Source organism: Pantoea sp. ACRSC, from assembly GCF_022346785.1.
Lineage (GTDB): Bacteria > Pseudomonadota > Gammaproteobacteria > Enterobacterales > Enterobacteriaceae > Pantoea > Pantoea alvi.
The window spans coordinates 1-57,090 of the sequence record NZ_JAKRNN010000011.1 but is presented as its reverse complement, the minus strand read 5'-3'; the positions used below and the strand labels follow the sequence as shown (position 1 = coordinate 57,090).

General features: G+C 60.0%; 49 protein-coding genes, 1 other RNA gene and 1 pseudogene (1 of these 51 only partly in view). 16 read left to right on the top strand and 35 right to left on the bottom strand.

Features of this window, described 5'->3' with window-relative positions:
* Both pbpC and MHZ97_RS12395 read right to left on the bottom strand, forming a co-directional pair.
* On the bottom strand, positions 1-2,142 hold the 5' portion of the coding sequence (gene pbpC, locus MHZ97_RS12400; protein WP_239314757.1) for a peptidoglycan glycosyltransferase PbpC. 183 nt of this gene lie to the left of the window's left edge; 2,142 of the gene's 2,325 nt are visible here — the first part of the coding sequence; the start codon lies at positions 2,140-2,142; the stop codon falls past the left edge of the window.
* Between the two features lie 3 nt (positions 2,143-2,145).
* Positions 2,146-7,032 carry an alpha-2-macroglobulin gene (locus tag MHZ97_RS12395; protein WP_239314758.1) on the bottom strand — a complete coding sequence of 1,629 codons (4,887 nt, stop codon included), beginning with the start codon at positions 7,030-7,032 and terminating at the stop codon, positions 2,146-2,148.
* 141 nt (positions 7,033-7,173) lie between these two features.
* On the opposite strand from MHZ97_RS12395, the gene sseA reads away from it, so the two are divergent.
* Positions 7,174-8,013: a 3-mercaptopyruvate sulfurtransferase gene (sseA, locus tag MHZ97_RS12390; protein WP_103794359.1), complete on the top strand. Its 840-nt coding sequence runs from the start codon at positions 7,174-7,176 to the stop codon at positions 8,011-8,013.
* Positions 8,014-8,044: 31 nt separating this feature from the next.
* Here sseA and sseB read toward each other — a convergent pair whose 3' ends face one another.
* From sseB to trmJ, 5 genes are all read right to left on the bottom strand, one after another.
* Positions 8,045-8,809, bottom strand: a complete 765-nt coding sequence (gene sseB, locus MHZ97_RS12385) for an enhanced serine sensitivity protein SseB (protein WP_239314759.1) — start codon at positions 8,807-8,809, stop codon at positions 8,045-8,047.
* A gap of 48 nt (positions 8,810-8,857) precedes the next feature.
* A complete protein-coding gene (gene pepB / locus MHZ97_RS12380) occupies positions 8,858-10,144 on the bottom strand; it encodes an aminopeptidase PepB (RefSeq protein ID WP_239314760.1) in 1,287 nt (428 codons plus the stop codon).
* A gap of 156 nt (positions 10,145-10,300) precedes the next feature.
* Positions 10,301-11,467 carry an IscS subfamily cysteine desulfurase gene (locus tag MHZ97_RS12375; RefSeq protein WP_103794362.1) on the bottom strand — a complete coding sequence of 389 codons (1,167 nt, stop codon included), beginning with the start codon at positions 11,465-11,467 and terminating at the stop codon, positions 10,301-10,303.
* An 89-nt stretch (positions 11,468-11,556) separates the two neighbouring features.
* On the bottom strand, positions 11,557-12,054 hold the full coding sequence (gene iscR / locus MHZ97_RS12370) for a Fe-S cluster assembly transcriptional regulator IscR (RefSeq protein ID WP_103794363.1): 498 nt from the start codon (positions 12,052-12,054) through the stop codon (positions 11,557-11,559).
* A 108-nt stretch (positions 12,055-12,162) separates the two neighbouring features.
* The gene (gene trmJ, locus MHZ97_RS12365) at positions 12,163-12,900 is read right to left on the bottom strand and encodes a tRNA (cytosine(32)/uridine(32)-2'-O)-methyltransferase TrmJ (RefSeq protein WP_239314761.1); all 738 of its coding nucleotides are present in this window, start codon (positions 12,898-12,900) and stop codon (positions 12,163-12,165) included.
* 121 nt (positions 12,901-13,021) lie between these two features.
* On the opposite strand from trmJ, the gene suhB reads away from it, so the two are divergent.
* Entirely contained in the window at positions 13,022-13,825 is an 804-nt protein-coding gene (suhB, locus tag MHZ97_RS12360; protein ID WP_103794364.1) for an inositol-1-monophosphatase, read from the top strand.
* A gap of 230 nt (positions 13,826-14,055) precedes the next feature.
* Here suhB and MHZ97_RS12355 read toward each other — a convergent pair whose 3' ends face one another.
* The 3 genes from MHZ97_RS12355 to MHZ97_RS12345 all read right to left on the bottom strand — a co-directional run bounded on the left by MHZ97_RS12355 (position 14,056) and on the right by MHZ97_RS12345 (position 16,902).
* Positions 14,056-15,072: a hypothetical protein gene (locus MHZ97_RS12355; protein WP_103794365.1), complete on the bottom strand. Its 1,017-nt coding sequence runs from the start codon at positions 15,070-15,072 to the stop codon at positions 14,056-14,058.
* Positions 15,073-15,283: 211 nt separating this feature from the next.
* On the bottom strand, positions 15,284-16,267 hold the full coding sequence (locus tag MHZ97_RS12350) for a nickel/cobalt transporter (RefSeq protein WP_239314762.1): 984 nt from the start codon (positions 16,265-16,267) through the stop codon (positions 15,284-15,286).
* Positions 16,258-16,902, bottom strand: coding sequence for a DUF1007 family protein (locus MHZ97_RS12345; protein WP_103794367.1), 645 nt, complete (start codon positions 16,900-16,902; stop codon positions 16,258-16,260). Before MHZ97_RS12345 ends, MHZ97_RS12350 begins: the two co-directional genes overlap by 10 nt.
* 138 nt (positions 16,903-17,040) lie before the next feature.
* On the opposite strand from MHZ97_RS12345, the gene csiE reads away from it, so the two are divergent.
* Positions 17,041-18,309 carry a stationary phase inducible protein CsiE gene (gene csiE, locus MHZ97_RS12340; RefSeq protein ID WP_239314763.1) on the top strand — a complete coding sequence of 423 codons (1,269 nt, stop codon included), beginning with the start codon at positions 17,041-17,043 and terminating at the stop codon, positions 18,307-18,309.
* On the opposite strand, the gene MHZ97_RS12335 is transcribed toward csiE, so the two are convergent.
* Together MHZ97_RS12335 and glyA are read right to left on the bottom strand one after the other, a co-directional pair.
* Positions 18,306-19,445, bottom strand: a complete 1,140-nt coding sequence (locus MHZ97_RS12335; protein ID WP_239314764.1) for a 3-phenylpropionate MFS transporter — start codon at positions 19,443-19,445, stop codon at positions 18,306-18,308. The genes csiE and MHZ97_RS12335 overlap by 4 nt on opposite strands.
* 114 nt (positions 19,446-19,559) lie before the next feature.
* Positions 19,560-20,813: a serine hydroxymethyltransferase gene (gene glyA, locus MHZ97_RS12330; RefSeq protein ID WP_239314765.1), complete on the bottom strand. Its 1,254-nt coding sequence runs from the start codon at positions 20,811-20,813 to the stop codon at positions 19,560-19,562.
* Between the two features lie 330 nt (positions 20,814-21,143).
* On the opposite strand from glyA, the gene hmpA reads away from it, so the two are divergent.
* The gene (gene hmpA, locus MHZ97_RS12325; RefSeq protein WP_239314766.1) at positions 21,144-22,328 is read left to right on the top strand and encodes an NO-inducible flavohemoprotein; all 1,185 of its coding nucleotides are present in this window, start codon (positions 21,144-21,146) and stop codon (positions 22,326-22,328) included.
* Positions 22,329-22,398: 70 nt separating this feature from the next.
* On the opposite strand, the gene glnB is transcribed toward hmpA, so the two are convergent.
* The 5 genes from glnB to purL form a co-directional block, all read right to left on the bottom strand.
* On the bottom strand, positions 22,399-22,737 hold the full coding sequence (gene glnB, locus MHZ97_RS12320) for a nitrogen regulatory protein P-II (RefSeq protein ID WP_033753971.1): 339 nt from the start codon (positions 22,735-22,737) through the stop codon (positions 22,399-22,401).
* A gap of 148 nt (positions 22,738-22,885) precedes the next feature.
* A complete protein-coding gene (glrR, locus tag MHZ97_RS12315) occupies positions 22,886-24,220 on the bottom strand; it encodes a two-component system response regulator GlrR (protein ID WP_103794372.1) in 1,335 nt (444 codons plus the stop codon).
* A complete protein-coding gene (qseG, locus tag MHZ97_RS12310; protein WP_239314767.1) occupies positions 24,220-24,888 on the bottom strand; it encodes a two-component system QseEF-associated lipoprotein QseG in 669 nt (222 codons plus the stop codon). Before qseG ends, glrR begins: the two co-directional genes overlap by 1 nt.
* A 3-nt stretch (positions 24,889-24,891) precedes the next feature.
* The gene (locus MHZ97_RS12305) at positions 24,892-26,319 is read right to left on the bottom strand and encodes a HAMP domain-containing sensor histidine kinase (protein WP_239314768.1); all 1,428 of its coding nucleotides are present in this window, start codon (positions 26,317-26,319) and stop codon (positions 24,892-24,894) included.
* A 529-nt stretch (positions 26,320-26,848) separates the two neighbouring features.
* Complete coding sequence (gene purL / locus MHZ97_RS12300; RefSeq protein ID WP_103794374.1) at positions 26,849-30,739, bottom strand: phosphoribosylformylglycinamidine synthase; 3,891 nt, start codon at positions 30,737-30,739, stop codon at positions 26,849-26,851.
* Positions 30,740-31,004: 265 nt separating this feature from the next.
* Here purL and mltF point away from each other — a divergent pair, with 265 nt between their 5' ends.
* Entirely contained in the window at positions 31,005-32,462 is a 1,458-nt protein-coding gene (gene mltF / locus MHZ97_RS12295; RefSeq protein WP_239314769.1) for a membrane-bound lytic murein transglycosylase MltF, read from the top strand.
* Between the two features lie 37 nt (positions 32,463-32,499).
* Here the strand turns inward: mltF and tadA are convergent, their stop codons facing one another.
* Both tadA and yfhb read right to left on the bottom strand, forming a co-directional pair.
* Entirely contained in the window at positions 32,500-32,997 is a 498-nt protein-coding gene (tadA, locus tag MHZ97_RS12290) for a tRNA adenosine(34) deaminase TadA (protein ID WP_103794376.1), read from the bottom strand.
* A 71-nt stretch (positions 32,998-33,068) separates the two neighbouring features.
* Positions 33,069-33,707: a phosphatidylglycerophosphatase C gene (gene yfhb, locus MHZ97_RS12285; RefSeq protein WP_103794377.1), complete on the bottom strand. Its 639-nt coding sequence runs from the start codon at positions 33,705-33,707 to the stop codon at positions 33,069-33,071.
* 170 nt (positions 33,708-33,877) lie between these two features.
* On the opposite strand from yfhb, the gene MHZ97_RS12280 reads away from it, so the two are divergent.
* Entirely contained in the window at positions 33,878-34,717 is an 840-nt protein-coding gene (locus MHZ97_RS12280; RefSeq protein WP_103794378.1) for a MurR/RpiR family transcriptional regulator, read from the top strand.
* A gap of 50 nt (positions 34,718-34,767) precedes the next feature.
* The gene (locus tag MHZ97_RS12275; RefSeq protein ID WP_103794379.1) at positions 34,768-35,016 is read left to right on the top strand and encodes a YfhL family 4Fe-4S dicluster ferredoxin; all 249 of its coding nucleotides are present in this window, start codon (positions 34,768-34,770) and stop codon (positions 35,014-35,016) included.
* On the opposite strand, the gene acpS is transcribed toward MHZ97_RS12275, so the two are convergent.
* The 11 genes from acpS to rpoE form a co-directional block, all read right to left on the bottom strand.
* Complete coding sequence (acpS, locus tag MHZ97_RS12270; RefSeq protein ID WP_103794380.1) at positions 35,013-35,393, bottom strand: holo-ACP synthase; 381 nt, start codon at positions 35,391-35,393, stop codon at positions 35,013-35,015. The genes MHZ97_RS12275 and acpS overlap by 4 nt on opposite strands.
* Positions 35,393-36,124, bottom strand: a complete 732-nt coding sequence (pdxJ, locus tag MHZ97_RS12265) for a pyridoxine 5'-phosphate synthase (protein ID WP_103794381.1) — start codon at positions 36,122-36,124, stop codon at positions 35,393-35,395. Before pdxJ ends, acpS begins: the two co-directional genes overlap by 1 nt.
* 66 nt (positions 36,125-36,190) lie before the next feature.
* Positions 36,191-36,919: a DNA repair protein RecO gene (gene recO, locus MHZ97_RS12260; RefSeq protein WP_239314770.1), complete on the bottom strand. Its 729-nt coding sequence runs from the start codon at positions 36,917-36,919 to the stop codon at positions 36,191-36,193.
* Positions 36,920-36,923: 4 nt separating this feature from the next.
* Positions 36,924-37,829: a GTPase Era gene (gene era / locus MHZ97_RS12255; protein ID WP_103794383.1), complete on the bottom strand. Its 906-nt coding sequence runs from the start codon at positions 37,827-37,829 to the stop codon at positions 36,924-36,926.
* A 45-nt stretch (positions 37,830-37,874) separates the two neighbouring features.
* Positions 37,875-38,555: a ribonuclease III gene (rnc, locus tag MHZ97_RS12250; RefSeq protein ID WP_081142359.1), complete on the bottom strand. Its 681-nt coding sequence runs from the start codon at positions 38,553-38,555 to the stop codon at positions 37,875-37,877.
* 133 nt (positions 38,556-38,688) lie between these two features.
* Positions 38,689-39,663: a signal peptidase I gene (gene lepB / locus MHZ97_RS12245; RefSeq protein ID WP_103794384.1), complete on the bottom strand. Its 975-nt coding sequence runs from the start codon at positions 39,661-39,663 to the stop codon at positions 38,689-38,691.
* A 9-nt stretch (positions 39,664-39,672) separates the two neighbouring features.
* On the bottom strand, positions 39,673-41,472 hold the full coding sequence (gene lepA, locus MHZ97_RS12240) for a translation elongation factor 4 (protein ID WP_103794385.1): 1,800 nt from the start codon (positions 41,470-41,472) through the stop codon (positions 39,673-39,675).
* A 217-nt stretch (positions 41,473-41,689) separates the two neighbouring features.
* Positions 41,690-42,154: a SoxR-reducing system protein RseC gene (gene rseC / locus MHZ97_RS12235; RefSeq protein WP_239314771.1), complete on the bottom strand. Its 465-nt coding sequence runs from the start codon at positions 42,152-42,154 to the stop codon at positions 41,690-41,692.
* Positions 42,151-43,107: a sigma-E factor regulatory protein RseB gene (gene rseB, locus MHZ97_RS12230; protein ID WP_103794387.1), complete on the bottom strand. Its 957-nt coding sequence runs from the start codon at positions 43,105-43,107 to the stop codon at positions 42,151-42,153. The genes rseC and rseB overlap by 4 nt, the downstream gene beginning before the upstream one ends.
* The gene (gene rseA / locus MHZ97_RS12225) at positions 43,107-43,760 is read right to left on the bottom strand and encodes an anti-sigma-E factor RseA (protein WP_103794388.1); all 654 of its coding nucleotides are present in this window, start codon (positions 43,758-43,760) and stop codon (positions 43,107-43,109) included. Before rseA ends, rseB begins: the two co-directional genes overlap by 1 nt.
* 27 nt (positions 43,761-43,787) lie before the next feature.
* Positions 43,788-44,366: an RNA polymerase sigma factor RpoE gene (gene rpoE / locus MHZ97_RS12220; protein WP_010617748.1), complete on the bottom strand. Its 579-nt coding sequence runs from the start codon at positions 44,364-44,366 to the stop codon at positions 43,788-43,790.
* A gap of 430 nt (positions 44,367-44,796) precedes the next feature.
* Here rpoE and nadB point away from each other — a divergent pair, with 430 nt between their 5' ends.
* Positions 44,797-46,419 carry an L-aspartate oxidase gene (gene nadB / locus MHZ97_RS12215; RefSeq protein ID WP_239314772.1) on the top strand — a complete coding sequence of 541 codons (1,623 nt, stop codon included), beginning with the start codon at positions 44,797-44,799 and terminating at the stop codon, positions 46,417-46,419.
* Here nadB and MHZ97_RS12210 read toward each other — a convergent pair.
* A complete protein-coding gene (locus MHZ97_RS12210; protein WP_103794390.1) occupies positions 46,404-47,153 on the bottom strand; it encodes a tRNA1(Val) (adenine(37)-N6)-methyltransferase in 750 nt (249 codons plus the stop codon). The genes nadB and MHZ97_RS12210 overlap by 16 nt on opposite strands.
* Before the next feature lie 155 nt (positions 47,154-47,308).
* Between MHZ97_RS12210 and srmB the strand changes: the two genes are divergently transcribed.
* Positions 47,309-48,637 (top strand): ATP-dependent RNA helicase SrmB, encoded by a 1,329-nt coding sequence (gene srmB, locus MHZ97_RS12205; protein WP_239314773.1) that lies wholly within the window; start codon positions 47,309-47,311, stop codon positions 48,635-48,637.
* A gap of 217 nt (positions 48,638-48,854) precedes the next feature.
* Here the strand turns inward: srmB and grcA are convergent, their stop codons facing one another.
* The gene (gene grcA / locus MHZ97_RS12200; RefSeq protein WP_103794392.1) at positions 48,855-49,238 is read right to left on the bottom strand and encodes an autonomous glycyl radical cofactor GrcA; all 384 of its coding nucleotides are present in this window, start codon (positions 49,236-49,238) and stop codon (positions 48,855-48,857) included.
* Between the two features lie 258 nt (positions 49,239-49,496).
* Between grcA and ung the strand changes: the two genes are divergently transcribed.
* Positions 49,497-50,180, top strand: a complete 684-nt coding sequence (ung, locus tag MHZ97_RS12195) for a uracil-DNA glycosylase (protein WP_239314774.1) — start codon at positions 49,497-49,499, stop codon at positions 50,178-50,180.
* 56 nt (positions 50,181-50,236) lie between these two features.
* Here the strand turns inward: ung and grpE are convergent, their stop codons facing one another.
* Positions 50,237-50,818 (bottom strand): nucleotide exchange factor GrpE, encoded by a 582-nt coding sequence (gene grpE / locus MHZ97_RS12190; RefSeq protein WP_033754166.1) that lies wholly within the window; start codon positions 50,816-50,818, stop codon positions 50,237-50,239.
* Between the two features lie 123 nt (positions 50,819-50,941).
* Between grpE and nadK the strand changes: the two genes are divergently transcribed.
* The 3 genes from nadK to bamE all read left to right on the top strand — a co-directional run bounded on the left by nadK (position 50,942) and on the right by bamE (position 54,109).
* Positions 50,942-51,820 (top strand): NAD(+) kinase, encoded by an 879-nt coding sequence (gene nadK / locus MHZ97_RS12185; protein ID WP_103794394.1) that lies wholly within the window; start codon positions 50,942-50,944, stop codon positions 51,818-51,820.
* An 83-nt stretch (positions 51,821-51,903) separates the two neighbouring features.
* Positions 51,904-53,565 (top strand): DNA repair protein RecN, encoded by a 1,662-nt coding sequence (recN, locus tag MHZ97_RS12180; protein ID WP_239314775.1) that lies wholly within the window; start codon positions 51,904-51,906, stop codon positions 53,563-53,565.
* 196 nt (positions 53,566-53,761) lie between these two features.
* Entirely contained in the window at positions 53,762-54,109 is a 348-nt protein-coding gene (bamE, locus tag MHZ97_RS12175) for an outer membrane protein assembly factor BamE (RefSeq protein ID WP_103794396.1), read from the top strand.
* Positions 54,110-54,177: 68 nt separating this feature from the next.
* Here the strand turns inward: bamE and MHZ97_RS12170 are convergent, their stop codons facing one another.
* Both MHZ97_RS12170 and MHZ97_RS12165 read right to left on the bottom strand, forming a co-directional pair.
* Positions 54,178-54,471, bottom strand: a complete 294-nt coding sequence (locus MHZ97_RS12170; RefSeq protein ID WP_103794397.1) for an RnfH family protein — start codon at positions 54,469-54,471, stop codon at positions 54,178-54,180.
* Complete coding sequence (locus MHZ97_RS12165; protein WP_033754055.1) at positions 54,464-54,898, bottom strand: type II toxin-antitoxin system RatA family toxin; 435 nt, start codon at positions 54,896-54,898, stop codon at positions 54,464-54,466. The genes MHZ97_RS12170 and MHZ97_RS12165 overlap by 8 nt, the downstream gene beginning before the upstream one ends.
* Positions 54,899-55,057: 159 nt before the next feature.
* On the opposite strand from MHZ97_RS12165, the gene smpB reads away from it, so the two are divergent.
* The 3 genes and pseudogenes from smpB to MHZ97_RS12150 form a co-directional block, all read left to right on the top strand.
* A complete protein-coding gene (gene smpB / locus MHZ97_RS12160; RefSeq protein ID WP_033754058.1) occupies positions 55,058-55,540 on the top strand; it encodes an SsrA-binding protein SmpB in 483 nt (160 codons plus the stop codon).
* A 44-nt stretch (positions 55,541-55,584) separates the two neighbouring features.
* Positions 55,585-55,948, top strand: a transfer-messenger RNA (tmRNA) gene (ssrA, locus tag MHZ97_RS12155).
* Positions 55,949-56,141: 193 nt separating this feature from the next.
* A pseudogene (locus tag MHZ97_RS12150) lies at positions 56,142-56,973 on the top strand (integrase arm-type DNA-binding domain-containing protein); the annotation flags it as partial.
* Positions 56,974-57,090 lie beyond the last annotated feature (117 nt).

The following is a 57,090-nucleotide window of genomic DNA, read 5'->3' as shown; positions in this document are numbered from 1 at the left end:
GATCAGCACCGCTTTGCCCGGCAGCGGCTGCAGATGCTGACCGTTAATCACGCCGGTGATGACCATTGGCGGCGCATTACCCTGGCGCAGCGGCGGGCAGGCGTCGTCGACTGGCGGCAGACGCTGCGCGCGCTGCTCGCTCTGTGGCAGCCAGGGCTCAAGCGGCAGCGGCCACAGCAGTTGTTCGCGGCTCCGGGCGTCGGGACAGTCCGCCGCCACGTGCCTTCCCTGGGCATTTTGCCAGTAGCGCAGCCGCAGGCCGTTGACGCCCTCCTGCCCCGGCGCCAGCAGCGTCGGCGGGAGAGTCTGATTCAGCACCCAGCTTTGTCGGCGCTGGCGACAGTTATCATCCCCGGCGGGCAACGGCTGGCCGCCCGGCCAGCAGATGCTCTGCGCGCTGACCGAGGCGGGACGCGGATCGCGCGGCGTGCCGCCAGCGGGCATATGGCCAGCCAGCAGGTTCGCCACCTGATGCATAACCGGTACCGCCGAGGCGAAGCCGACCTGACCGGCGACCGGCGTGGCGTCCGGCCTGCCGACCCAGACGCCGATAAGATAGCGCGGCGTGACGCCGATAGCCCAGGCGTCGCGGTAGCCGTAGCTGGTGCCGGTTTTCCACGCCAGCGGCACGATATCGCTCACCGCGCCGCTGGCTGGAGGCTGCGCGTCGCCCGCCAGCATGCGCCGTACGATCCAGGCGGCGCCCGGCGACAGCAAGCGACGCTGCCGCAGCGGCTGATCCGCCAGGTAGCGCAGCTGCGCGGCGTTGCCCTGGCGTGCGAAGGCGCTGTAGGCCGCCACCAGCTCATCCAGCCGGGCGCCGGTACCCCCCAGCGCCAGCGACAGGTTAGGCTCGGCGCCGGCCGGAAAGCGCAGGTTCAGTCCAGCATTGCGCAGCCGCGCCGTCACGCTTTTGGGGCCGAGGGCGTCCAGCAGCTGTACCGCCGGCAGATTGAGCGAGCGCTTCAGCGCCTCGCTGGCGCTGACCGGCCCGTGAAAGCCGCTGTCGAAATTGCCGGGCCGGTAGTCGCCAAAGCGGCGCGGCACATCCTGCAGCAGCGATTCGCCGTGGATCAGGCCGTCGTCCAGCGCCATGCCGTAGATAAAGGGTTTAAGCACCGAGCCTGGCGATCGCACGCTGGCGACCATATCGACATGGCCGAAGCGCCTGTCGTCGCGAAAATCTACCGAGCCGACATAGCCGCGTACTTTCATATCGGTGTGATCCGCCACCTGTATCGCCAGCGAGGTGCGCGGCGGCAGCTGCGGCTTAAGGGCGGCAGCGAGGCTTTCCAGCTCGCGCTGCAGCGAGATATCCAGCGTCGAGACGATTTTAACCTCCGCCGAGAGCGACAGCAGACGACGCGCCAGCAGCGGTGCGGTCTGCGGCATCTGGCGCGGCGGCAGCCAGACCGGCTCCTGCAGGATCTCATCGACCTCCTGCTGCGGCCAGACGCGATGATCGGCCAGCCGCTGCAGCACTTTGTTGCGTGCCGCCTCGGCGCGGCGCGGCCAGCGATCCGGTCGCAGGCGGCCAGGGGCCTGCGGCAGCACTGCCAGCAGTGCGGCCTCGCCTTTGGTCAGCTGCGAAGGCGGCTTGCCGAGCCAGATCCAGCTCGCCGCGCCCACGCCCTCTACCGTGCCGCCAAAGGGAGCGCGATTGAGATAGAGCGTCAGAATCTCACGCTTCGACAGGTGCCACTCCAGCTGCAGCGCCCGCCACGCCTGTACCGCCTTGCCGGAAAACGAGCGCGGCTGCGGATCGATCAGGCGCGCGACCTGCATAGTCAGGGTGCTACCGCCCGAGATAATGGCCCCGGCGCGCAGGTTCTGCCCCGCCGCGCGCAGGATAGCGAGCGGATTGATGCCGGGATGGTGCCAGAACCAGCGATCCTCATAGTTGAGCAGCGCCTCAAGGTAGGCGGGCGCGACCTCTTCTGTCGTCACCGGATAGCGCCAGACGCCCTGCCTGTCGGCAAAGCGCCAGAGCGGCGTGCCGTCTTCCGCCACCACCACGCGCGCGGGCTGCAGCTGGCGCAGCGGCAGCGGAAACAGCCGGTCAAGCCCAGTCAGCGCCAGCACCAGCGCCAAAAAAACAAGCGGCGGCCAGTGCCACCGCTTTTTCCAGCTCTTCAGCTTCATGCCTTAACGCACACTGATTCTCTCCGGCGTTGCGCCCACGGCACGCCACTCCGGCACGTACATCGACTCGACCTGCGGCGGCGGCAGGCGATAGCTGCCCGGCGTCACCGCGCGCGCCAGATAGAGCAGCGTCTCCGTTTTGTAGCCGTTCAGCGCCAGCGCCGCGACAAAGCGATCGTCGCGGAATTCGATATGCCGGATATCCGCCTGCTGCATGTCCATCATGCTCTCCTTCAGCGCATCCGCGCCGTCACCGAGGCTGGCGCTGCTGTCGCTGAGGTTCTGGTTTTCCAGCTCCAGACCGGCGGGCAGCAGATCGACCACCAACGCGTCGCTTACGCGCTTGCTGGCAGAAACCTTCAGCCGCACCACCAGCAGCTGGCCGCTGCTGAGCTGGCTGAGATCCGCCGGCTTGCCGTCGAGGGTGAAATAGTCACGGGTGATATTCAGCACGTTGTGCATGGGCGTCGGCGCGGCAAGCGGATAGCCGGTCACGCTGAGCGCGCCGTAAAGCGGCGTCGTTCCGCTGTTGATCAGCGTCATGCCATGCTGCAGCTGGCTCTCGCCAGTCCCCAGCGTCATCGGACCACGCCCCTGCAGCGGCTGCGCCTCTCCCGCCAGCGTCGCCTGCCAGGCTTCGCCCTGATGCTGCTGCAGCGTGCGTCCCGCCAGGAAGAGCGCATTGTTCTCCTGGGTGGAGAACCAGCGCTGTCCGCGCGCCTCTTTCGCCAGTTCAATCATTAATGTGCTTTGCAGCTCAGGCAGCAGCTGGTTTTCTGCCAGCAGCGCCACAATCAGCGCGCGGTCGCGCAGCGGACTGCCGTAATCACCCAGCCAGCCGTTTGAGGCGCGCGTCAGGCTGGCGCCCTGCGCCAGCGCCAGCTGCGCGCGCTGCGGATCGCCCATCAGCTTCAGCGCCACGCCGAGCTGCACCAGCGACAGCCCCGATTTTGCCTTGTCGCGCTTCTCATACAGCGCGCGCAGCGCGCCAAGCGGCGCCTGCTGCTGCCGCGCCAGCACCATGCCCGCATAGGCCTGCACGCTAAAGCGCATCGCCTCTTCATCGCTGCTCCAGCGCGTTTCGATCTGCGCCGGATCCTGCAGATAGCGCAGCAGCCGCTCGTCGGCGCGGGCGAGGGTTTCAGGTGGCACGCTGTAGCCCGCCTCGCTGGCGCGCAGCAGGAAATCGGTCACGTAGGCGGTCAGCCAGAACTCCTCTTCGCTCTCTTTGCTCCAGAGGCCGAAGCTGCCGTTGCCGCGCTGCATACCCGCCAGGCGCGCGATGCCGGTATCGATCGCCGCGCGGCGCTCATCGTCGCTGCCAGTTTTAATGCCCATAGCCGTCAGCTGCGCATGGTTAGTGAAAACCGAGGGCCAGATGCCGCTGGCGGTCTGCTCGAGGCAGCCATAGGGATAGGCATAAAGCTCGCTAATATAGTGAGCGATATTCAGCGGCGGCTGATTGCTGAGCGAGAGCTGTCCGCTCAGCGTCTCAGGCTGCAGCCCGCTCAGCGCGGCGGCCTGCACCTGCCAGCTCTGCCCGGGCGATATCTCCCCGTCGAAACTCAGCGTCTGCGCCGGGTAGGCGGGACGCACGCCGATTTTCCAGCTGCGCTGGCTGTCGGCCAGCTTCTCGCCGTCGACCACCAGGCCGGCGACACGCACCAGCACCGCCCCTTCACCGAAACCGCCCTGCGCCTTCACCGGTATATGCAGGGTGGTGCGCGCCCCTTTCGCCAGCTGAACGCGGTGCGAAGCGCCGCCGCTCAGCGCGATCTGCCCCTGGGTCTGCACATCGACCTTCAGCGCCTGAGGCTGTTCCGAGAGATTAGTGAGATCGAGCGCCAGCATCGCCTGATCGCCGCTCGCCATAAAGCGCGGCGTCGCCAGCTCGCCGATCAGCGGCGCGGCCACCACGACGTTACGCTCCGCTGCGCCGAAGCTGTCGTCGCTCCACGCCTGCGCCATCAGCCGCAGCTCGCCGTTAAACTGCGGTATCGGCAACTCCAGCGTGCCCTCGCCGTTTTTATCCAGCGTGACCGGCTGAAGCTGCTGCGCCACGATATTGACTTCGGTGAGCGGCTTTTTACCACCGCGCGACAGTGAATCATCGTCGCCGTCACCGCCGAAACGCAGCGTAGCCAGCCGCCCGCCCCCCTCAATCAGCTGGCCAAAGACATCATACTGATCGGCGTTGTAGCGCTTGCGGCCAAAGAAACCATCCCAGGGATCGGGGGTTTTGTAGCTGTTGATATTCAGCACGCCGCTGTCCACCGCCGACAGCAGCACCTGGATGTTTTGCGGCAGCTCGCCGCCGGCGCGGCTGGCTTTGACCCTGACCTTCAGCGTCTGCTCGGGACGCATCTTCAGCGGCGCGTCCAGCGTCAGAGCGAGGCGGCGCGCGTCGGTCGCCATCGGCAGAGGCAGCAGGCCGACGGCGCGCTTCGGCGTGGCGCCGCTCGTCTTATCGCCGTCGCGCACCACGATGGCGCTGAGATAGAGGTCGTGCCGCTTCCAGCTGGCGTCAAGCGGCACAGCGACAGTGGTGCCGCCCGCAGGCACGCTGATCGGCTGCCGCCAGAGCGTGCCGCTGCTCGACTCCACCATCAGAAAGCCTTTCCCTGCCGCTGGCGATTCCACCTGCACGCGGGCGGTTTCGCCGGGACGCAGCGCGGTTTTATCCAGCCTGAGCTTCACCTGATCGGGCCGCAGCGCGCCGGTGCCGTTGGTGTTATCTTCCCACCAGTAGCCGGCGCGGAACTGTACGCTGGAGATAATCTTCTCGCCGGCCTGCACCTCCAGACGATAGGCGCCCCACTCTACCGGGAAGCTCACTTTTCGGCTGCTGCCGGCAGCCAGCGAAATACGCAGCGCGTCCTCCTGCAGATCTTTCTCGTCATGACGCATCTGCCAGCCTTCGCTGTCGGAGAAGCTCCAGTAGTAGTCGCGCCGCTCGTGGATCAGGCGCACCTCAAGATCTTTCGCCGCCAGCTTTTCACCTTTGCTGTTGGCATAAACGATGTCGAATTCGGCCAGGCTGTTCTCCGGCACCGTCGGCTGCTGGGTATAGCGATCGTAGCGGTAGTCATAGACCGATTCGCTGTTAAACAGCGGCCGGATGCCGGGCAGCACGGGCGCAGGCCAGACTGCCTGCGTGACGCGGCGCGTGACCGGCCGCCCGCCCGTCTCCAGCAGGCTCGCCTGCAGGATCAGGTTCAGCGGCGAGTGCGTCTGCGCCCACTCGCTCTCTACCGTCAGCTGCAGCTTGCCCTCGTCGTCCAGCGTGTCGTCGATATCGTCCAGGTTGCGTCTGGTGTCCTGTTCCATAACGTCGCCGAACAGGTAGCCCGGCAGCGCGGCGACCGCCTCGCGCGCCGGCCGCAGCATCAGCTGCGCCTGCAGTTCATTGCCCGCGGCGGGCGCGCCGTAGAGATAGCGGCCTTCAATATTAAAAATGACGTCGTCATCAGGCGACAGCGGGCTGTCGCTGTTTTGCAGCGTCAGCGCCATGCGCTCCGGCAGGAAATCCTCTACGTGAAAGCGCCAGCTGCGCGGCTGGCTGTCGCCGCCGTTAAGGCGCAGCGTCCAGTCGCCGGTCATCGCTGAGGCGGGCAGCGCAAAGCGCTGCTGGTAAAAGCCGTTCTCCGGCTGCCAGAGAAAAGTTTGCGCCACTTCGCCGTTGGGCTGCACCACTTCAGCCTTCAGCGGCTGTGGGGGCAGCGGCTTGCCGTCGGCGTCGCGCAGCAACGCGTTTACGATAACCGTCTCGCCGGGGCGATAGAGATCGCGCGGGCCGAAAACAAACAGCTGCTTGTCGTAACCCTGCGGGCCGCCGACCGGGAATTCCGCCAGATCGAGCGCCGGCAGGTTAAGGTCGATCAGCGAGGTCTGCTCTTTTTGCGTTGCGATAAGCACTTTGCCTTTCGCCTGCGTCGGCAGCCGCAGATAGCCGCTCTCATCGCTGATGCCGCTGGCGAGCTGTCGGCCCTTCTCATCCAGCAGCTGGACAGTGACGCCAGCCAGCGGCGCGCCGCTCGCCAGACTCTGGGTAAACAGCGCCATTTCGCCGGGGAAACGGTGCAGCGACAGCCCGATGTCGCTCAGGGTAAACAGCGTGGCGGGCAGCGTATAATTATAGGACCCCGCCTGCTTCATCACCGCCAGATAGACCCCTGGCTGCTTCAGCGGCGCCACATCCTTCAGCGGCAGCTGCAGTTTCTCCCGCGTGTTGCGCGCCGGATTGAGATCGAAGCGGCCGGTGTAGACCAGATCGGCGTGGTTAAGCAGCTCGCGCGACGACCAGTAGGAAAGATTGTTGCCGTAGTTCCACTGGGCGAGGAAATCGTTCATCGAGGCGGTCTTGACGCGGAAGAAATCGACGTCGACGCGCGACACGTTGAGCGCCAGCACCGGCAGGCCCTGGGTCAGACGCAGCGGCAGCAGCGAGCCGCGGCTGGCGAAACCCACCATCGGCTGAATATCGCGCGTGGTCAGCGACTGGCTGAAGGGCGTGGTTAAGGTGGTGCCGTTAGCGGCGCGCAGCCCCGCCTCTACGCTGACCGTCAGCTTGCGCGAGGGTTCAGGATGGCGAAAGCGCAGCGACTTGCCGTTCTGGGCCAGCTCCCAGCCGCCGTCTACCAGGCCGTTTTTATCGTCGACCAGCTTTACGCGCGCGGCAAAATCCTGTTTGTCGTCGAGCGGCGTGTTAAAGGTGAGCACCAGCGCGGCCGCGCCGTCGAGCTGAAGCTCAGAGAAGTCGATAATGGCGATCGCCTTCGCCGCCGGCTGCGTCGCGGCAGGCTCGGCGGCGGCCAGCGTAAAGGTGCCCCCGCCCAGCAGCGCCGCACCCAGCGCCACGCCAGCGAGCAGATGTTTTATCACTCTTTCCATGGTAAATCCCTCGCCCGTCCCGGCTGGTATAATTTCGCCGCGCAATTTCATCGCAAACTCGCCATTTTAGCAATGCTCTCCTTGAGATAGCCTTCACATTCCCTGACACTGTGCTTTTCCTGACGATAAGAAGAGGTTGCTATGACAGCCATATTTGTCTCCGCTGACTGGTTAAATGAACACTACGCCGACGAGAACGTGCAGGTGCTGGACGCCCGCATGCTGCCGCCGGGCCAGGAGGCCGTGCGCAATATCACGGCGGAGTATCTGGCGGGCCATCTGCCGGGCGCGCCTTTTTTCGATATTGAAGCGCTTTCAGACCACACCAGTCCTTATCCGCATATGATGCCGCGCGCCGAGCGCTTCGCCGTGGCGATGCGCGAGCTGGGCATCAACAGCGACAAACATCTGGTGGTTTACGACGAGGGCAACCTTTTCTCTGCGCCGCGCGCCTGGTGGATGCTGCGCACGTTCGGCGTTGAGCAGGTGTCGATTCTGGCGGGCGGCCTGCAGGGCTGGAAAGCGGCGGGCCTGCCGCTGGCGACCGGACAGGTTGCGCTGCCGGAGGGAGAGTTCGAGGCGACGTTCGACGAGGCGCAGGTCAGACGCCTGACCGATGTGCTGCTGATCAGCCATGAAGGCGGCGCGCAGATCGTCGACGCGCGCGCGGCTAACCGCTTCAACGCCGAGGTCGATGAGCCGCGCCCTGGCCTGCATCGCGGCCATATTCCCCGCAGCCTGAACGTGCCCTGGAACGATCTGGTGGCGAACGGCGCCCTGAAGCCGGAAGCGGAACTGCGCGCTGTTTTCGCCCGAGCGGGCGTAAAGCTGGATGAGCCGGTGGTGGCAAGCTGCGGGTCAGGGGTGACCGCCGTGGTGGTGATTCTGGCGCTGACGGTGCTGGGCGCACGCGACGTTACGCTCTATGACGGCTCATGGGGCGAATGGGGCAGCCGGAACGATCTGCCGATCGAGAAGTAGCAGCAAGGTGCGGCACTACGCCGCACCCGATTCAGATAATGCGCGTGCTGCCTTTGAAGTCACGCAGAAAACTGCCCCAGCGACGTTCATAAAAAGGCGTGATGTGGGCGGTGAAAAAGTGGCTGATGCCCTTCTCGTCCGCCACCACTTCACAGATATCGATGGGCGCGTCGTCCGGCAGCGTATCGGTCGCAACGCTGCCCGCCGCCTGGATAATCGCCTCAATATCGCTTTCCGCCTCAATGCCGATCAGCAGATTTGGCTGTTCGTCCGCTCGTTCGCGAATGCTGGCGATAAAGGCGCGGCGCACCTGTTTATATTTGCTGAACAGCTGCGTCAGCGAGTCGATCATCTGCGCCGGGGGGGTCGCCACCTCCGACAGCAGCAGCGCGTGGCCTCCCTCCAGCACGGTTTGCTGGCTCAGGGCGTCGCCCTCTTCGCCTAGCAGATGGGCGATCTCCGCCGGCGAGAACTCTTTGCCGGCAGGCAGTTTGGGGTTGAGGAACAGCGTTTCGCCGCGCGTCATCTCAAACAGCGTGCGCACCGGCAGACGCAGATAAGCCTGCTCGCCCTTAATCGCTTCGCTCATCGCCTCCTGCGAGGTAAAAAACGGAATGACGCTGCGGCCATCCTCTTTTTCCCAGTGCTGCAGATCGACCGGCGTATCCGCCGCGAACTGCGTCTCGGTGCTTTCGCCTGGCACCCAGACGTCAGCGGCCAGCAACAGCTGAAAAAACTCCGGACGGTGCGCTGGCTCGGTCGCCGCCAGCTTCAGCACCTCTTCAAGACGGTTCATGTTTTGCCTTTCTTGCTAAGGCGACGGTCAGGGCCGTCGCCGGATCCTTTACTTGAGCAGCAGATTTGCCAGGGTACGCACGCCAATCCCGGTTGCGCCTGCCGACCACTGATCCACCGCGCCTTTGCGGTAGGTGGCCGAGCAGTCGATGTGCAGCCAGCCCTCCTGATAGCGGGTGACGAAGTGCGACAGGAACGCCGCCGCGCTGCTTGCGCCCGCTGAATGGGCCGCGCTGGCGATATTATTCAGGTCGGCGAAATTAGACGGCAGGTGGTTGCGGTGGAACTCCGCCAGCGGCAGACGCCAGAACGGCTCGTTCTCGCTGGTGGCGCTGCCCATCAGCGACTGCGCCAGCACGTCGTCGAAGGTAAAGAGCGCATGATAGTCGTTGCCGAGCGCGGTTTTTGCCGCACCGGTCAGCGTTGCGGCGTCAATCAGCAGCGTCGGCTGCTGCTCGCTGGCGTCGATCAGGCCATCGGCCAGCACCAGGCGACCTTCTGCATCGGTGTTCATCACCTCCACCGATTTGCCGTTGCGGTAGCGAATGATATCGCCCAGGCGGAACGCGTTGCCGCTGACCATATTGTCGGCGCAGCAGAGGAACAGCTTGACGCGCTGCTTCAGGCCGCGAGAAATCGCCAGCGCCAGCGCACCGGTCAGGGTCGCCGCGCCGCCCATATCGGACTTCATCGAGTCCATAAAGGCGCTTTGCTTCAGGCTGTAGCCGCCGGTATCGAAGGTAATGCCTTTGCCAACCAGACAGGCGTAGACCGGTGCGCTGTCGTCGCCGGTCGGGTTGTAGTCCAGCGCCAGCAGCACCGGCGGACGGCTGGAGCCGCGTCCCACGGTGTGCAGGCCGAGATAGCCCTGCTCGCGCAGATCGTCGCCGCGCGTGACGCGGTAGCTGACCGCCTCGCCGCCAACTTCTCTGATAAGGTCGATGGCGCTGTGCGCCAGATCTTCCGGGCCCAGCTCTTCTGCCGGCAGGTTAATGGTATCGCGCACCCAGTCAATAATGCGCAGACGACGGGCAAGCTCCGCCTGATCCTGCTCGTTCAGCGTCGGCCAGTCCACGTTGCGCTGCCCTTTCGGACTGCGATAGCCCTGCCAGAACGCCCAACACGGCTCCAGATCCCAGCCTTCACCGCTCAGCGCGACGTGGCGAATGCCCTGCCCGTCGATCTTGCGCGCCGCGCGCTGGATAGTATTGAGCTGATCCGCGCCGTGCAGGTGAATGGTCATGCCGTCGTCGCTGCTGGTCAGAATCGCTTTTTCGCCCCAGCGCGCATCAGCGGGCTGGTGGCTCAGCGTAATGTTCATCGGTTGTGTTGTCATCGCGAAACTCCATATGCGTTATAAGTATCATCCAGCCAGAAGCGCAGGCTTTAGCCGTTAAACGTCAGACCTGATAACAGATATTGCCGGGTGACGCCAGCGGTTCAAGCTGGAGGCGCGCCGTTTCCGGATCTCTCCGGCACGGCGGCGCAGACGTTAACGTGAGGCAGACACCGGCGCGCGCAGGCGAAGAACGACCTTCCGCACCAGCGCAACGGCGTAGTCAATCTCTTCTTCGGTGGTAAAGCGGCCGAGCGAAAAGCGCAGCGAACTGTGCGCCAGCGCTTCATCGAGTCCGATGGCGCGCAGCACATAGGAGGGTTCCATGCTGGCAGAGGTACAGGCCGAGCCGGAGGAGAGCGCCAGATCTTTCAGCGCCATAATCAGCGACTCGCCGTCGACGCCAGCGAAGCTGACGTTAAGAATATTGGGGGCGCTCTGCGCCAGATCGCCGTTAAGCTGTACGCCATCCAGCGCGCTCAGCCCCTGCCACAGACGCGCGCGCAGCGTCGCCAGGCGCGCCATCTCACTCTCCTGCGCCTCGCGCGCAAGGTGAAAAGCCTCGCCCATGCCCACAATCTGGTGTACCGGCAGCGTGCCGGATCGCATGCCGCGCTCATGACCGCCGCCGTGCATCTGCGCGTCAATAACGACTTTAGGCTTACGGCGCACATAGAGCGCACCGATCCCTTTCGGGCCGTAGAGTTTGTGGGCGGAGAACGACATCAGGTCGACCTTAAGCTCGCTCAGGTCGATCGGCAGCTTGCCGACGCTCTGGGTGGCGTCGACGTGGAAGAGAATATCGCGTGCGCGGCACAGCTCGCCGATGGCGGCGATATCCTGAATCACCCCGATTTCATTATTCACATGCATCAGCGACACCAGCACGGTGTCGTCGCGCAGCGCGGCGCGCACGGCGTCCGGGGTAATAATGCCGTTAGCGGGCGGCGTCAGGTAAGTTACCGTAAAGCCCTCGCTTTCCAGCTGCTTGCAGCTGTCGAGCACCGCTTTATGTTCGGTCTGGCTGGTGATGATATGCTGACCACGGGCGCGCCGGGCGTGCGCGGCGCCTTTCAGCGCGAGGTTGTCCGATTCGGTCGCGCCGGAGGTGAAAATGATTTCACGCGGATCGGCGTTGACCAGCTCCGCCACCTGATTGCGCGCCACGTCCACCGCCTCTTCCGCCTGCCAGCCGAAACGGTGCGAGCGCGAAGCCGGATTACCAAAGGTGCCGTCCAGCGTCAGGAACTGCATCATTTTGCTGGCCACACGCGGATCGGCCGGCGTGGTTGCGGCGTAATCCAGGTAAATCGGTAATTTCATTGCGCTAAAGCTCCGTATCAAAAATCATACGTCTTTATAGCAGATTCGGCCCTGACCGCGTTAGCAGTAAGGGCCGCACAGAAGAGGGATCAGGAGGCGCGCAGATTGACGTTGATTTCCTGAACGCGGTTGTTCTGGAAGCGACGATTGTCCTGTGAATTCTGACGGTCGGCGACGTCGAGGATCTCCTGATTGTTCACCAGCTCAGCCAGCGTGATGTTATTCAGGAAGTCGCTGATGCGCACGCTAAGATCGCGCCACAGCACATGAGTCAGGCAGCGTTCGCCGCCCTGGCAACCCTCTTTGCCCTGGCATTTGGTGGCGTCGACAGATTCATCCACGGCGGTAATGACTTCGCCTACCGCGATGGCGCTCGACTCTTTGCCCAGCAGATAGCCGCCGCCCGGACCGCGCACGCTGGCTACCAGGCCATGTTTACGCAGACGCGAGAATAACTGCTCCAGATAGGAGAGCGAAATGCCCTGACGCTCGGAAATATCAGCCAGCGGAACCGGCCCCTCATGGGAATGCAGGGCAACGTCCAGCATCGCGGTAACGGCATAACGTCCTTTGGATGTCAGTCTCATAGCGTACTACCTCAATAGCGTCCGGTTATCGGAGGATTAGCAAAAGATAGCCGAAGTCTGACATTCCCGAGTATTTTGGTCAACTATTTAACCGAGTAATTTACTCAACTACTCTTTTTCGCCTTTGCGCTTTTCAAACGAGGCCAGCATGCCGCGCAGAATATTCAGCTCGTCGCGCTCCGGGCGGGCGCGGGTGTAGAGGCGGCGCAGCTTGCTCATCACCTGTCCCGGGTTGCCTTCGCGGATAAAGCCGCTGGTCAGCATCATCTGTTCCATATGCTGATAGAAGCGCTCCAGATCGTCTACCAGCGGGTAAGGCGATTCGGCGTAGACCGGCGCGGGCTGCGCTTTTTCCTGCGCCGCCAGCCACGCCATCCGCACCTCGTAGGCGATAATCTGCACCGCCATCGCCAGATTAAGCGAGCTGTATTCCGGGTTCGCCTGAATGGCAACGTGGTAGTGACATTTCTGCAGCTCTTCGTTGGTCAGCCCGACGCGTTCGCGGCCAAATACCAGCGCAACCGGTGCCTGCTGGCCCTCTTCCACGCTTTTTATTCCGCATTCGCGCGCGTCCAGCATCGGCCAGGGCAGCGAGCGTGAGCGGGCGCTGGTGCCAACCACCAGGCTGCAGCCGGCAATGGCGTCGTCGAGCGTGTCGACGATCTGCGCATCGCCGATAACGTCGCTGGCGCCCGCCGCTAGCGAGATTGCCTGCGAGTCAGGCTTAACCAGCGGGTTGACGAGATAGAGATTGCTTAAGCCCATGGTTTTCATGGCGCGGGCCACGGAGCCCATATTGCCGGTGTGAGAGGTTTCCACCAGTACGATTCGGATATTTTGCAGCATAGATTGGCGTCAGTGAGGAAATGATGGGCAGCATGCTAACATAAGTCGAGACATTTAAAGAACGTGCTGCTATAATCCGCGCCGTTTTTCCTCGTTCTTTAACATCCAGTGAGAGATACCGATGCATCCGATGCTCAACATCGCCGTGCGCGCTGCGCGCAAGGCCGGCAACCTGATTGCCAAAAATTATGAAACCCCGGACGCGGTCGAAGCCAGCCAGAAAGGCAGCAACGACTTTGTTACCAATGTTGACCGTGATGCAGAACGACTGATTATCGAAGTGATTCGCAAATCCTACCCGCAGCACTCCATCGTTACTGAAGAGAGTGGCGAACTGGCGGGCGACGATCAGGACATTCAATGGGTTATCGATCCGCTGGATGGCACTACCAACTTTATCAAACGCCTGCCGCACTTCTCTGTTTCTATTGCCGTACGCATTAAAGGCCGTACCGAAGTGGCCGTGGTTTACGATCCCATGCGTAACGAACTCTTTACCGCCGTGCGCGGTCAGGGTGCGCAGCTTAACGGCTACCGTCTGCGCGGCAGCAACGCACGCGATCTCGACGGCACTATTCTCGCCACTGGCTTTCCGTTTAAAACCAAGCAGCACGCTCCAGCCTATATCAACGTGGTTGCGAAACTCTTTACCCAGTGCGCCGACTTCCGCCGCACCGGCTCTGCCGCGCTGGATCTGGCCTATGTCGCCGCTGGCCGCGTTGATGGTTACTTTGAAATCGGCCTGAAGCCGTGGGATTTCGCAGCGGGCGAACTGCTGGTGCGCGAAGCGGGCGGTCTGGTGACAGACTTTACCGGCGGCCATGGTTATATGCATTCGGGCAACATCGTGGCGGGCAATCCGCGCGTGGTGAAATCGCTGCTCTCCAGCATGCGTGACGAGCTGAGCGAAGCGCTGAAGCGCTGAGATGAAAAAGGCGGCTTACAGCCGCTTTTTTCCGGGTAGATATCGTGCCCACGGGGGTGGCTTAAACCGATCGCAAAGTCGCTTGAGTCATCCCTGACCGCTCGGCCCGCGCCGTCCATGGCGCGGGACGCTTTGCTCTTCGGTTTAAGCCACCCCCGTTTCAGAATTCGTGCATATTTGCATAAAAAAGGCGGCTTTTCAGCCGCCTTTTTATTCGCTAACTCTCGATCTTAACGACGTTCGTGGCTCAGAACCTGACGGGGTTGAGTGCGACGACCAATGCGTCCCATCACCGCAGCCAGCACCGCTTCAATCAGCAGCATAAAGAAGGCGTACCAGCTCGCTTTCGCGGTGGCCGCAGCCGCCTGCTCAGCCGCTTCGCGCGCTTTCTGTTCTGCCTGCTGCTTCAGCTGTTGATACTGCTGCATCGCTTTCTGATAGCTCTGTTCGGTCTGGTTCACGATCTGTTCAACTTCCTGATCGCTCTTACCGGTGCGCGCCTTGATGATATTTTTCAGCGCGTCGCGGTCAGCCGCCTGCAGCGTATCAGCATGACGATTCATCACGCCGCTAATCCAGTTAGTAATATCCGTATCGGCGTTCTGCGGATTTTGCGCAGTATTTTTCGCCTGGTTTTCCGCGTTATTCGCTTCGCTATTTACGTCCTGCTGTAAATTTTCCGGCTGCAGTTCAGGTTTGCCGGTCTGGCGCAGGGTGGTTTGCAGTTCATTCTGCAAATCGTCGAGGTTAATATTATTCTCCTGCAGCTTCTGTTTCGCATAATCGGTTACAGAAGGCGCCGCAGCAGAAATACCGCTACCCACGGCCTGGAAGCCTGCGCCAATAATATTGAACGCGCCGCCAATCAGGCTGCTGGCGAGAGAAACGGCCAGCCAGATAGTGAATAAGGTGCTCAGGCCAAACATCAGCAGACCATGCAGTGCGCCTTCACGCTGCGCCAGACGGCCCGCCAGATAGCTGCCCACCGCCATCGCGATTAACATGCTCACGCCGGTCCAGATTAAAGCGCCAGTGCCCAGGTGCTGCAGCGGATTTTGCTCCTGTTGCGGATCGACAGTGGTGGCACCCACCGCCGTGCCGAGCAGCGTCAGTAAAATATGAACGATCAGCGCGCCAATTACGCCAGCGAATACGGCGCTCCAGGAAATACGTTTTAACGGTAGCCCCGCGTGCGTTTCAGTAATGGTTTCTGTTGTGCCATTATTATTAATCCGGGTTTCATGCATGGTGGTTCTCCTCGCAACAGACAACGTTAAATAATCAATATTAAAAAGGAACATAACAATTGGTTGTTGTTATTTAGCGTAGACGAGAAAACTATTTTCACCAGAGCAAGCGGCAATATATTGCAATAACCGAAGCGTGAAAATTTGAGATAAGCAAAGCGTAATAAATCAAGGACGCAAGATAATATTTTTTGCGTCCCCGGTGCGACGGCTAGCCGAACGGGCGAAGGCCGCCGCCGATGCCCGGCGCAGCGCTTTGCCATAACGCCAGTCCCGCTGCGATCAGCAGCATGCTGCAAAGCAGCGCCAGCAGAGGCGTCACCAGCGCCGCCGCAGAGGCCGCGCGGCTTTCGCTGCCGAGCCGCTGCGCCAGTGCCCGCGAGCGCTGCACCAGCAGGCCGATGGCGGAAATGGTTAACGCCGTGCCCAGCGCCATCACCGCGGCCGACAGCACGCCCCAGAGATAAACGCCAATAACGCGCGAAAACAGCAGCATCATGATCGCGCCCGAACAGGGACGCAGCCCCATCGACGCCACCAGCAGCAGCTGAGTTTTAACGCTGACCGCGCCAGCGACCTGTTGCGCGTTCGGCATATGCGCATGGCCGCAGCCGCAGTGCGCGTCGTGCTGATGTTCGGCGCGCAGGGCGTGAATCTTCATCGGCGAGCGCGGCCGCAGCTGGCGTCGCAGCGCCTTTATGGCCCGCACGCCGATCCATATCCCGAGGCCGATCACCAGCAAATAGCTGCCCTTCTCCAGCCAGTAGCTGCTGAGATGCAGCTGACGCGATGAGGTTTGCAGCACGACCAGCATCAGCGTCACCAGCAGAATGGCGACGCAGCCCTGCAGCAGCGACGCCAGCAGCGTCAGCCTGAGCGTGACAGTAAGGCGTGTCGGATGGGTGGCAAGAAAGGTGGCGATCACTACTTTGCCGTGGCCGGGCCCCAGCGCATGCAGAACCCCATACGCCAGGCTGAACAGCACCAGCAGGCCGCCAGCCTGGCCGGGCGCGGTTTTAACCTGCTGCAACAGCTGGGTCATCTGCTGATGTAGCCCTCTCTGCCAGATGGTGCTCTGCAGCAGAATCTGTGGCCAGTACTGCCACAGCGCAAAGGCGCCCGCCGCCAGCGCAGCGGCCAGCAGCCACAGAGGCCAGGCGCGACGCGCACGAAGGTAAGAAGGCATCAACGACATGTCAGCGTCACCTTTTGTGCAAACTGACGCCCCAGATCCATCTGCTCAGGCGGCGCGTCAGCCTTATCCAGCGACAGCGCGTACTGCTTCAGCGAACTGTCGGGTTTTGGCGTCTGTAGCGCTAGCTGGCAGCGCGCCTGCAGCGAGTCTGGCAGGCTCAGAGCGTGGGCGTCACGATAGGTCATATCGACGAAATAGGTGGGATCGAACGTCAGGATGTCGAAGCGCTGTCCGGCCAGCTGCGGCGGCTCCGCCAGCGGCAGAATAAACGTCAGCACCGCTTTGTCGCCGCTGCGCGACAGCGCGTAGGAGGTCGGCAAATTAAGAAACTTAACGCGCTGGCCGTTGTGCCAGACCTCGGAAAAGTAGTGCTGGCCCAGCACGTTCGCCATGACTTCTGCCGCCAGCTTCTTCCAGGTTTCGCTGCCGGGCTTCGCATCGCCTGCGTCATAGAGCAGATCGGCCGAGGTAATCTCATCCATCGTCCAGCGCATTTTCAGTCCGGTCAGGGTATCGCCGTCGGCAAGCAGTTCGGTCTGCATGTCGATAAAGCTGTGCGGGTGTGCATAGCCGGCGGCGCTCAGCGTCATCAGTAACGAAAAAAGCGCGCTTCTTGTAAGGTTAAAAAGTGACATACCCGATAAAAAGCTCCTGTGAATGGCAAAAAATTGTGACCCGTGCTGAAGCATTGCAGAAAAAACCCGGCGAAAGCCGCGGCCTTTTTTGCCATTGGCTATTCTTAGCGCAATACCGGGCCGCTGGAATCCAGACTGATGAGTTCTGCTCCCTCTTCAGCACCACTCTTCACCCGTTCACAGCGTCGTTGTCATTTGCTGCTGCTATTGTATCTGCCCACTCCCGCACTTACGCTCGAAAAACTCTGTCAGCTGAACGGGGTTGATGCTGTCGTCGCCCGACAGGATATCGAAGATGTCAGGGATGAGATACAGCGTTATCACCAGCTGGAACTGCATCATATGGTGGACGGCAGCTTTCGCATTCACGGCACCGAGCTGGATCGGCGACTTTGCCTGCTGCACTGGCTGCGGCGCGGACTGCGCTTGTCGGAAAACTTCGTGCGCGACCATTTCGCCGCGCCGCTGCGCCAGCGGCTGAAAGTGATGAAAATAGAGAAAGCGCTCTACGACGAGACCAATCTGCAGGCGCTGATCCAGCACTGCAGCCTGAAGCTCTGCCGCGATTTCAGCGCGCGCGATCGCCTGTTTCTGCAAATCTTTATGAAGTATGGCCTGATGCAGCGCCAGCCCGCGCTGTTCAACGAGCGCCAGCTCGCCTGGCTGCAGCAAAAGTATGAGCGCGAGGCGGCGATGGACGTCATTCTGCACTGGCAAAAGCGCTGTCACCTGGCGCCGCATATCAGTGAAGCGGAGTTCTGGACGCTGCTGTTTAGCCTGATCCACGCGCCAGCGCCTGACTCGCTCGATCATCCCTGCAGCCAGCGGCTGATGCAGGCCACCAGGCAGCTGGTCGCCGACTTCGAGCAGCTGGCTGAACTGCGCTTCGAGGAGCCGCAGGAGCTGACGGAGCAGCTCTATACCCATCTGGCCCAGGCGCTGGATCGCTCCCATTTCGGCATCGGCATCGATAACAGCGTGGCGCTGGACGTGACTAAGCTCTATCCGCGCCTGCTGCGTACCACCCAGCAGGCGCTGAACGATTTCGAAACCGCTTACGATCTGCGCTTCAGTCAGGAGGAGGTGAGCCTGATCGCGGTCATCTTCGGTGCCTGGCTGATGCAGGAGAACGCGCTGCAGGAGAAGCAGGTGCTGCTGCTGACCGGCGAAAACGCCCGGCTTGAGCAGCAGCTCGAGCAGCAGATTCGGGAAATTTCGCTGCTGCCGATAAATATCAAATATCAGGAGATGAGCGACTTTCAGCGCGATGGCGCGCCGCGCGAGATCGCGCTGGTGATTTCACCTTACGCCACCTCGCTGCCGCTCTATTCGCCGCCGCTGATCCACGCCGAGCTGCCGCTGAGCGAACATCAGCAGCAGCGTATTCGGGCGCTGCTGGAGGCTTAAACCGCGCGCGGCCGCAGGAAGAGCGCGGGCAGCGCCACCAGCGCCATCACCCAGAAGAGATGTCCCTGCAGATGGGTAAAGAGCACGCCGCAGATCATGGTCATCACCGCGATGCCGCCGCCCATCGCCAGCGCCGAATAGATCGACTGCAGGCGAATAACGTCCGGGCCGCTGCGCGCGGCGATAAAGCGCATCGCCGCCAGATGGCAAACGGTAAAGCTGCCGCAGTGCAGGATCTGCCCGACAATAAGCCAGGGCAGCTCAACGGTCGCGCCCAGCAGCGTCCAGCGCGCCAGCGCGCAGAGGCCGGAGAGCAGCAGCAGATCGCGCGCGCGCCAGCGGCGAAACAGGCGATTGCTCAGCGCGAAAATCACAATCTCCGCCACTACGCCCAGCGACCACAGATAGCCTACCACCGACGCGGAGTAGCCGCTCTGCTGCCACCAGATAGCGCTGAAGCCGTAATAGGCGGCGTGCGCCCCCTGCATCAGCGTGACGCACAGCATAAATCGCCACACGCTGTTTTCACGCAGCAGATCGCGCCACGCCTGCCAGCCACCGCTCGCCGCGCCGTGGCGCTCTTCGCCCTGCGGCCGGGTGTGCGGCGGCAACAGCATGCCGCCCAGCATCGCCAGCAGGCCGACGGAGAGCAGCGCCAGAATCGCCTGCGATGACCAGTGATTCACCAGCAGCCCGGTCAGCGCAGAGCTGATAACGAACGCCAGCGATCCCCACAGCCGCACTGGCCCATACTTCAGGCCAATCTGCTGCGTCCAGGTCGCGGCCAGCGCATCGCTGAGCGGCACCAGCGGCGAGAAAAAGAGGTTAAAACCGACCATCACGAAGAGCAGCCACAGCCACTGCTGCCCTATCCAGTAGCCGGCGGCGAACAGGCCGGTCATCAGCGCCAGCAGCCGCAGCGCGTTAATCAGCTGCGCCGGATGCTTTACCTGCGAGGCGATCAGCAGGCTGCCGACGAAGCGCGCCACCATGCCGCAGCCCAGCAGCAGGCCGATCTTTCCCGCGTCGAGGCCGGTATCTTTCAGCCAGACGCCCCAGAAAGGCAGATAGATGCCGTAGCAAAAAAAGTAAGTGAAATAGCCAAGACCGAGCCATTTAGCCGAGCCGATAGTCATTCTGCCTCCCGCAGCAAGCGTCCATAATCAGTAAGTGCGCGCGATTTTAGCCTGGCAGCGGCAAAAAAAAGGATGGCCGAAGCCATCCTTTTTTACGATCGCACAGGCGTACGCTTATGCGTAAACCGGCAGACGCGAGCAGATCTCCAGCACTTTCTGTTTGGTGCGTTCGATAGTCGCTTCGTCGTTAACATTGTCCAGCACGTCGGCGATCCAGCCAGCCAGCTCGCGAACGTCCGCTTCTTTAAAGCCGCGACGGGTCACCGCAGGCGTACCGATGCGCACGCCAGAGGTAACGAACGGGCTTTTCGGATCGTTCGGCACGCTGTTTTTGTTAACGGTGATGTTGGCGCGGCCCAGCGCGGCGTCCGCCTCTTTGCCGGTCATGTTCTTGCTGACCAGGTCAATCAGGAACAGATGGTTATGGGTGCCGCCAGATACGATGTCGTAGCCGCGCGCGATCAGTACTTCTACCATCGCTTTAGCGTTCTTCGCTACCTGCTGCTGGTACGCCTTGAACTCCGGCTCCATCGCCTCTTTAAACGCGACCGCTTTACCCGCGATAACGTGCATCAGCGGACCGCCCTGTCCGCCAGGGAAGACGGCAGAGTTAAGTTTCTTGTAGAAATCTTCGTCGCCGCCTTTCGCCAGGATCAGGCCGCCGCGCGGACCCGCCAGGGTTTTATGGGTGGTCGAGGTGACGATATGGGCGTGCGGCACCGGGGTCGGATAAACGTCAGCGGCGACCAGGCCAGCCACGTGCGCCATATCGACGAACAGGTAAGCGCCAACGCTGTCAGCGATTTCGCGCATTTTCGCCCAGTCACAAACGCCGGAATAGGCGGAGAAGCCACCGACGATCATTTTCGGCTGATGCGTTTTCGCCAGCTCGGCCAGCTCGTTGTAGTCGATTTTGCCGCTCTCATCGATGCCGTAAGGCACGACGTTATAGAGTTTGCCGGAGAGGTTGACCGGCGAGCCGTGAGTCAGGTGACCGCCGTGCGCCAGGTTCATACCCAGAATAGTGTCGCCCGGCTGCAGCAGCGCGGTATAGACGGCGAAGTTAGCCTGCGAGCCGGAGTGCGGCTGCACGTTGGCGAAGTCAGCGCCGAACAGCGCTTTAGCGCGATCGATCGCCAGCTGCTCAACGATGTCGACATATTCACAACCGCCGTAGTAGCGTTTTCCCGGATACCCTTCCGCGTATTTATTGGTGAGCTGTGAACCTTGCGCCTGCATTACACGTGGGCTGGTGTAGTTTTCAGAAGCAATCAGTTCAATGTGCTCTTCCTGACGCACTTTTTCTTGCTCCATCGCCTGCCACAACTCGGCATCATAATCGGCAATGTTCATTTCACGCTTTAACATCCGCATCTCCTGACTCAGCTAACTTTTTAACGGCGGTTTAGGCTCCCTTAGGAGCAAAGGCCAACAGTGTAAACCGTTTTGCCGGGTGACGGTAGCGCCAATTCCGTAATCAACGCAAACGATTGGCTCGCCGCTGGCAAAGGTTTTTTACGCTTTTTGTCCCCCTCTTCTTATCACGATATTTCATCAGGTTGTGACGCAAATTTTTTCAGCCTGTCGCTAAACCTTGCCAGCGTAATCACCTTATTTCGCGGCGGGTTATTTACAACCTTCAGGGCGCGATCATAACATGTATTTAAAATGCAACTTTACGCCGCCAGAGGTATTCCTATGCTTGATGCACAAACCATCGCTACCGTGAAATCTACCCTCCCCGCCGTTGCCGCCGTCGGACCGAAGCTTACCGCTCACTTTTATGACCGCATGCTGACGCAGCATCCCGAACTCAAAAACGTCTTCAATATGAACAACCAGCGCAACGGCAACCAGCGAGAAGCGCTGTTTAACGCGATCTGCGCCTATGGCGCGAATCTCGATAATCTGGCGGCGCTGCTGCCCGCCGTTGAAAAGATCGCGCAGAAGCACGCCAGCCTGGCGATTAAGCCGGAACAGTACGCCATCGTTGGCGAGAACCTGCTGGCGACGATTAAAGCGCTGCTGAATCCAGGGGATGAGGTGCTGGCGGCGTGGGGCCGCGCTTACGGCGTGCTGGCGGAGGTCTTTATCCAGCGTGAAGAGGCGATTTATCAGGAGACCGAGCAGCAAAAAGGAGGCTGGCGCGGCACTCGCCCCTTCCGCATTGCCGCTATCGAGACGCAGAGTTCCGTTATCAAAAGCTTTACCCTGGCCCCGGTCGATGGCGGCGCGGTGGCGGCCTTTAAGCCGGGTCAGTACCTTACCCTGCATCTGCACCCTGCCGGCTTTGAGTTCCAGCAGAACCGCCAGTATTCGCTTACTCACGCCAGCAACGGCGAAACATACCGTATTGCGGTGAAACGCGACGCGCAGGGCACCGTCTCCGGCTGGCTGCATGACAACGCGCAGGTCGGCGATGTACTGGCGTTAACCGCGCCGCACGGCGATGTTTTTATGGCGGTGAGTACGGATACGCCGGTGGCGCTGATCTCGGCGGGCGTCGGCGTGACGCCGATGCTGGCGATGCTGCATGCGCTGGCTGACCAGCAGCATGCCGCGCCGGTGACCTGGCTGCACGCCACGGAAAACGGCGCGCAGCACGCCTTTGCGGATGAAGTGGCCGAGACGGCCGCCCGCCTGCGCGACGTTAAGAAGCGCATCTGGTACCGCGTGCCGGAGGCGGCTGACGCGGGCCGTTACGATGCCGAGGGCGTTATGGATTTGACCGCTGAAATCGCGCGGCTGCAGGATGCGCGCACCCAGTTCTGGCTGTGCGGGCCGGTAGGCTTTATGCAGTTTATTGCCGGTCAGCTGCGCGACGCGGGCGTAGACGCTTCACGCATTCACTATGAGGTGTTTGGTCCACATAAGGGACTCTAGCCAGACATAAACAAAAGGCCGCTGATAAAGCGGCCTTTTACTGGCTCCCCTCTCTCTGCTACAGCAGAAATTAGATCGCCTCTTCGTCCTCTTCGCCGGTACGAATACGCACCACGCGCGACACGTCGAAAACAAAAATCTTACCGTCGCCGATTTTACCGGTCTGCGCGGTTTTCATAATGGTTTCCACGCAGGTGTCGACGATGTCGTCGCCCACCACCATTTCGATTTTCACCTTGGGCAGAAAGTCGACCATATATTCCGCGCCGCGATAGAGCTCAGTGTGCCCTTTCTGACGGCCAAAGCCTTTCACTTCAGAAACCGTCATCCCGGTAATGCCCACTTCAGCTAAGGCTTCGCGCACATCATCGAGTTTGAATGGCTTGATAATCGCATCAATCTTTTTCATGTCAGACCCTTTTCTCACTCCCTCCGTGGCCGGATGGGGTGCTGTAAGTATAGACCCGCAGCCGCAGGCTACAGGGGCGTTGCCCGCAACGCATCCCGCCCGCAGGGGCATTCGTCGACGCTCTCAGGCGCTTCATCGCGCCAGAAAGCTACTCTTTAAAATCGCTGGCGTCCAGTTCATGTCGGGACAGCAGCTTATAAAACTCGGTGCGATTGCGCCCGGCCAGCCGGGCGGCGTTGGTGACATTGCCTTTGGTCATCTGCAGCAGCTTGCGCAGGTAGTTAAGCTCAAACTGGTTGCGCGCCTCGACAAAGGTCGGCAGCACGCTGCTTTCGCCGCTGAGCGCCTGCTCGACCAGCGCATCGCTGATCACCGGCGACGAGGTCAGCGCCACGCACTGCTCGATCACATTCACCAGTTGGCGCACGTTACCCGGCCAGCTCGCCGTCATCAGCCGCTTCATCGCATCTACAGAGAAGCTGCGCACAAAAGGCTTATGTCGATCCGCCGCCTGGCGCAGCAAATGGGCGGCGAGCAGCGGAATATCTTCGGTCCGCTCGTGCAGCGCGGGCAGCTTAAGGTTGACCACGTTCAGGCGATAAAAGAGATCCTCGCGAAACTCTTTCTTCTCCATCGCCTTCGGCAAATCGCGGTGGGTGGCGGAGATAATGCGCACGTTAATGTCGATATCGTGATTGCTGCCGAGCGGACGGATTTTGCGCTCCTGCAGCACGCGCAGCAGTTTCACCTGCAGCGACGGCGGCATATCGCCGATCTCGTCCAGAAACAGCGTGCCCCCCTCCGCCGCCTGGAACAGCCCTTCGCGCGCGCTGACCGCGCCGGTAAAGGCGCCGCGCGCATGTCCGAACAGCTCCGACTCCAGCAGCTGCTCCGGCAGCGCGCCGCAGTTGATGGCGACGAAAGGTTTGCCCGCGCGCGGACTGGCGGCGTGGATCGCCTGCGCCAGCACCTCTTTGCCGCTGCCGCTCTGGCCGTTGATTAAGACGCTGACGTCGGACTGCGCCACCATATGCGCCTGCTCCAGCAGCCGCAGCATGATCGGGCTGCGGGTAACGATCGCTTCGCGCCAGCGGTCGTCGCTGGCGGGGGCGCGCTGCGCCAGCGCGTCGTCGATCGCCTTATAGAGCGCATCGCGATCGACCGGCTTGGTCAGAAAGCTAAAGACGCCCTGCTGCGTGGCAGAGACGGCGTCGGGTATCGAGCCGTGCGCGGTGAGAATAATCACCGGCAGGCTGGCGTTGCGCTTCTGGATTTCGCCGAACAGCGCCAGCCCGTCCATTTCGTCCATACGCAAATCGCTGATGACGAGATCGATCGGCTCTTTCTGCAGCAGGCGCAGCGCTTCCGGCCCGCTGGCGGCGGTCGTGACCTGGTAGCCCTCGCTGCTAAGGCGCATGCCCAGCAGCTTCAGCAGGCTGGGATCGTCATCTACCAGCAGCAGACGTGCGGATTGTCTGGCCATTAAGGCTCCTCATGTGACGACGTTTCCGGCGCATGGCCGCTCTCGGTGACATCTGGCGTCTTGCGCGAAGAGAGCTGGCGCTCAATATCCGTCAGGCGCTCCAGCTTATGCTGCGTGTCGTTAAGGGTGTTGCGCATCTGGGTCAGCTGCTGACGCAGCGCGTCGAGCTGCGCATCGCTGCTCTGCTGCAAATGCGCGAAGCGCGAGCGCGTTTCGCTGAGTTCGAGCTGCGCGACCTGATTGCCGCGCCACAGCTGGATCAGCGGGCGCACCGCGCCGGGAAAGCGGCTGCTGTAGGCATCCAGCGCCTCAACGTAATCGCGGCGCTCCAGCGGCGTAACGTTGCCGTTAGCCATCAGAATGCCGTTTTTAAAGGCGCGCGCCCAGCCTTCTACCGGCCAGCGATGCGCTTCGGCACGCGCCTCTGCGGGCGACAGGCGCTCGGCGCAGTCGATGGCGCGCAGCCAGTAGAGCGGATTGCCCGTCGCCGTGGTGCTTTCATTGCGCCAGACGCTGGCGCAGTCGGTCGCCAGATAATCGGGCAGCCTGACCTCCGGCTCGGCGACGACGGCGTCGTGATGCGCGGACGAAGCGGCCGGGGAGGCGCTGCAGCCGCTGAGCGACAGGCTCAGCAGCGCGGTTAAGAGTGAGGCGAAGAGGATGTTCATCTGTCAGAGAGTCCCGGCTGTGTGATTCAGTACAATACGAAAACAAACGTCGGCATCTTTGCTGTCGATCAGCTGCAGATCCCCCTGCATGCGGCGCAGACAGTCTTTGGCGATGCTCAGTCCCAGCCCGCTGCCTTTTATCGGCCCTTTGCGCTGCAGGCTCCCCTGGAAAAAGGGTTCGAATATCATTTCGCGCTCTTTCTCAGGAATCGGCGTGCCGCTGTTGGCGACCTCTATCCACACCTTGTCGCCGTGCAGCTGACTGCGCAGCCAGATGCTACCGGATTCGCCGCCATAGTTCACGGCGTTAGAGTATAAGTTATCGATGACGCGCATCAGCAGCTCTGGCTCCGCGAGGCAGCTTTTCACCTGCAGATCGCGCTGCACATGCATCAGCTTGGCGCGCGCCGGCAGCGCATGGGCGCTGACCACCATATCCACCAGCTCAACGATATCCACCGTTTCCAGCGTCGTCGGCTCCTCCACCAGCTTACGGTTGTAATCAAGCAGCTGTTCAATCAGGCGCTGCAGATGGCGGCTGCTGGTATCCAGAATCGCCACCACCTCTTTCTGATCGTCGTTCAGCGCACCGACCACTTCATCCGCCAGCAGCTCCGTGCCTTCGCGCAGGCTGGCGAGCGGCGTCTTCAGCTCGTGGGAGAGATGGCGCAGGAACGCGTGACGCTGCGTCTCCAGCCAGGCCAGCCGCTCGCTAAGCCAGACGATGCGCTGGCCCAGGGAGCGCAGCTCGCGCGGGCCGCGGAACGCCACGGTCGCGCCCAGTTCGCGCCCTTCGCCGAGCCGGTTGATCATGCGCTCGACGCTTTTGACCGGCCCGATAATCATGCGGGTAAAGAGCAGCACCAGCGCCAGGCTGACGATAAACAGGATAAGCGCCTGCCAGCCGAAAAACTGGCCGCGATCGGCAATTTCGCGCTGCAGCTGCAGCCCGCGAGCGAATACTACTTCACGCGTCTCCTGCACCAGCTGCGCGTTAACGGCGGAAAAGCGATCCAGCGCCTGCGAGGCGGCCGCGACCGGGTTGCCGTTACTGCACTGGAGTTGAGTGAGCTGCGGCAGAATGGCACGCAGCGTCTGGAATGCGGTCAGCGCGGGCAGGCTGGAGGCGTGAGAGTCAAGTATCTGGCTGTAACGTGCGCGCTGCGTCTGATAGAGGCGCGCCAGGGTGGCGTCGCCCAGCACGCAATACTGGCGGTAGCTGCGCTCCAGCTCCAGCGCGGTACGTGCCATCGCTTCGCTGCGGCGCACGTCGGTGAAGGTATTGCGGTTGGTATCGGCGGCCTGATCGCTTAACGCCGACAAACTTTCCCAGGCCTGCCAGGCGAGCACCAGCAGCGGCAGCAGCACCAGCAAAAACGCCATTAGCACCAGCTGGCGCAACGAACGGGGAAATAAACGCCATCTTCTCACGCGGTCGCTTCCTTTAATAAACGCTGTGTGAATGCTAGCGAAGTCCGCTAGTGGAAGATAGAGCGGAAATGAAAACGGCAGGCCTTTCGGCCTGCCGTGAGAGCGACGCCGCAGCATCGCCTGAAAATAAGGTGGAGCCTAACTCAACGTTGCGCCCGATATTTGAAAACGTTGCAGAGCAAACGATTATCAACAGGTGGACGGCAGGCTCCGTTTGGTGCGTCATTCAGTTTTTATGAGCTCTACCGCAGTGCGGGGCAATCATAAACAGGAGAATGAGCCACGAGCTAATATTAGCAAACTTCGTGCCAAAAAAGAAATAACATTCTTTTTCAGAGAGTTGCCAGCCCCCCTTCCTCGCCGCACGCGCTCTTCTGTCGCTAAAAACCAACAGTAAAAGGGCAGGGAAATCATTCCCTGATTAATCAGGGAGATAAATGTCGCCTTTTAGAGACAGCGGAGAGCGCACCCTGTCGCTATTTCCCAACAGGTAAAAAAAGGAGACATCGCTGTCTCCTTTTTATCTCGCTTAGCCCAGTTGTTTCCGCGCGTTACGGAAGATGCGCATCCACGGGCTATCTTCGCCCCACTCCGCCGGGTGCCAGGAGTTGCTTACCGTACGGAAGACGCGCTCCGGGTGCGGCATCATAATGGTGACGCGGCCGCTTTCGTTCGTCACCGCCGTAATGCCGTTAGGCGAGCCGTTCGGGTTAGCTGGATAGCTCTCAGTCACCTTGCCGTAGTTATCGATAAAGCGCAGCGCGACCAGCCCTTTGGACTCCAGCGCAGCCAGATGCGCGCCGTCGCGCACCTCGACAAAGCCTTCGCCGTGAGAGACCGCAATCGGCATATGCGAACCGGCCATGCCGTCCAGCAGCAGCGACGGGCTGGCAGCCACTTCCACCAGGCTGAAGCGCGCTTCGAAACGCTCAGACTGGTTACGCACGAAGCGCGGCCAGAGTTCGCTGCCAGGGATCAGCTCGCGCAGGTTCGACATCATCTGACAGCCGTTACATACCCCCAGCGCCAGCGTCTGCGGACGATGGAAGAACTCCTCGAAGGTATCGCGCACGCGGTTGTTGAACAGAATCGATTTCGCCCAGCCTTCGCCAGCGCCCAGCACGTCGCCGTAGGAGAAGCCGCCGCACGCCACCAGCGCCTGGAACGCCTCCAGATCGCGACGTCCCGCCAGCAGATCGCTCATATGCACGTCGACCGCCGTAAAGCCAGCGCGATGGAACGCGGCCGCCATTTCGACATGGGAGTTAACGCCCTGCTCGCGCAGCACCGCGACGCGCGGACGTGCGCCGGTAGCAATCATCGGTGCGGCGACATCCTCTTCCGGGTTAAAGGTCAGAGAGACGTTCAGGCCAGGATCGTTGTCATCTTTGCGCGCCTCATGCTCCTGATCGGCACAGATCGGGTTGTCGCGCAGGCGCTGCATCTGCCAGCTGGTTTCGCCCCACCAGGTGCGCAGCGTCGTGCGGCTTTCGCTGTAGATCGCGCTGTCGCCAGAGCGAATCACAAAGCGATCGCCGCGCTGCGCGCTGCCGATTGCGTGGCTGCAGCCTGCGAGGCCGCAATCCGCCAGCACTTTCTCCACGGCCGCGCGGTCTTCCGCTTTAATCTGGATCACCGCGCCCAGCTCTTCGGTAAAGAGCGCAGCCAGCGCGTCGCTGCCCAGCGCGGCGATATCGACCTCAATGCCGCAGTGGCCGGTAAAGGCCATTTCCGCCAGCGTGACCAGCAGACCGCCGTCTGAACGATCGTGGTAGGCCAGCAGCTTCTGCTGCGCCACCAGCGTCTGAATCGCCTTGAAGAAGCCAGCCAGCTGCTGCGCGTCGCGCACGTCGGCCGGCTTGTCGCCCAGCTGACGGTAGACCTGAGAAAGCGCGGTCGCGCCCAGGGTATTGGCGCCGTTGCCGAGATCGATCAGCAGCAGCAGGTTTTCGCCGTCCGCCTGCAGCTCAGGCGTCACGGTGCGGCGCACATCCTCTACGCGGGCGAAGGCGGTGATCACCAGCGACAGCGGCGAGGTCATTTCGCGCTGCTCAATGCCTTCCTGCCAGCGGGTTTTCATCGACATGGAGTCTTTGCCCACCGGAATCGTAATGCCGAGCGCAGGACAGAGCGCTTCGCCCACCGCTTTGACCGCTTCATACAGGCCGGCATCTTCGCCCGGGTGACCTGCCGCCGCCATCCAGTTAGCGGAGAGCTTCACGCGCTTGAGATCGCCAATCTGCGTCGCCGCCAGGTTGGTCAGCGCTTCGCCCACTGCCAGACGGCCAGAGGCGGCGAAGTCGAGCAGCGCAACCGGCGCGCGCTCGCCCAGCGCAAAGGCTTCACCGTGATAGCTGTCGAGGCTGGCGGTAGTGACCGCGCAGTTCGCCACCGGAATCTGCCACGGACCGACCATCTGGTCGCGCGCTACCATGCCGGTTACGCTACGGTCGCCGATGGTGACGAGGAAAGTTTTCTCCGCCACGGTTGGCAGGTGCAGCACGCGGTTTACCGCGTCGCTCAGGGTGATACCGTCGCGCAGCAGCGGCTCGCCTTTCGCCTGCTGCGTCGCCACGTCGCGCGTCATCTTCGGCGTTTTGCCCAGCAGCACGTCCAGCGGCATATCGATAGGGGTATTGCCGAAGTGGCTGTCGCTCAGGCTCAGGTGCTGCTCTTCGGTCGCCTCGCCGATCACGGCGTAAGGCGCGCGCTCACGCTGACAGAGCGCATCGAACTGCGCCAGCTTCTCCGGCGCCACCGCCAGCACGTAACGCTCCTGCGACTCGTTGCACCACACTTCCAGCGGGCTCATGCCCGGCTCGTCGTTAAGGATGTCGCGCAGGTTGAAACGGCCGCCGCGGCCGCCGTCGCTCACCAGCTCCGGCATGGCGTTGGAGAGGCCACCCGCGCCGACGTCGTGGATAAACAGAATCGGGTTCTCTTCGCCCATCTGCCAGCAGCGGTCGATCACCTCCTGACAGCGGCGCTCCATTTCCGGGTTGTCGCGCTGTACGGAGGCGAAATCGAGATCGGCGTCCGACTGGCCTGATGCCATAGAAGAGGCCGCGCCGCCGCCCAGGCCGATATTCATTGCCGGGCCGCCCAGCACGATCAGCTTCGCGCCCAGGCTAATCTCGCCTTTCTGCACGTGGTCGGCGCGGATATTGCCGATGCCGCCCGCCAGCATGATCGGCTTGTGGTAGCCGCGCAGCTCGACGCCGTTGTGGCTGTTGACCCGCTCTTCATAGGTGCGGAAATAGCCGTTCAGCGCCGGACGGCCAAATTCATTATTGAACGCTGCGCCGCCCAGCGGGCCTTCGGTCATAATGTCCAGCGCGCTGACAATGCGCTCCGGCTTGCCGAAATCCTCTTCCCAGGGCTGCTCAAAGCCAGGAATACGCAGGTTCGAGACCGAGAAGCCGACCAGGCCAGCTTTCGGCTTCGCGCCGCGCCCGGTTGCGCCTTCGTCGCGGATTTCGCCGCCGGAGCCGGTCGCCGCGCCGGGCCACGGCGAGATCGCCGTCGGATGGTTATGGGTTTCAACCTTCATCAGGATATGCGCCGCTTCCTGATGGTACTCATACTCGCCTTTTTGCGCGTCGGCGTAGAAGCGCCCTACTTCCGAGCCTTCCATTACCGCCGCGTTGTCTTTATAAGCTGACAACACGTGGTCCGGCGTGGTCTCGAAGGTGTTTTTAATCATCTTAAACAGCGACTTCGGCTGCTTTTCACCGTCGATAATCCAGTCGGCGTTAAAAATTTTATGGCGGCAGTGCTCGGAGTTAGCCTGGGCGAACATATAGAGTTCGATATCGTTCGGGTTGCGCCCGAGACGCTGGAACGCCGTCAGCAGGTAGTCGATTTCATCATCCGCCAGCGCCAGCCCCAGCGTGCGGTTAGCCTCTTCCAGCGCCTGACGGCCGCTATTGAGCACGTCGATGCTTTTCAGCGGCTGCGGCTCGTGGTGTGCGAACAGCGCCTCCGCCTGCGACAGATCGCTGAAGACCGTCTCCATCATACGATCGTGCAGCAGCGCCTGAAGCGTCTGCCACTGCGCGTCGGTCAGCTGCGGCGCCTGCACGTAGAAAGCCAGGCCGCGCTCCAGACGGCGCACCTGCGGCAGATCGCAGTTGTGCGCGATGTCGGTGGCTTTGGATGACCAGGGCGAAATGGTGCCGGGACGCGGCGTCACCAGCAGCAGGCGGCCTTGCGGCGCATGTTCGGCGAGAGAAGGACCGTATTTCAGCAGGCGCTGCAGGCGCGCTTTTTCATCAGCGTTCAGCGGTGCGCTGACATCGGCAAAATGGACGTACTCGGCGTAAATGTCACTCACCGGCAGGTGAGCGTCCTGAAAGCGGGTCAGCAGTTTGTTTACACGAAATGCCGACAGGGCGGGCGAACCACGCAGAATTTCCATCATTTAATCTCTCGTCAGAGCGCCGTGCGACGCTTCAAGGGGCACAACAGCAGAAAACGGGCGGTATTATAGAGAAACACCCCGCCCGACGAAACCGTTTGCGCATAATTTCTCTCTCTGCGGAATAGCCTGAATTTTGCGCAAAACCTGCTTTATAAGTTGCTCTACGCTGCCGAGTTGCGCAAAATGCCCCTCGCTCTGGGAGTTCAAAAAAGATCAATACTGCCTTTAAAAGACAGAGGCCTTAGAGCCAGCGAGAGACAACTATTTGAAACGCCTAAAATTAAACTATCTGCTGATCGGTCTCGTCACCCTGCTGCTGGCGATGGCGTTATGGCCATCGATCCCGTGGTACGGCAACGGACAGGATGCGATTTCGCAGATAAAATCACGGGGAGTGCTGCGTATCAGTACCATCAATTCCCCGCTGACTTACTACACCATCAATAAAGCTCCTGCCGGTATGGATTACGAACTGGCGAAGCGCTTTGCACACTATTTGGGCGTCAGGCTCAAGGTCACGGTGCGCCCGAACCTCAGCGATCTGTTTGACGATCTCGACGATGGCAAGGCGGACATGCTGGCGGCAGGGCTGATTTATAACGATGAACGGCTGACGCGCTATAAAACCGGGCCGAGCTACTACTCCGTGTCCCAGCAGCTGGTCTATCGCGTCGATAAGCCGCGCCCGAAAAACCTCGGCGACCTGAAAGGAGAGCTGCGGGTCGCATCCGGCTCCGCCTATCTGTCGTCGCTGAAAACGGCGCGCGATAAGCAATATCCCGATCTTAACTGGGTTATCTCCACCGACCAGGCGCCTAAAGCGCTGCTGGAAGCGGTGGCGGACGGCAAGCTCGACTACACCATCGGCGACTCCGTTACCATCGCCCTGCTGCAGCGCATCCATCCGCAGCTGGCGGTGGCGTTCGACGTCACGGATGAAGAGCCGGTTACCTGGTATGTGCCGCACAGCGACGACAGCAGCCTGAACGCTGCGATGCTCGACTTTTTTAACTCTATGGGCGAAGAAGGCGTTATGGCGCGCCTGGAGGAGAAGTACCTCGGTCACGTCGGCACCTTCGACTATGTCGATACCCGCACTTTCCTGCGCGCCATCGACGTCACGCTGCCGGAGATCAAACCGCTGTTTGAGAAGTATGCGGCCAGCATCGACTGGCGGCTGCTGGCGGCGATCTCCTATCAGGAGTCGCACTGGAATCCGCTGGCGACCTCCCCTACCGGCGTGCGCGGCATGATGATGCTGACGCGCAGCACCGCCGACAGCCTTAACGTCGAGGATCGCACCGATACCGAGCAGAGCATTCGCGGCGGTAGCCTCTATTTACAGCGCATGATGGACAAGGTGCCCGCCACCATTCCCGAAGAGGAGCGCATCTGGTTCGCGCTGGCGGCATATAACATGGGCTACGCCCATATGCTGGACGCGCGCAAACTCACGGTGAAACAGGGCGGCAACCCCGACAGCTGGGCCGACGTAAAGCTGCGGCTGCCGATGCTGAGCCAGAAGCGCTATTACGCGCAGACCACCTACGGCTACGCGCGCGGCCACGAAGCCTATAACTACGTCGAGAACATCCGTAAGTATCAGCTGAGCCTGGTGGGGTATTTGCAGGAGCAGGAGAAACGGCTGGCCCAGCAGTCGGCGCGCGAGGCGGAGCTGGCCAGCGGCTATCCGGCGGTGGCGCCGGAAATCGCCATGAACTAGGCAGCGCGCAAAAAAAGCACTGCGCCGCGCCGCAGCGCTACTCCCTTCCGCGCTGCGCCTGACGCAGCGCTTTTTTCTGCTCGCGACGCATGCGGAAAAAGTCGCTCAGCATCGCCGCGCACTCTTCCGCCAGCACGCCGCTCTGCATTGCGACCTGATGATTCATACCGGGATGGCCGAGTACGTCAATCAGCGAGCCCGCCGCGCCGGTTTTCTCATCACCGGCGCCGTAGACCAGTCGCGCGATACGGCTGTGTACCATCGCGCCGGCGCACATCACGCAGGGCTCCAGCGTGACGTAGAGGGTGGTATCCAGCAGGCGGTAATTTTCCAGCACCTTGCCGCCCTGACGCAGCGCCATGATTTCGGCGTGGGCGGTCGGGTCGTGCTGGCCGATGGGCCGGTTCCACCCTTCGCCAATCACGCGATCGCCCTGCACCAGCACCGCACCGACCGGCACCTCGCCCTGTTCCCAGGCGATGCGCGCCAGCCGCAGCGCGTGGCGCATCCAGTATTCGTCTTGAGATTGATTCACGCAGGCTCACTCCCGGCAGCAGCAAAGCGGCGCATTATAGCGATCCCGCGCGCAGAATCGAAGATGCAACCCTACTCCAGCTGTTGAAGCTCGCCGCGCGGCGTTACGCGCCAGCGGTGCTGGCAGAAAAAGAGCAGCGGGTTATCCTGCTTACTGTCGCTGTAGCCGCTATAGAGCTGCAGCGGCGTGCCGATCTTCTCTTCGAGCTGGACCACTTTCTCATGGCCGAGGCAGCGCATCGCCAGCACGCGGCCGCCAAAGCCGCGCTGCATCTGGCTGGCGATCAGTTTGACGCGCGGCAGGAACGCCGAATCGTAGTAAACCTGTTCTACCAGCGACTGCGGCGAGCCGGTGATCAGCCAGACGTCGGCATCGTCGCTGCCGAGGTAGTCGGTAAGGCGCTGCTGCACTACCGGAAACGCCGTCACCCGCTGGCGAAACCACTGCGCAAAAGCGGCTTCGCGCTGCTGCAGTGTGCGCTCCGAACGGCCGAAGGTGATCGACCAGAGCAGCAGGCTCATTGGCCAGCGCGCCGCGCGCCCTTTGATCAGCAGCCCTAGCCCCACCACCGGCAGCAGCGGGACCACCAGCAGCAAATTGAGCGGCTGACGCCACAGCGTATAGCGCATAAAGGTGCCGAACATATCCTGCTGATGCAATGTGCCATCCAGATCGAAAAACACCACGCGACGTTGTGTACCTTTGGTCAAAAAACGCTCCTTTCTGTTTTATTCGCCCTATGGTTCCTTATTGTAGCCATCAACTGCCGCAGCGGCGACGACAGCTATTTTTAATTCCAGCGGCTACAATGCCAGATGAATAGTTTATTCTTCAGCAGGTACAGGTATCTTAGGGCAGGCTACTTAAACGAGGACCAGGCATGAGCTCATTGCTGCGCATTCGTCAGCTCTATCCGCGTCTGGCGCTAAACGAGCGCCGGCTGGCGGACTTTCTGTTATCACAGCCGGATCGGGCGCGCCATCTCAGCTCGCAGAAGCTGGCTGAAGAGTCGGGGGTGAGTCAGTCGAGCGTGGTGAAATTCGCGCAGAAGCTGGGCTATAAGGGCTTTCCGGCGCTTAAGCTGGCGCTGAGCGAGTCGCTGGCGGATCGCGACGCCATTACCGTGCATAACCACATTCTCAGCGACGACTCGCTGAAAACCGTGGGCGAGAAGCTGCTGACCGAGAAACTCTCTGCGATTCGCGCCACGCTCGATATCAACAGCGAAGAGAAGCTGCACGAGACGCTGCACCTGCTGAAAAACGCCCAGCGCATCGTGCTGGTGGGCATCGGCGCCTCGGGGCTGGTGGCGAAGGATTTTTCCTGGAAGCTGATGAAGATCGGCATCAATGCGGTAGCGGAGCAGGATATGCACGCCCTGCTGGCCAGCGTGCAAGCGATGCGTCCCGGCGACGTGCTGCTGGCGATCTCCTATACCGGCGAGCGTAAAGAGATCAACCTGGCAGCGCAGGAGGCCGCGCAGATTGGCGCCTACGTGCTGGCGTTTACCGGCTTTACCCCCAATAGCCTGCAGCAGACCGCCACCCACTGCCTCTACACCGTGGCGGAAGAGCAGAGCACGCGCAGCGCCGCTATCTCGTCGACCACGGCGCAGCTGGCGCTGACCGACCTGCTGTTTATGGCGCTGGTGCAGAACGATCCAGAGCGCGCCGCCAGCCATATCCGTCACAGCGAAGCGCTGGTGAAAAAGCTGAACTGAGCGGCGAACGCGAGTATAATGGCGCCGTTTTTAGCTGATCAGGTGAAATCATGGCGCTGCTGATTACCGCCAAATGCATCAATTGCGATATGTGCGAACCCGAATGCCCTAACCAGGCGATCAGGCTCGGCGCGGAGATCTACGAGATTGACCCCGGCCGCTGCACCGAGTGCATCGGCCATTACGACGCCCCGACCTGCCAGAGCGTCTGCCCTATCGATAACACCATCATTATCGATCCACAGCACATCGAGTCGCGCGATGCGCTGTGGGAGAAGTTCGTGGTGCTGCACCACTAGTTTTCAATAATCACCGTTGCGCAGGCGTAGTGACGCTCATCCGCCAGCGTGACGTGAACCTGCCTGACGCCCAGCCTCTCCGCCACGTCGCTGGCGTGGTTGAAAAAGCGCAGCCCAGGCTTACCCAGCTCATCGTTGTAAACTTCAAACTGATTAAACGCCAGCCCGCCGCGAATGCCGGTGCCGAAGGCTTTGGCCGCCGCTTCCTTGACGGCAAAACGTTTGGCCAGAAAGCGCACCGGCTGCTGGTGCTGCTGATATTGCTGCCACTCGGCTTCGCTCAGCACGCGCCGCGCCAGGCGGTCGCCGGAGCGCTCAATCACCCCGGCAATACGCTCGATTTCGACGATGTCGGTGCCCAGTCCGAGAATAGCCATCAGCGACGCGCTTCCCGCATCAGCAGCTTCATCTCTTTTACCGCGTCGGCCAGGCCGCTGAAGAGCGCGCGGCCGATAATGGCGTGGCCGATATTCAGCTCGTGCATCTCCGGCAGTGCGGCGATCGGCTGGACGTTGTGGTAGGTGAGGCCGTGGCCGGCATTCACCTTGAGGCCCAGGCTGGCGGCAAAGGTGGCGGCGTGACGGATACGCGTCAGCTCTGCCTCGCGCGGCAGCCCCTCCGCCGCCTCGGCGTAGGCGCCGGTATGAATTTCAATGTAGGGCGCGCCGCTGGCAACCGCCGCCTCAATCTGACGATGATCGGGGTCGATAAACAGCGAAACCTGAATGCCCGCGTCGCTCAGCTGCTTAACCGCCGCGTTGATTTTGTCCTGCTGGCCCGCCACGTCAAGGCCGCCCTCGGTGGTCACCTCTTCGCGCTTTTCCGGCACCAGACAGACAAAGTGCGGCTTGATCTCGCAGGCGATACCAACCATCTCGTCGGTGACCGCCATCTCCAGGTTCATACGCGTCTGGATGGTGTCGCGCAGAATGCGCACGTCGCGATCGGTGATATGGCGGCGATCTTCGCGCAGGTGGACGGTAATGCCTTCCGCGCCCGCCTGCTCGGCAACAAAAGCGGCCTGCACCGGATCGGGATAGTGGGTGCCGCGCGCGTTACGTACCGTGGCGATATGATCGATATTGACCCCTAACAGCAACTCAGCCATGACAATCCTCAGCTTAACTATGTCGAAAAATCAGAGTGTACCGCGGCGCGCGGCGCAGGCACAGCGCTACGGGCTGGTTGCGTCGGGCCGCTTTTTCGGCACGAACTGGCGAAACAGCTCGGTGCTCTTTAAGGGTTTGCCGCCCAGGTAGGGTTTCAGCGCGATGCGGGTAAAGCGCTTGGCGGCGCGCAGCGTGTCGGCATCGGGGAAATCGCGCTCCCACAGCGCGCGCAGCTGACGGCCGGTGAAGCTGCGCTGGCCAGTGACCAGGCTGGCGATAAAGCCTTTCTCTTCACGGTAGCTGTAGGTCATGGCGTCGGTAACCGGCTCGCCGCTGCCGGCGCAGTGCAGAAAGTCGACGCCGTAGCCGAGATGCCCGAGCAGCGCCAGCTCGAAGCGGCGCAGCGCCGGTTCTGGCGAGCTGTTGTCGGCCGCCAGCGTCTGCAGACAGTTCAGGTAGTCGAAGAAGAGTTCTGAGAAGGGAAATTCCTGCTCCAGCACGCGCGACACCAGTTCGTTCACGTAAAGGCCGCAGTAGAGCGTAATGCCGCTGAGCGGCAGCGCCAGCGAGACCGCTTCGGCTTTGGTCAGGGTTTTGACCTCGCCGTGCCCGGTCCAGCGCACCAGCAGCGGCGTAAAGGGCTGCAGCGTGCCTTTCAGCTGCGAGCGGCGCGCGCGCGCGCCTTTCGCCAGCACCCTGACCCGCCCATGGCTTTCGCTGAAGAGATCAAGCAGCAGGCTGGTTTCGCTGTAGGGGCGACTATGCAGCACAAAGGCGCGTTGCCAGCCTTCCATAGGATCAGAGGTCGTCTACGTAGCCCAGGCTGCGCAGCGCACGTTCGTCGTCGGCCCAGCCTGACTTCACTTTGACCCACAGTTCGAGATGCACTTTGGCTTCGAACATCTCTTCCATGTCTTTACGCGCTTCAATACCGATGGTTTTGATTTTGGCGCCTTTGTTGCCGATCACCATCTTCTTCTGCCCTTCGCGCTCGACGAGGATCAGGCCGTTGATATCGTAGCCGCCGCGATCGTTACTGACGAACTGCTCGATCTCGACCGTAACCGAGTACGGCAGTTCGGCACCAAGGAAGCGCATCAGCTTCTCGCGGATAATCTCCGACGCCATAAAGCGCTGCGAGCGGTCGGTGATGTAATCTTCCGGGAAGTGGTGATCTGCCTGCGGCAGACGCTTGCGCACAATCGCCGCAATGGTGTCGACGTTTTTTCCGCTTTCAGCGGAGATCGGCACGATGTCGAGAAAGTTCATCTGCTGGCTCAGGAACTGCAGATGGGGCAGCAGGATGCTTTTATCCTGAATGTTGTCCACTTTGTTGATGGCCAGCACTACCGGCACTTTGTTGTCGCGCAGCTTGTTCAGCACCATCTCGTCGTCTGGCGTCCAGCGCGTGCCTTCGACCACGAAGATCACCAGCTCGACATCACCGATGGAGCTGCTGGCCGCGCGGTTCATCAGGCGGTTGATGGCGCGCTTCTCTTCCATGTGCAGCCCGGGCGTATCCACATAGATGGCCTGATATTCGCCTTCGGTGTGGATGCCCATAATGCGGTGACGCGTGGTTTGCGGCTTACGCGAGGTGATCGACACCTTCTGCCCCAGCAGCTGGTTCAGTAAGGTGGATTTGCCGACGTTGGGTCGGCCGACAATCGCGACAAAGCCGCAATAGGTATTCTGTTCGCTCATTCGAGTCCTGACTTTTTCAGCGCCTGTTCAGGCGCCGGGATATTGCTATTCGAGACCAAGCTTAATTAGCGCCTGTTCGGCAGCTGCCTGTTCTGCTTTACGGCGGCTGGAGCCTACGCCCACCACCGGTTCAGCCATGCCACTCACCTGACAGTGAATGGTGAATTCCTGATCGTGGGCTTCGCCACGCACCTGCACCACCAGATAGGACGGCAGCGGCAGGTGACGCCCCTGCAGATACTCCTGCAGGCGGGTTTTCGGATCTTTTTGTTTATCGCCCGGGCTAATCTGCTCGAGGCGCGTCTGATACCAGTCAAGGATCAGCTTTTCCACCGTCTGGATATTGCTGTCGAGGAAGATGCCGCCAATCAGCGCCTCCACCGTATCCGCCAGGATCGATTCGCGACGAAATCCGCCGCTTTTCAGTTCGCCCGGCCCCAGGCGCAAACATTCGCCAAGGTCAAACTCTCGCGCCATCTCCGCCAGCGTGTTGCCACGCACCAGCGTTGCGCGCATGCGACTCATATCGCCCTCGTCAACGCGAGGAAAGCGATGATAAAGCGCATTGGCGATTACATAGCTGAGAATGGAATCGCCGAGAAATTCGAGACGCTCGTTGTGCTTACTGCTGGCGCTGCGGTGCGTTAGCGCCTGTTGCAAGAGTTCCGGATGAGTAAAAGTGTAGCCCAGTTTGCGCTGAAGCTTATTAATGAGGATGGGGTTCATGCGATTCCAGTTCTTTTGTGCGTCTGTGACTCTGCATACGAAACAGGGCTGGCTTTCCAACACATTCTGTTTAGTGTGCAGTGGCCCCCCGCAGGAGGCCAACCGTTTTGCCCGTTTATCCGGGCCAGATTACTCAGTGAATGCCGCCGATACGGCTCAGGCGTACGCCTGTCGGCCACTGACCTTCCTGCTTATCGAAGCTCATCCAGATGGCGACCGCCTTGCCGACCAGATTGCGTTCCGGGACAAAGCCCCAGTAGCGGCTGTCGGCGCTGTTGTCGCGGTTATCGCCCATCATAAAATATTGCCCCTGCGGCACGATCCAGGTCGCCTGCGGCTGGCCCGGCTGCTGATAATACATGCTCGCCTGGCTCTGCGCTTCGTTTACCAGCAAAATATCGTGCGTAACCTTGCCCAGCGTCTCTTTACGCGTGCCAAGACGCAGACCGCCGCGCATCGTTTCGCCCTGCGGCACCTGATAGAAGCCGTTGCCCGCTTCGTTGCCGTCAAAGCCGCTAAAGGTCTGGATAAAGTTGCTCGGCTCGATATTGGTGTAGGTAATCGGCAGCGCGCTGGCGCAGCGCTGGCCGGCGGCGCAGTTCGGGCTGACGGTCAGCGTTTTGCTGTAGGGATCGAACACAACTTTATCGCCCGGCAGGCCGATGACGCGCTTAATGTAATCCAGGCTCGGATCTTTCGGGTATTTAAATACCGCGATATCGCCGCGCTGCGGATGGCCGGTCGGGATCAGCGTTGTCTGGGTGATGGGATCTTTAATGCCGTAGGCGAACTTCTCCACCAGAATAAAATCGCCGATCAGCAGCGTTGGCATCATAGAGCCAGACGGGATCTGGAAGGGCTCATAGATAAACGAGCGCACCACAAATACCACCAGCAGCACCGGGAAGACCGACGCAGCGGTCTCCACCCAGCCGGGCTGTCCGCCGACTTTCGCCAGCGTTTTGTCGTCGAGGGAGTGGCCAGCCGCAGCCTGCGCTTCCGCTCGTTTAGCCCGGCGCGCCGGCGCCCACTTCACGCGATCGATACACCAGATAATACCGGTGATCAGCGTCGCTAGCGCCAGAACCAGGGCGAACATATTAGCCATTAGGGATCCTTATTTGCTGTCCTTACCGACATGCAGAATGGCGAGGAAGGCTTCCTGCGGCAGCTCAACGTTACCCACCTGCTTCATGCGCTTTTTACCTTCTTTCTGCTTCTGCAACAGTTTCTTCTTACGGCTGACGTCGCCGCCGTAGCATTTAGCAAGTACGTTTTTACGCAGCTGCTTCACGGTTGAGCGAGCAATGATGTGGTTGCCGATCGCCGCCTGAATCGCAATGTCGAACTGCTGACGCGGGATCAGATCTTTCATCTTCTCAACCAGCTCGCGACCGCGATACTGCGAGTTATCACGGTGGGTGATCAGCGCCAGCGCATCGACGCGCTCTTGGTTGATCAGTACGTCTACGCGCACCATGTCAGACGCCTGGAAACGCTTGAAGTTGTAATCAAGCGACGCATAGCCGCGCGAGGTCGATTTCAGACGGTCAAAGAAGTCGAGAACCACTTCCGCCATCGGGATATCGTAGGTCAGCGCTACCTGGTTGCCGTGGTAGACCATATTGGTCTGCACGCCGCGCTTCTCAACGCAGAGCGTGATGACGTTGCCCAGGTACTCCTGCGGCAGCAGCATATGACACTCGGCGATCGGTTCGCGCAGCTCTTCGATGTTGTTCAGCGGCGGCAGCTTCGACGGGCTGTCGACGTAGACAATTTCGCCGCTAGTGGTCTCAACTTCGTACACTACGGTTGGCGCGGTGGTGATCAGATCGAGATCGTATTCGCGCTCCAGGCGCTCCTGAATGATCTCCATATGCAGCAGACCCAGGAAGCCGCAGCGGAAGCCGAAGCCGAGCGCGGTAGAGCTTTCCGGCTCATAGAACAGCGAGGCGTCGTTCAGGCTCAGCTTGCCGAGGGCGTCGCGGAAGGCTTCATAGTCGTCGGAGCTGACCGGGAACAGACCGGCATAGACCTGCGGCTTCACTTTCTTAAAGCCAGGCAGCGCTTTCTCCGCCGGGTTGCGCGACAGCGTCAGGGTATCGCCCACCGGCGCGCCAAGGATATCTTTGATGGCGCAGACCAGCCAGCCCACTTCGCCGCAGTTAAGCTGCGTGCGGTCGACCTGCTTCGGCGTGAAGATGCCGAGGCGATCGGCGTTGTAGACCTGGCCGGTGCTCATCACTTTGACTTTGTCGCCTTTGCGCAGGGTGCCGTTTTTCACGCGGATCAGCGAGACGACGCCAAGGTAGTTATCGAACCAGGAGTCGATAATCAGCGCCTGCAGCGGACCTTCTGGATCGCCTTCCGGCGGCGGAATATCGCGCACCAGACGCTCCAGCACTTCCGGCACGCCGACGCCGGTTTTCGCCGAGCAGCGCACCGCATCGGTGGCGTCAATGCCGACGATATCTTCAATCTCCTGCGCCGCGCGTTCCGGATCGGCGGCGGGCAGGTCGATTTTATTCAGTACCGGCACAACTTCCAGATCCATCTCAATCGCGGTGTAGCAGTTCGCCAGGGTCTGTGCTTCTACGCCCTGTCCTGCATCCACCACCAGCAGCGCGCCTTCGCAGGCCGCCAGAGAGCGCGATACTTCATAGGAGAAGTCGACGTGCCCTGGGGTATCGATGAAATTGAGCTGGTAAGTTTCGCCGTTGAGCGCTTTGTAATCGAGCGTCACGCTCTGCGCTTTGATGGTAATGCCGCGCTCGCGCTCCAGGTCCATTGAGTCGAGAACCTGCGCCGCCATCTCGCGATCGGTCAGGCCACCACAGATTTGAATCAGGCGGTCAGAGAGCGTCGATTTACCGTGGTCAATGTGCGCGATGATGGAGAAGTTTCTTATGTGCTTCATTTATATGAATATCTTCACGTAGAAAAACAGTTGAGAACCTGAGCACAGACACATTCAGGAAGATCGCTCTTTACCTACAATCCTGTCAGCCTCATTAATGACGACGCATATTACACTGTTAAGGCCGCGCATAAAAGAATGGAACGTAGCGGAATCACAACACTTTTTGGCGAGAAACAGGCGCTAAAAGGCCGCGATATACGCGGCCTGCAGAGGATTACGCTTCGCTTTCCACGCGCAGGGCGTCAGGTGGAAGCGCAACGTTCAGAATGATGGGCTGAAAAGCAGCGCGATCGCCTACTTTCATCGACACGCCTTTGGCGACGATAAAGCCGCCGATGCCGCCGAGCAGCGCGCCGCAGGCCGCCGCCAGATCGCTGTGAAACAGCGCCTGGAACAGGCCAGCCAGCAGAAACAGCCCAAACAGCGGCGTCATATAGACCAGCAGCGCCGAACCGACCAGGCTGCTCTCTTTGATGCCAAGCTCAACGCGCTGGCCAGGCTGCAGCGGCGTCGCGCTGACAATCTCCATTACGTGCGCATCTTTCGGCCCCAGTTTGTTAAGCATATGGCTGCCGCAGCCTTTACGCGCCGAGCAGCTGTTGCAGGAGGTTTTCGCCTCTGTATGCAGCGTGGCAATGCCGTCACGCCATGCCACTACCGTGGCCCACTCTCTCATCATCGTTGCGACCCCAAATCAATACTGTCCGCTATGCGTTTTGCCGTGGCGGGTGGTAGTTCGCCCACGACGGTGATTTCGCTATTATTGCGCACTTCGGTCTGTACCGTACGACGTCCTGTGCGCAACGTCTGCGTGACGCTGCTTTTATCGGCCGGAGTAATATTGATGGCGAAGCTGAACAGGCCGTCGCTGTAGAGGCGCGACTCAACGGTTTTATTCATTGCCGGAATGTCGCGTCGGCTCTGGGATACCAGCTTCATGCCCGCAGGCACCCAGCCTGGCTGCCAGCCCAGCGTCACCTTCTCGCCTTCCGGCACCGAAAGCGACGGCGGCAGATTAGCCTTTTGCAGTCCCTGCATAAGATTGCGCACGCCTTCGTCAACCGCGAAGCTAATGACGCGGAACTGCTCCAGCGTTTCACCGTCGCGATCCAGCAGATCGATGCGCAGCGGCAGTTTCGTGTCGACGTCGAGCCACACCACATAGCTATAGCGCGTACCGTCGCGCGAGACGATGCGGATCACCTCGCAGAGCTGATCGGCGATGCGCGAACGCCCCACCGGGATAAAATCCCAGGCGCTGGCGAGCTGAGAGAAGTCAGCAAAGATGGGCGACGGCAAGGCGTCAATGATGTTTTGACCGGGCAAAGAGAAAGGATCGAGCCCGGGTTCGAAATAGCTGATATCGCCGCCGCGCTGAATCACTTCACGACGCGGGCCGTCCATCTGCAGCAGCTGCGCATAGACGCGATTATCGATCACCGCGTGACGATAACGCAGCGACTCGATGCCGATGCGCGAGACGTTGATATAAGCGAATTCGTAGTTGAGGGTCTGGCTTGCCTGCTCCATCTGCTGTAACAACGCCCCGGACGCAGAGGTTTGCGCCGGGGCGGTAGATGACCAAAGCAGGCTGCCTGCCAGCAGGCTAACGGCGCACCAAAGCTGCTTCATTACTGCTGTTGCGTACCTAAGGTCTGATTACCGGGAACGTCCGCCTGCGCCTGCTGCGGGGCGTTGGTTTCAAACTGCAGGCGATCGGAGTGCAGACGGCGCTGCAGTTCATAATCCTGCAGCATCGCGTTAACGCGACGGCGCTGCTCCTGAACCTGCTGGTTAGCGCCGCTGGTGTCAAAGGCGTCAGACGGCACGCCCAGGCTGACCGGCGATGCCTTGCCCATCATCGGCAGCGTATTAAACACTGGCGAATCAGAAGGTTCGGCGGAGGTGCCGCTCGGCTGGTTGTAGTGCTGTACGCCGACGATTACCGCCAGCGATACGCACGCCGCCACGCCAACCTGCGTCAGCTGTGCCGCCCAGGGGCGCATTTTGCGCCAGAAAGGCATCTTAGCCACGCTGGCCGGTTCAGGCTGAGATTCAACAATCAGCGGCGTAACCTTGCGGGCTGGCTCTTGTTCAAGGGCCGCCGCGACGCGCGCAGAGATATCGAAGTGCAGCACATCGCCTACATCCCCGCGCATGGTGTCGCGGATAAGATGATAGCTTTTCCAGCGCTGTTGCAGCTCTGCATCCTGAGATAGTGCTGACAGCAGCGCGTTATCGAGCGCCTCGCCATCCATCAAAGCGGAAAGTTGTTCTTTCTGCATGCCTAAGTACCCTTCCAGTAGCCGTTATCACTGACGTTGGATAAGCGGTTGAACTTTATTATCAATGGCCTCTCGCGCACGGAAGATACGTGAACGCACTGTACCGACCGGGCAATCCATAATGGCGGCGATCTCTTCGTAGCTCAGTCCGTCCAGTTCCCTGAGCGTAATCGCCATACGCAGATCTTCAGGGAGTGCCTCAATGGTACGAAAGACAATTTGTTTCAGTTCGTCTGACAACATTAAGTTCTCAGGGTTCGAAATTTCTTTTAACGCGCCAGCACTTTCGAAATTTTCTGCATCGATCGCATCCACATCGCTGGATGGCGGGCGACGTCCCTGAGCAACCAGATAATTTTTGGCGGTATTGACCGCGATACGATAAAGCCAGGTATAGAACGCGCTGTCGCCGCGAAAGGATTCCAGCGCGCGATACGCTTTGATAAAGGACTCCTGCACGACATCAGGCACGTCTCCCGACGGGACGTAGCGGGAAACCAGGCTCGCCACTTTATGCTGGTAGCGAATAACCAGGAGGTTAAATGACTTCTGATCTCCCTTCTGCACCCGCTCTACGAGTACCTGATCCGTTAACTGCTCGCTCATCCGAGGTAATGTCTCCCCAAATTCTTTTAAATGCGTAAAGGAACTGCCAGCACATCTTCATGGTTCTGAGCAAGCATCCGCTTAGAGTCGTGGTGCGGCAAAAAGTTCACTTAACGCGCTGATGATGACTCTTCCAGACGCGCTGTCATTTGTTTTTCATTCTCAAGACAGTGTAATCCAGACTGCGGCTATCAACGCAGAATCGCAGGCAGAGTACCCTATGACAGAGGCTTTTTCATCTTTAAATCCTGTCCGGACGCCGCGTTTTATATAAAAAACACATCTTATTTGGCTTTTTCTTTAACTGGTTGTTTTTACGTATATCCGCCGGTTAATTGATCTAAGGCAAGCGCCCGTGCGTTTAAAATACTTCACAACAGAACGGGGAACGCCTATTCTCAAGCCACCCTTGTTTAGTAAATTAAACACCATGGCACATTCACTCTCCCCCGATTATCAGTGCGATATTTTAATCATCGGCAGCGGCGCGGCGGGTTTGTCGCTGGCACTGCGGCTGGCGGCACATTATGACGTGCTGGTACTGAGCAAAGCGCAGGTCAGCGAAGGCTCAACGCTTTACGCGCAGGGCGGCATCGCCGCAGTCTTTGATGAGACCGACAGTATCGAATCTCATGTGGAGGATACGCTGATTGCCGGCGCCGGCCTGTGCGAGCGCGAGGCGGTTTCGTTCGTCGCCAGCAACGCGCGCCACTGCGTGCAGTGGCTGATTGATAACGGCGTCGCCTTCGATCGCGATCCGCAGGCGGCAGGCGATATGCCCTATCATCTGACGCGCGAGGGGGGCCACAGCCACCGACGCATTCTTCACAGCGCCGACGCCACGGGGCGCGCGGTTGAAACCACGCTGGTGAGCCAGGCCCTGAGCCATCCCCGCATTCATATTCTGGAACGCAGCAACGCGGTCGATCTGATCCTGTCGGACAAGCTGGGCCTGCCAGGCCCGCGCCGCGCCGTCGGTGCCTGGATATGGAACCGCAACCGCGAGCAGGTGGAAACCTGCAGCGCCCGCGCGGTGGTGCTGGCAACCGGCGGCGCGGCAAAGGTCTATCAATACACCACCAATCCCGACGTCGCCTCCGGCGACGGTATCGCGATGGCGTGGCGCGCCGGCTGCCGCGTCGCCAATCTGGAATTCAACCAGTTCCATCCAACGTCGCTGTTTCATCCCGAGGCGCGCAGCTTTCTGCTCACCGAAGCGCTGCGCGGCGAAGGTGCCTGGCTGCTGCGGCCCGACGGCAGCCGCTTTATGCCCGACTTTGACGCGCGCGCCGAACTGGCGCCGCGCGATATCGTGGCGCGCGCCATCGACCATGAGATGAAACGGCTCGGCGTCGACTGCGTCTACCTGGATATCAGCCACCAGCCGGCAGCGTTTATCCGCGAACACTTCCCGACGATTTATGAAAAGCTGCTGACGTTCGGCCTCGACCTGACGCGGGATCGCATTCCCATTGTGCCCGCCGCGCACTATACCTGCGGCGGCGTTATGGTGGATGCGCGCGGGCGCACGGACGTCGACGGGCTCTACGCTATCGGCGAAGTGAGCTATACCGGCCTGCACGGCGCCAACCGCATGGCCTCTAACTCGCTGCTGGAGTGCCTGGTTTACGGCTGGTCGGCTGCGGAAGATCTGATTCAGGGGCTGCCGCAAAGAGCCGCGCCTGACCAGCTGCCCCCCTGGGATGAGAGCCGCGTTGACGATGCGGACGAGCGCGTAGTGATCCAGCATAACTGGCACGAGCTGCGGCTGTTTATGTGGGATTACATGGGGATTGTGCGCACCACGCGCAGGCTGGAGCGCGCGCTGCGCCGCATCAGTCTGCTGCAGCAGGAGATCGACGAATACTACGCCCATTTTCGTCTCTCCAGCGACCTGCTGGAGCTGCGCAACCTGACGCAGGTCGCCGAACTGATGGTGCGCTGCGCGCTGGAGCGCAAAGAGAGCCGCGGGCTCCATTTTACCCGCGACTATCCCGATATGCTGCCCGACGCTAAGCCGACGATCTTAACGCCTTCCTACATAAAGAGATAAAAATCGCGGGTCAGGCTGCACCAGGCTTCCGAGTAGCGCGTATCCTGATTGCGGATTGCCATGCGCTCCAGCAGCGTTTCCCCCGCGCTGGGGGAGAAGCCGAGCAGCACGCGATGCGGCGGCCGGTGCGCATATTCCGCCACGTCGATGCGAAAACGCAGATGCCAGCCTGACGCCTGCGCCAGCGCGATCGTTGATTGCCCTATCGCTTCCGGCAGCACGACGCAGAAGAAGCCCTCTTCGTCGATTAAACGCGCGGCGTAGCGCAGCAGGCTGGCATGATCCAGCGTCGCCGTCGAGCGGGCCGCGTCGCGCGCCGGGGTGGCGCAGGCGACGTCGGGCGGATAATAAGGGGGATTGCTGACGATCAGCGAATAGCGCTGCTGGCAGCTGTCGGCGAAAGCGGCAATATCCTGCTGATGGACGCGAATGCGCGCCGCCCACGGCGACTGCGCCACATTCTCCTGCGCCTGCTGCGCGGCGGCAACATCAAGCTCGACCGCGTCGACAGGCACCGTATCAGCCGTGCGCTGCGCCAGCATCAGGGCGATAAGCCCGCTGCCGCTGCCGATATCGAGCACCCGGCGCGCATTGGCTACCGGCGCCCAGGCGCCCAGCAAAATGGCATCGGTGCCGACTTTCATGGCGCAGCGGTCGTGCGCCACAAAGAATTGTTTGAAGGTGAAACCGTTTCTTTTTAATACCGGCCGCACATGCGGCTTTTCCTGCGTCATACTCTGCAACCATTACCTTTTTTCCTGCCGTGCGGCAGCGCTTCAGTGTAACGTGACGGCGTGAGGAATACACGTAATGGGCTGGCCGGCGCGGATTAACAGATGAAGATTGCGTGCGATCTGTCTATAATCAGCGCCCCAAACTGAGGTAGACCATGACAGTAACCACATTCTCCGAACTCGAACTCGACGAAAGCCTGCTGGAAGCCCTGCAGGATAAAGGCTTTACTCGCCCTACCGCCATTCAGGCCGAGGCGATCCCGCCCGCGCTGGAGGGCCGCGACGTTCTGGGTTCGGCGCCTACCGGCACCGGGAAAACCGCCGCGTACCTGTTGCCGGTACTGCAGCACCTGATCGATTTTCCGCGCAAGAAATCGGGGCCGCCGCGCATCCTGATCCTGACCCCTACCCGCGAACTGGCGATGCAGGTCGCCGATCACGCGCGCGAGCTGGCGAAACATACCCATCTCGATATCGCCACCATTACCGGCGGCGTGGCGTATATGAACCACGCGGAAGTGTTCAGCGAAAACCAGGATGTGGTGGTGGCGACCACCGGTCGTCTGCTTCAGTACATTAAAGAAGAAAACTTCGACTGCCGCGCCGTTGAAACCCTGATCCTCGACGAAGCGGACCGCATGCTGGATCTGGGCTTCGCGCAGGATATCGAAACCATTGCGGGCGAAACCCGCTGGCGCAAGCAAACCATGCTCTTCTCTGCCACGCTGGAAGGCAACGCGATTAAAGATTTCGCCGAGCGTCTGCTTAACGATCCGGTTGAAGTGGAAGCCGATCCCAGCCGTCGCGAGCGTAAAAAGATCCAGCAGTGGTACTACCGCGCTGACGATCTGGAGCATAAAACCAAACTGCTGGTTCATCTGCTGAAGCAGCCGGACGTGACGCGCTCCATCGTCTTCGTGCGCAAGCGCGAGCGTCTGCACGAGCTGGTGCAGTGGCTGCACGATGCGGGAATCCGCTGCTGCTATCTGGAAGGCGAAATGGTGCAGGCTAAACGCACCGAGGCGATCAAACGCATCACCGACGGCCGCGTCAACGTGCTGGTGGCGACCGACGTTGCCGCGCGCGGTATCGATATCGAGGATGTGAGCCACGTCTTTAACTACGATATGCCGCGCACCGCCGATACCTATCTGCACCGCATCGGCCGTACCGCACGCGCCGGACGTAAAGGCACCGCGCTGTCGCTGGTAGAGGCGCACGACCATCTGCTGCTCGGCAAAATCAGCCGCTATCTGAACGAGCCGCTGAAACCGCGCGTGGTCGACGAACTGCGTCCGGTGACGCGCGCGCCAAGTGCTAAAACCACTGGAAAACCGTCGAAAAAGGCGCTGGCGAAACGCAAAGAGAAAAAAGAGAGCGAAGCGGAAAAGCCGCGCGTGAAGAAACGTCATCGCGACACTAAAAACGTGGGAAAACGCCGCAAGCCAAGCGCTGCCGCGCCAGCCAGCGGCGATGCGGAATAAATCAGCACCACAATAAAAAAATCGCCTCAATCGAGGCGATTTTTTTTAGTTAAGCGGGCAAAACGGCGATTATTGTCAGTGGTATAAGGCTAACGCCTTAAGTCTCAGGTTCTCCTCACGCCGCCTGTGCTGAAAAATAAAAATCTTACGTGTTATTAATAACCTGCCTTTGACAGCGACGTGGATGATTTTTCTGCACGCGCTCAACGTTGCCCTGTTACAGACTTTCAGTGAAGGTACGAGTTATCACGTCGCGCTGCTGTTCCGGCGTCAGCGCGTTAAAGCGCACCGCATAACCTGAAACGCGAATCGTCAGCTGCGGATATTTCTCAGGATGCTTAACCGCATCTTCCAGCGTTTCACGGCGCAGCACGTTAACGTTCAGGTGCTGACCCCCTTCGATACGCACCTGCGGCTTCATCTCCACCGGCACTTCGCGCCAGGCGAATTCGCCCAGCTCGCTAACGGCTACAACCTGATCTTCTTCATAACCCGCTTTTGCGCACAGGCAGCGCGCTTCCGCTTTTTCGTCGTCGATCAGCCAGAAAGAGTTCATCAAATCGGGGTTATTGGTTTGAGTAATTTGAATGCCAGTGATCATAATCAGTTCTCCAGAACATGGCGCCATCCTGCCTGGCGCGGTAGGTAAATCAATATCGCCCTGATATAACACTCGCTTCTCGCGGAAGTTTTGACCTTAGTCAATTTTCACAACCGCACTTTTCACTGCTAATTTCAATTAATTGATTCAGATAAATTTTTAACTAAAAAATATTTTGTAAATTTCAAATATTTTTTACCTTCAACCTGGTGCGGTGAACCGTTAAGCTAACGGCATCGATCTATAAGGGAGCAGACCATGACGGATAAACTGACCTGGCACGACGTGCTGGCCGAAGAGAAAGAGAAGCCCTACTTTACCGAAACCCTGAAACTGGTAGCCAACGAGCGGGCGGCTGGCGTGACGGTTTATCCGCCGCAAAAAGATGTCTTTAATGCGTTTCGCCTGACAGAGCTGGGTGACGTCAAGGTGGTGATCCTCGGCCAGGATCCCTATCACGGCCCGAATCAGGCGCACGGTCTGGCCTTTTCGGTACTGCCCGGCGTGCCGGTGCCGCCCTCTTTGCAGAATATGTATAAAGAGCTGGAGCAGGAGTTTCCCGACTTTAAGCGTCCACAGCACGGCTTTCTCGAAAGCTGGGCGAAACAGGGTGTAATGCTGCTGAATACGGTGCTGACCGTGGAAGCGGGCAAGGCGCATTCCCATGCGCGCTTCGGCTGGGAAACCTTTACCGATAACGTTATCGCCGCAATTAATGCGCATCGCGAAGGGGTGGTGTTTTTGCTCTGGGGCTCGCACGCGCAGAAGAAAGGCAGCATTATTGACCGACAGCGCCATCACGTTTTGCAGGCGCCGCATCCGTCACCGCTTTCTGCCCATCGCGGCTTCTTTGGCTGCGGCCACTTCGCACAGGCCAACGACCTGCTGACGCAGGCAGGCGAGAAACCGATCGACTGGATGCCGCAGCTGCCTGCCAGCTGAGCCACCAATAAAAACGGCCGCATCACCGTGCGGCCGTCTGACTTCTTTTGTAATGCTTAGCTTTTCGCTTTGGCGACCGCAACCATCGCCGGGCGCAGCAGGCGACCGTTCAGCGTATAGCCGCGCTGCATCACCATCATCACATGGTTAGGGGCCACGTCGTCCGACTCCATCATCGACATCGCCTGATGAATTTCCGGGTTAAACGGCACGTTGGTATCGCCCACGACTTCAACGCCGAACTTGCGTACCGCGCCCAGCAGCGATTTCAGGGTCAGCTCGATCCCTTCAATCATTGATGCCAGCTCCGGGTTCTCTTTGTCCGCAACTTCCAGCGCGCGCTCAAGGCTGTCGATAACCGGCAGCAGCTCATTGGCGAATTTTTCCAGCGCGAACTTATGCGCTTTTTCTACGTCAATTTCGGTGCGACGGCGGATATTTTCCACTTCCGCCTGCGCGCGCAGCTGAGCGTCGCGAACGCCGGTCTGCAGCTGCGCCAGTTCAGCTTCCAGCTGCGCAATACGCTCATCACGCGGATCCACCTCTACTGCCGTCTCCGCTTCCTGAGGTTGCTGCTGATCCTGTTGAATTTCGTCTGAGACTTGCTCGTTTGGGGTGTTCTGTTCTTTACTACTCATGAATTTCTCCGCGTTTTGCACATTCATCTCGCCAGTCCGCTTATTATGGGGATCGGTTTGACGGTTTCAAGGGAACCCATCACATTGCCTTGCCGTTTTGGCTTATGAGGAAAGACCCACCAAATGAACAAACACTTTAACTGCATTGGTATTGTAGGCCATCCGCGTCACCCTACCGCTCTCACCACGCATGAGATGCTGTGGCGCTGGCTGACGTCCAAAGGTTATCAAGTGATTATTGAGAAGCAGATCGCGCAGGAGCTCAACCTACAGGATGCCCAGACCGGGACGCTGGCGGAGATTGGACAGCAGGCGGACCTGGCCGTTGTGGTCGGCGGCGACGGCAATATGCTCGGCGCGGCGCGCGTGCTGGCACGCTACGACATCAAGGTGATCGGCATTAACCGCGGCAACCTCGGCTTTCTCACCGACCTCGATCCCGATAATGCGCAGCAGCAGCTGGATGAGGTGCTGCAGGGAAACTATTTTGTCGAAAGCCGCTTTCTGCTGGAGGCGCGCGTCTGTAAAGAGGCGTGCTCGCCGCGTCTCGGCCTGGCCATTAATGAGGTGGTGCTCCATCCCGGCAAAGTGGCGCATATGATCGAGTTCGAGGTCTATATCGACGAGGTGTTCGCCTTCTCGCAGCGTTCCGACGGCCTGATTATCTCGACGCCGACCGGCTCGACCGCCTACTCGCTGTCAGCGGGCGGCCCGATTTTAACCCCTTCGCTCGACGCCATCGCGCTGGTGCCGATGTTCCCGCACACCCTGTCGGCGCGCCCGCTGGTGATCAACAGCAGCAGCACCATCCGACTGCGCTTTTCTTCGCGCCGCAGCGATCTTGAGATCAGCTGCGACAGCCAGATCGCCCTGCCGATTCAGGAAGGGGAAGATGTCTTAATTCGCCGCAGCGAGAACCACCTTAACCTGATCCATCCTAAAAACTACAGCTATTTCAATACGCTGAGTTCCAAGCTGGGCTGGTCGAAAAAATTGTTTTAATTTCAGCGCGCCCTCTTTACTGGATAAAAAACCAGTTTATACTGTATGAAAAACCATATCTGTTTTTCCATACAGGTGATTCTATGCTGGCACAGCTGACCATCAGTAATTTCGCTATCGTTCGTGAGCTCGACATTGATTTCCAACGCGGTATGACGGCGATTACCGGTGAAACCGGCGCGGGTAAGTCTATTGCTATTGACGCGCTCGGTCTGTGCCTCGGCGGCCGCGCTGAAGCGGATATGGTGCGTCAGGGCGCCGCCCGCGCCGACCTCTGCGCCCGCTTTAACCTCAAGTCCTCCCCCTCTGCGCAGCGCTGGCTGGAAGAGAATCAGCTGGATGACGGCAACGAGTGTCTGCTGCGTCGCGTTATCAGCGCCGATGGCCGCTCGCGCGGCTTTATCAACGGCACGGCGGTGCCGCTGTCGCAGCTGCGCGATCTGGGTCAGCTGCTGATTCAGATCCACGGCCAGCACGCGCACCAGCTGCTGCTCAAGCCTGACCACCAGAAACACCTGCTTGACGCCTACGCCGGCCATGACGAGCTGCTGCGACAGATGCGCAGCGACTATCAGGCATGGCATCAGAGCTGCCGCAATCTGGCGCAGCATCAGCAGCTGTCGCAGGAGCGCGAGGCGCGCCGCGAGCTGCTGCAGTATCAGCTGAAAGAACTCAACGATTTCGCGCCGCAGGCGAACGAGTACGAGCAGATTGACGAGGAGTACAAGCGCCTCGCCAACAGCGGACAGCTTCTCTCTACCAGCCAGCAGGCGCTGCAGCTGCTCGCCGACGGTGACGACAGCAACCTTAACAGCCTGCTCTACACCGCTCGTCAGATGGTGACCGAGGTTGTCACCCTGGATGACAAGCTGAGCGGCGTGCTCAATATGCTGGAAGAAGCGGCGATTCAGCTCAGCGAGGCGAGCGACGAGCTGCGCCACTACGTTGACCGGCTCGATCTCGATCCCAACCGTCTCTATGAGCTGGAGCAGCGTATCTCCCGCTATATTGCGCTGGCGCGCAAGCATCACGTCGCACCGGAAGGGCTGGCGGAGCTGCATCAGCAGCTGCTGACGGAGGCGGAGCTGCTTTCGCAGCAGGAGAGCGATCAGGAGAGCCTGCAGGCGTTAGTTAGTGAACACTATCAAGCCGCGCTGCGCAGCGCGGAGCGTCTGCATCAGCAGCGCCAGCAATATGGTGCTGAACTGGAACAGCTGATCACCCAGAGTATGCATCAGCTATCCATGCCGCACGGCTGTTTCACTATCGCGCTGGCCTTCAACCCCGATCACCTCACGGCGGATGGCGCGACGCGTATCGACTTCCAGGTGACCACCAACCCAGGCCAGCCTCTGCAGCCGCTGGGTAAAGTCGCGTCCGGCGGTGAGCTGTCGCGTATTGCGCTGGCGATCCAGGTGATTACCGCGAAGAAGATGGAAACCCCGGCGATGATCTTCGACGAAGTGGACGTCGGCATCAGCGGCCCGACCGCTGCCGTAGTGGGACGCTTGCTGCGCCAGCTGGGCGAATCGACCCAGGTAATGTGCGTTACCCACCTGCCGCAGGTGGCGGGCTGTGGCCATCAGCACTTCTTTGTCAGCAAAGAGACCGATGGCGCCATGACCGAAACCCATATGCAGGCGCTGGACAAGCGCGCGCGCCTGCAGGAGCTGGCGCGTCTGCTGGGCGGCAGCGAGGTCACGCGTAATACCCTCGCTAACGCAAAAGAACTTTTAGCGGCGTAACGGCCGCACTTTCTTCCCGCTGCGTGGTCATATGCTTGCTCTGTCGATGTAGAGGTTTCCAATAGCGAAAAGGTTTATTATCATCGGCTACTTATGTCGCCTGAATAATAAAGCCTGCCGCAGGCAGAGTTCAGAATTTGATGGCAAAAAAACAGCCTGAGAAAAAGGCGTTTGGCCCCAGAAAAGGAATGTAGAGATGCGCTGTAAAACGCTGACTGCCGCGGCAGTGGTAATGTTGATGATGACCGCCGGATGCTCCACCCTTGAGCGCGTGGTTTACCGCCCAGATATCAACCAGGGCAACTACCTGGTCGCCAACGATGTGGCGAAAATCCACAACGGCATGACCCAGCAGCAGGTCGCCTATACGCTTGGAACGCCGATGATGCGCGATCCCTTTGGCAGCAACGTCTGGTATTACGTGTTCCGTCAGGAGCCAGGTCATGAAAAGGTGAAGCAGCAGACGCTGACCCTTACCTTCGACAGCAACGGCATCTTGACCAATATCGACAACAAGCCGAACCTGACCGCATCGCAGGACTGATCGACTACGCAACAAAAAAGGCGCCGCTGGCGCCTTTTGCTTTTCTGGCAGGCCGGTACTGACCGGCGTTACTTTTTCCCGCCGGCTGAACGTTCAGCACGCTGCCGCCGCAGCTCTTTGGGATCGGCGATCAGCGGACGGTAGATCTCCACCCTGTCGCCTTCCTGCAGCGTATCGCTCAGCTTTACCGTACGGCTAAAAACGCCCACCTTGTTTTGGCTGAGGTCGATATCGCGGCGCAGCTCAAGCAGGCCGGATGCGACGATCGCCTGCTCGACAGTGCTTCCCTCTTCCAGCGTGACGACGCGCTGATACTGTTTCTCCGGCAGCGCGTAAACCACCTCAACGGAGATCTCAGGCACTGTAGACCTCTTTGGCGCGCTGAGTGAAGGCCTGCACCATGCTGTTGGCCAGCTCTTTAAAGATGCGGCCGAACGCCATTTCCACCAGCATATTGGTGAACTCAAAGTCGAGGCTAAGCTCAACCTTGCAGGCGTCGTCGCCCAGCGAGATAAACTGCCATCCGCCGGTAAGCTTGCGGAACGGCCCGTCGACCAGCTGCATATGGATGCGCTGATTGTCGGTAAGCGTGTTGCGCGTGGTAAATGTCTTACTGATGCCCGCTTTTGAGACGTCTACCGAGGCCGTCATCTGATTTTCAGAGGATTCCAGCACGCGACTGCCGGTACAGCCCGGCAAAAACTGTGGATAGGCATCCACGTCGTTGACCAGTTGGTACATTTGCTCAGCGCTGAAGGGCACCAGCGCTGAACGACTAATCTGAGCCATAATGGTTCCTGTTCATCACAAAACCGCTGAATTGTAGCATTTCCAGCGATCAAACAAAAATTCCCCGCATTGAGAGGTGTGCTAGAATATCCCGTTTCCCGGTGCCCCGCTGGACAAGGGGTGCGATGGCCGCCTAAGTGATGTAAAATACGCCGCACTATGACAAAGAAAAAAGTACATAAACCCGGTTCTGCCACTATTGCCCTTAACAAACGCGCCCGTCATGAATACTTCATTGAAGAGGAGTTCGAAGCGGGATTGTCGCTACAAGGATGGGAAGTCAAATCGCTCCGTGCGGGTAAAGCCAACATCAGCGACAGCTATATTCTGCTGCGCGATGGCGAAGCTTATCTGTTCGGCTCAACCTTCCAGCCGCTAGCCGTGGCCTCTACGCACGTTGTCTGCGATCCGACGCGCAACCGTAAGCTGCTGCTTAACCAGCGTGAACTTGACTCGCTCTATGGCCGCGTAAATCGCGAAGGCTATACCGTTGTTGCGCTGTCGCTTTACTGGAAGAACGCCTGGTGCAAGCTGAAGATCGGCGTTGCGCGCGGTAAGAAAGAGCATGACAAGCGCGACGATATTAAAGAGCGCGAGTGGAAGCTCGATAAAGCGCGCATTATGAAAAATCGCAACCGCTAATCACTGGATAGTCTTAAAGATTTTTGCTAGAGTAGTTGGTTCCTGGGGCTGATTCTGGATTCGACGGGATTTGCGAAACCCAAGGTGCATGCCGAGGTGCGGTAGGCCTCGCTAAAAAACCGCAAAAAAATAGTCGCAAACGACGAAAACTACGCACTAGCAGCTTAATAACCTGCTTAGAGCCCTCTCTCCCTAGCCTCCGCTCTTAGGACGGGGATCAAGAGAGGTCAAACCCAAAAGAGATCGCGTGGATGCCTTGCCTGGGGTTGAAGCGTTAAATCTAATCAGGATAGTCTGTCAGTGGCGTGTCTGTCCGCAGCTGCCAGGCGAATGTAAAGACTGACTAAGCATGTAGTACTGAGGATGTAGGAATTTCGGACGCGGGTTCAACTCCCGCCAGCTCCACCAAAATTCTTCAAAGATGATTACCAGAGTCATCTGTAGAAGTCCTGAAAGCCCGCACGGCGTAAGCCTGGCGGGCTTTTTTGTGTCGGTAGCCTTCCGAGACGATCCGCCTGAATCCGGTGATAATTGGTACACGTTTGGGTACACGCTAAAATGTGGGGCAAAAACGTGTACCAATCATGGACGGAAATCAGTCATGCCGGGGATGACTTGTCTCCTCACCAATAATGAAATCCTCAAAGCTAAGCTTCAAGAGAAAGACTTCACGCTGCATGATGGCGATGGGCTTTTTCTGTTCATCAAAAAGTCTGGTCAAAAGCTATGGCGTTTTCGCTAACAGCGACCAAATAGCAGCAGTCGTACAAATCTTAGCCTTGGCTCCTACCCTGCCCTAACGCTCGCTATCGCACGCCAAATGCGTGACCAATATTTGTCGCGGCTTGCGCAAGGAATCGACCCGCAGAAGCAGCAAGAGGAAGTATCAGAACAACGGTAAATTGAGCTGGATAGTATTTTTTAGTTGTTGCCGGAAGGTGGTTCCAGCTTAAGAGCAAAAGCGTTACCGAGGATTATGCGAAGGATATTTGGCGATCGCTGGAGAAAGACATCTTCCCTACTATCGGTGAGATTCCTGTTCAAGCGCTCAAAGCTAGGACGATTGTTGAAGCACTAGAGCCAATCAAAGCTCGCGGCGCACTTGAGACTGTTCGCCGGTTAGTGCAGCGCATTAACGAGATTATGATTTTTTCAGTCAACACAGGGTTGATTGATGCGAATCCTGCTTCGGGCGTTGGTATGGCTTTTAAAAAGCCTAAAAAGCAGAATATGCCGACCCTGCGACGGGAGAATTGCCTAAGCTTATGCGTTCTTTGGAAATGTCTAACCTATCTGTACCTACTCGCGCCTTAATTGAATGGCAGCTTCTGACTCTTGCGCGCCCTTCTGAAGCTTCCGGAACACGATGGGTTGAGATTGATCTTGATGCTAAGCTCTGGGCAATTCCGGCCGAACGAATAAAGGCAAAGCGGCTTTGTTGAATAAATCAGCTTCAGGACGAGTGACTCTGTAGCTGACCGGGTTTTCAGGCAATACGCACGCTTTCTGGCATACCAGCCTTCGTTATTTTATTCAGCGCACGCACCATG

What these genes read in the sequence shown, in the direction of transcription:
- nadK (WP_103794394.1), top strand. Translation starts at nt 50,942, where the DNA reads ATGAACAAACACTTTAACTGCATTGGTATTGTAGGCCATCCGCGTCAC.
- pdxJ (WP_103794381.1), bottom strand. Translation starts at nt 36,124, where the DNA reads ATGGCTGAGTTGCTGTTAGGGGTCAATATCGATCATATCGCCACGGTA.
- srmB (WP_239314773.1), top strand. Translation starts at nt 47,309, where the DNA reads ATGACAGTAACCACATTCTCCGAACTCGAACTCGACGAAAGCCTGCTG.
- MHZ97_RS12395 (WP_239314758.1), bottom strand. Translation starts at nt 7,032, where the DNA reads ATGGAAAGAGTGATAAAACATCTGCTCGCTGGCGTGGCGCTGGGTGCG.
- ung (WP_239314774.1), top strand. Translation starts at nt 49,497, where the DNA reads ATGACGGATAAACTGACCTGGCACGACGTGCTGGCCGAAGAGAAAGAG.
- rseC (WP_239314771.1), bottom strand. Translation starts at nt 42,154, where the DNA reads ATGATGAGAGAGTGGGCCACGGTAGTGGCATGGCGTGACGGCATTGCC.
- lepA (WP_103794385.1), bottom strand. Translation starts at nt 41,472, where the DNA reads ATGAAGCACATAAGAAACTTCTCCATCATCGCGCACATTGACCACGGT.
- pepB (WP_239314760.1), bottom strand. Translation starts at nt 10,144, where the DNA reads ATGACAACACAACCGATGAACATTACGCTGAGCCACCAGCCCGCTGAT.
- era (WP_103794383.1), bottom strand. Translation starts at nt 37,829, where the DNA reads ATGAGCGAACAGAATACCTATTGCGGCTTTGTCGCGATTGTCGGCCGA.
- MHZ97_RS12280 (WP_103794378.1), top strand. Translation starts at nt 33,878, where the DNA reads ATGAGCTCATTGCTGCGCATTCGTCAGCTCTATCCGCGTCTGGCGCTA.
- MHZ97_RS12350 (WP_239314762.1), bottom strand. Translation starts at nt 16,267, where the DNA reads ATGTCGTTGATGCCTTCTTACCTTCGTGCGCGTCGCGCCTGGCCTCTG.
- trmJ (WP_239314761.1), bottom strand. Translation starts at nt 12,900, where the DNA reads ATGCTGCAAAATATCCGAATCGTACTGGTGGAAACCTCTCACACCGGC.
- rpoE (WP_010617748.1), bottom strand. Translation starts at nt 44,366, where the DNA reads ATGAGCGAGCAGTTAACGGATCAGGTACTCGTAGAGCGGGTGCAGAAG.
- rseA (WP_103794388.1), bottom strand. Translation starts at nt 43,760, where the DNA reads ATGCAGAAAGAACAACTTTCCGCTTTGATGGATGGCGAGGCGCTCGAT.
- iscR (WP_103794363.1), bottom strand. Translation starts at nt 12,054, where the DNA reads ATGAGACTGACATCCAAAGGACGTTATGCCGTTACCGCGATGCTGGAC.
- sseA (WP_103794359.1), top strand. Translation starts at nt 7,174, where the DNA reads ATGACAGCCATATTTGTCTCCGCTGACTGGTTAAATGAACACTACGCC.
- sseB (WP_239314759.1), bottom strand. Translation starts at nt 8,809, where the DNA reads ATGAACCGTCTTGAAGAGGTGCTGAAGCTGGCGGCGACCGAGCCAGCG.
- lepB (WP_103794384.1), bottom strand. Translation starts at nt 39,663, where the DNA reads ATGGCTAATATGTTCGCCCTGGTTCTGGCGCTAGCGACGCTGATCACC.
- MHZ97_RS12355 (WP_103794365.1), bottom strand. Translation starts at nt 15,072, where the DNA reads ATGCATGAAACCCGGATTAATAATAATGGCACAACAGAAACCATTACT.
- nadB (WP_239314772.1), top strand. Translation starts at nt 44,797, where the DNA reads ATGGCACATTCACTCTCCCCCGATTATCAGTGCGATATTTTAATCATC.
- MHZ97_RS12165 (WP_033754055.1), bottom strand. Translation starts at nt 54,898, where the DNA reads ATGGCTCAGATTAGTCGTTCAGCGCTGGTGCCCTTCAGCGCTGAGCAA.
- MHZ97_RS12210 (WP_103794390.1), bottom strand. Translation starts at nt 47,153, where the DNA reads ATGACGCAGGAAAAGCCGCATGTGCGGCCGGTATTAAAAAGAAACGGT.
- glyA (WP_239314765.1), bottom strand. Translation starts at nt 20,813, where the DNA reads ATGTTAAAGCGTGAAATGAACATTGCCGATTATGATGCCGAGTTGTGG.
- smpB (WP_033754058.1), top strand. Translation starts at nt 55,058, where the DNA reads ATGACAAAGAAAAAAGTACATAAACCCGGTTCTGCCACTATTGCCCTT.
- MHZ97_RS12335 (WP_239314764.1), bottom strand. Translation starts at nt 19,445, where the DNA reads ATGACTATCGGCTCGGCTAAATGGCTCGGTCTTGGCTATTTCACTTAC.
- hmpA (WP_239314766.1), top strand. Translation starts at nt 21,144, where the DNA reads ATGCTTGATGCACAAACCATCGCTACCGTGAAATCTACCCTCCCCGCC.
- MHZ97_RS12375 (WP_103794362.1), bottom strand. Translation starts at nt 11,467, where the DNA reads ATGAAATTACCGATTTACCTGGATTACGCCGCAACCACGCCGGCCGAT.
- rseB (WP_103794387.1), bottom strand. Translation starts at nt 43,107, where the DNA reads ATGAAGCAGCTTTGGTGCGCCGTTAGCCTGCTGGCAGGCAGCCTGCTT.
- glrR (WP_103794372.1), bottom strand. Translation starts at nt 24,220, where the DNA reads ATGGCCAGACAATCCGCACGTCTGCTGCTGGTAGATGACGATCCCAGC.
- MHZ97_RS12275 (WP_103794379.1), top strand. Translation starts at nt 34,768, where the DNA reads ATGGCGCTGCTGATTACCGCCAAATGCATCAATTGCGATATGTGCGAA.
- qseG (WP_239314767.1), bottom strand. Translation starts at nt 24,888, where the DNA reads ATGAACATCCTCTTCGCCTCACTCTTAACCGCGCTGCTGAGCCTGTCG.
- MHZ97_RS12345 (WP_103794367.1), bottom strand. Translation starts at nt 16,902, where the DNA reads ATGTCACTTTTTAACCTTACAAGAAGCGCGCTTTTTTCGTTACTGATG.
- purL (WP_103794374.1), bottom strand. Translation starts at nt 30,739, where the DNA reads ATGATGGAAATTCTGCGTGGTTCGCCCGCCCTGTCGGCATTTCGTGTA.
- recN (WP_239314775.1), top strand. Translation starts at nt 51,904, where the DNA reads ATGCTGGCACAGCTGACCATCAGTAATTTCGCTATCGTTCGTGAGCTC.
- bamE (WP_103794396.1), top strand. Translation starts at nt 53,762, where the DNA reads ATGCGCTGTAAAACGCTGACTGCCGCGGCAGTGGTAATGTTGATGATG.
- suhB (WP_103794364.1), top strand. Translation starts at nt 13,022, where the DNA reads ATGCATCCGATGCTCAACATCGCCGTGCGCGCTGCGCGCAAGGCCGGC.
- recO (WP_239314770.1), bottom strand. Translation starts at nt 36,919, where the DNA reads ATGGAAGGCTGGCAACGCGCCTTTGTGCTGCATAGTCGCCCCTACAGC.
- grpE (WP_033754166.1), bottom strand. Translation starts at nt 50,818, where the DNA reads ATGAGTAGTAAAGAACAGAACACCCCAAACGAGCAAGTCTCAGACGAA.
- glnB (WP_033753971.1), bottom strand. Translation starts at nt 22,737, where the DNA reads ATGAAAAAGATTGATGCGATTATCAAGCCATTCAAACTCGATGATGTG.
- acpS (WP_103794380.1), bottom strand. Translation starts at nt 35,393, where the DNA reads ATGGCTATTCTCGGACTGGGCACCGACATCGTCGAAATCGAGCGTATT.
- grcA (WP_103794392.1), bottom strand. Translation starts at nt 49,238, where the DNA reads ATGATCACTGGCATTCAAATTACTCAAACCAATAACCCCGATTTGATG.
- csiE (WP_239314763.1), top strand. Translation starts at nt 17,041, where the DNA reads ATGAGTTCTGCTCCCTCTTCAGCACCACTCTTCACCCGTTCACAGCGT.
- rnc (WP_081142359.1), bottom strand. Translation starts at nt 38,555, where the DNA reads ATGAACCCCATCCTCATTAATAAGCTTCAGCGCAAACTGGGCTACACT.